Here is a 57,671-nt window from a genome sequence, read left to right as displayed (position 1 = left end):
GGTCAACAACAATGACGCCGTTCGGCCTCAGCGTGTTTCCGATCCGCCTTTTTCGCGCGACGCGAGCGGCATTCGAAGGATGGAACCAAGTACACGGCTTACCTGCATCGATTGCTGAGAGCGGATAGGCCTCACGACCGTCTGCGATTATGGTGACGCATCCAGAGGCAACTGCAATCCGCGCCGCGGCGAGTTTGCTCACCATGCCGCCGGCGCTATAATCGGAACGCGCTCCGCCGGCCATCCTCACGATCTCCGGGGTAATCTCATGCACCTCCTTGATTAAAGAGGCGTCTGGGTCTCCGTGCGGGTCCGCCGTATACAGGCCGCCCACGTCGGACAGGAGCACCAGGGTGTCGCTTCCGATCAACCTTGCAACGCTGGCGGCAAGATGATCATTGTCGCCAAAGCTGGCTGCGCTAGTCGCGATGGCGTCGTTTTCATTTAGCACGGGAATCGCTCGAAAGGTCAGAAGATTGGTCAACGTTGCGCGAGCATTTTGCATGCGTCGCCTTTCGGTGGTATCATCCAGAGTCAGCAACACCTGCGCAGCCGTCATCCGATGTCGCGCGAATATTTCCCTATGAGCTCTGGTAAGCTGCATTTGCCCCACCGCGGCGGCAGCCTGCCGGTCTTTCTTCAGCAACTTTCTCTGGCCAAGACCAAGAGCATGTCTTCCGATTGCAACGGCACCGGATGAAACCAGCACGACATCCTGTCCGCGGACGCAGAGCCGCGCGATGTCCCTGGCTAACATCTCAAGCCACGAATCTCTAATTGTGCCGCTGGATTGATCGATTGCGAGAGCCGAGCCAACCTTCACAATGACGCGCCGCGCGGAAGCAAGAGTTGTACGGGATCCAGGCTCCAGCGCAATTGGCCTTCCCTTCCGGGCCTCATATTTGGTCGCCCCAGTACACTGAGTAAGATCCTCGCTGGCCATAGCTCGCCCCGTAGCAAGTGATAGCGCGGCAGGGGCTCGTCGATGATCTTGCCTCTGCCTTGGCTCCCTATTTTCGACCCAGAACTCGCGCGAAATGAGCTTTGGCGGAGTTGCTGTGGAAGCCAGCAAGAATAATGTCTTTGGCCACGGGAGCCAGCTTATGCAGCCCCGCAATGAAGGACCGGTTCACAAACTCCTTAGTACGCCGATGTGTGACTTCCGGATAGGCGCCAAAGACGGCGGCTCGCGAGACCGCCTCCTTCACGATATCCTTCGCCTCAGCAATCTCATTGAATAATTTCTGTTCTGTGCCCCACTCGATCGGTACAGGCTCGCATCCGAAGATTATGTTCGACATTGCCGCGCGCCCAAGCGATTTCTCCAGCATGTAGGCGCCGATCGGATAAGACAGACCATGCTTGAGTTCCTGAGCGAACACCTTGGCTGTTGCCGCTCCCACACGCCAATCGCAGCAAAGCGCCATCTGGAGTCCGGCGCCTATTGCGTACCCGTCAATGCCCGCGACCGTGGGCTTTGTTACGCCCAGAATCGCGACGTCCTCAACTTCGGTCGCCGTGTTAACCTCGCCTGATTCTGTCAGATCGCCTCCAACACAGAAAGAGCGGTCCACGCCGCCAGTAAGAACTATTGCTTTGACGCGAGGGTCCTGCTGGGCCGATTGACAAACCTCGACGAGGCCTCGCTCAAGCTCTCGATTCAGGGCGTTTACCGGCTTCTCGCGATTGAACTGCGCTACAAGCACGTCTCCGTTCATGTAAACATTCAGTGCCTTCATGTAAGTCTCCGTGAGCTTTGAAGATATCGCTTCGGTCCCCGGCCTGCGAGGCGAAGATCGATTGAGCTCGATGTCTGCCGTCTGTCCACCACCTATTGCCATCCGCCGGCCTGCTTTCGGATCGTTCAAAACCTTATCAGAGTTGCACACCAAGCCTAATTAAAATTCTTATAACAGGTGTCGTTTTTGTTTATAAATTCTTAGAATAGATGTACAGTGGAGCGACCGAAAAACTATAGAGGCCAAGGGGCACCGCTCAAGCTTTCGCATCCGAAGTTCGGGGCGATGGCGGATGCGAGTTGAAGGCGGCGCGACAGGTCGGCAGCGGCGCCGAAGCCCGTTGGTTGATCCGCGCGAATAGTGTCCGGCGGAGCCGCGAGGGCACCCATCCATTTCATTTTGCACGAGGTACACGTGAGCGGAATGACTGAACAAGCCAACTACGATCCGTCCGTGGCGAACCGCGCCCAGCCCGTCGAGAAGGATCTTTACGACATTGGAGAAGTTCCTCCGTTGGGTCATATTCCGAGGCACATGTATGCTTGGGTGATACGGCCGGAGCGACAGGGGGATCCAGAGATTGCGATGCAGGTGGAGGTGCTTGATACCCCCGCGATCGGACCCGAGGACGTCCTGGTCATGATTATGGCTGCCGGGGTTGGCTACAATGCTGTATGGGCATCGCTCGGAAAGCCCGTGTCGCCCTTCGATATACATCGGCGCCCTCATCACATCGCCGGCTCCGATGCTGCTGGAGTCGTTTGGGCTGTCGGACAGCGCGTGAAGAAATGGAAGGTGGGTACCGAGGTGGTTCTCCACTGCCATCAGGACGACGGTGACGACGTCGAGTGCAATGGTGGCGACCCCATGCTCTCGCCCTCTCAAAGAATTTGGGGTTATGAGACCTCGGACGGATCGCTTGCGCAATTCGCACGAGTGCAGTCGCATCAGTTATTGCCTCGTCCAACACATCTTAGCTGGGAAGAAAGCGCCTGCTATGCGGGCACGCTCGGTACTGCATACAGGATGCTGTTTGGTCATCCACCACACGCTGTCCGGCCAGGTCAGAACGTTCTGGTGTGGGGAGCCGCCGGCGGGCTTGGCTCCATGGCAGTCCAGCTGGCAACCGTCACGGGAGCCAACGCAATCGGCATCGTTTCTGACGAGTCGAAGCGCGACTATGTCATGTCGTTGGGGGCCAAAGGCGTGATAAACAGGAAGGAATTCGATTGTTGGGGCCGACTTCCCGATGTCAATGAGACCGCCATGTACAGCAACTACATGAAAACGGTGCGCCACTTTGGCAAAGCCATTTGGGAGATTACAGGAAAAGGCAACGACGTCGACGTGGTGTTTGAGCACCCGGGAGAAACGACATTTCCAGTGAGCTGCTATGTCGTGAAAAGAGGCGGAATGGTTGTGTTCTGTGGTGGCACCTCAGGTTACAATCTTACGATGGACGCACGCTTTATCTGGATGCGGCACAAAAGGATCCAGGGTAGCCACTCCGCGAACCCATATCAGTTATGGGAAGCTAATCGGCTGGTTCTCGAGCGACGCATAGATCCCTGCCTTTCCGAAGTGTTCACCTGGACCGAAATTCCGCGCGCGCACTGGAAAATGTGGAGAAACCGACACCAGCCCGGAAACATGGCGGTTCTAGTCCAGGCAGGTGCTGCGCGGCCTATGAGCTAAATCGAGCCCGATAGCCGGATATCCACTATCCTTACGGACCTCGGGCCCTGTGGCGCGCCGTCATAGACGACCATGTCCTAGCTGTTTGTGCCGTGGGCGGCCGATTTTCCGTTCGACGTCCCGGGCTCCAATCCGTACGTGACCCTGCCCTGAAAATCCAGTCCTGGTGATCGATGAGAACTAAAGCGCGGCCATTGGGAAACCTCAACATCTGCAACTGAATGTCAGCGAGTACTCCGGTACGCATACGACGAAGGCCCCCTGATTGCCGCGTACGCGCGGGCGTGGCGAGCTGTATGATAGCGTTGGGTGAAGGTCAGGCGGCTTGCCGATCGTCGAGCTTGCCGGCTTGGCACAGAAGCTTCCATTCCCAGGGAAGCAGTTCGTGCAGACGCGATGCAGGAAGATCGGCGATACGGGCTAGGATGTTGGCGAGCCAGGCCTTGGGATCGACGTCATTCAGGCGACAGGTCGTGATCAACGTCAGCATGATGGCCGTGCGGTCGGCGCCGCGTAGGCTGCCGGGGAAGGTCCAGTTGCGCCTTCCCAAGGCGATGCCGCGCAACGCTCTTTCGGCGGCGGGCAGATCCTGCCATCGTCGAGGAAACGGGCAAAGTCGGCCCAGCGCCTGAGCATGTAGTTCATGGGCTTCAGGACCTCGGAGGAGCGCGAGAGGGTTTCTCGCTCGCGCAGCAGCCAGTCGTGCATGTCATCGAGCAGCGGCTTGCTTCTCTCCTGGCGCACGGCACGCCGCTCGTCGGCGCTGCGGCCGTTAATGGCGCGCTCGATCTCGAACAACACATCGCGGCGTCTGACAGCCTCCAGTGCGATTGGGGAGATCGGTTTGCCCTTGCGACCTTCCCTGGCATTCTTCTCGATGTCGGCCAGGTCGAAGAAGCCCCGCCGCGCATGGGCGAAGCAGAATGCCGGCGTGATCGGCATCGCTTTCTTTTGCGGGTCTAACAACGGCTCGAAACCGCTATAGCAATCGGCTTGCAGGATGCCGGCGAAGGCAGCCAGAGTGCTTCTGGGGAAGCTCGCTCCGTCGGTCGCTCGAGGTGTAATAGACCGCCGCCGGCGGCGCAGGCCCACCGTAGGGCCCGTCATCCCGCACATAGGTCCAGATCCGGCCGGCCGTGCACTTGCCCTTCGCCAGGATGCGGATGGTGGTGTCGTCGCCATGAAGGCGCTCGGCTGCGAGTACATGACGCTCGATCAGCTGGAAGAGCGGCATGACGGCGAAGTTTCCGTGGCCGACCTGGTCGGCCAGCGTCGACAACGGCAGGTCGATCCTCTCGGCCTTAAAGCGCACACTCTGGCGGTTGAGTGGGATATGCATGCCGAACTTGTCGAACAGGATCGTCGCCAGCAATTGCGGACCGATTAAGCCGCGCGACGCGGCATGGAACGGTGCCGGTGGCTGGCTGATCTTCTCGCAATCGCGGCAGGTGAACTTTTCCCGCACCGTCTCGATCAGCTTGAACCGGCGCGGGATCTCCTCCAGCGTCTCGGTCACATCCTCGCCCAGCTTCGCCAGGCGCGATCCGCCGCAGCAGGCACAGCTCTTCGGGGCCTCGATGACGACGCGCTCGCGCTCGACCGGCCACGGCTTGCGTACCGGCCGCTTGCGCGTGAAGGCGCGCACGCTCTGGGTTTTCGTCGCCGCGGCCTGAGCGGCAAGCTCGTCCTCGCTCGTCGTGGTGACAAGCTCTTCGAGCTCCAATTCCAATTGTTCGATCAGCCGCGCCGTGCGCTCGGAGCGCTGCCCGTATAGTTCGCGCTTGAGCTTCTCGATCCGCAGCTCAAGCTGCGCGATCAGAGCCTCGTTGGCCGACAGCTCCGCCCGCGCATTGGCAGCTACCGCCTCGGCTTGCAGCCGCGCCTCACGTTCGGCCTGCAGCGCCGCCAGGGCACTCGCAAGATCCGACGGAAGGTCGTCCGGCTTCGATATCATGAAGCCATTGAATCAGATCAAGCAGCAGATTCAAACCCAAAACCACTATCCGACCCGCGTCGGACGCTGGGTTTCTTGAGGGTTGCGCCAATCGATCCGGACAACAGGTAGCTCAACTGCGCCGGCGAGATCGTTACCGATTCACCGGCAACCGATGGCCAGATGAACCTTCCTCTCTCGAGTCTTTTGGTGAACAGGCATGCTCCCTGGCCATCGTGCCAGATCACCTTCACAAGATCGCTTCGGCGACCGCGGAAGACGAACAGATGACCGCTGAGCGGGTCCTTGCGCAGCACCTCCTGCACTTGGAGTGCCAACGACGAAAGCCTCGGCGCATGTCAGTGTAGCCTGTCGCGAGCCACACTCGCGCGCCCGTTGGAACCGGGATCATCGGCGGACCAAAGCATCGAGAACGTGACGTAGCGCGTCTCCATCAACGTCGCCACCAACCCGGATGCGGTGCCCGGTACCAAGATCAATTTCGATGATGCCCTGGCTCTTTCGTCGACGCACCGCCGTCGTCAATGGCGCTTCGGCCACCTCCCGCCGCGGCACAGACGGCCCAATCTCGACCGGCACGAACGGCGCTATACTCGCTTCAGCGTGCTTGCAAAGCTCCTTGCGCCACCTGAACAGCTGGCTCACATGAAGCCCGGCCACGCGAGCCACCTCGGAAACATTGGCTCCGGGCTCAAGCGATGCTTGCAACCAGCCGTTCCTTCTCATCCTGCGACCACCGGCGCCGCCGCTCGACCGATGTGATCACCTCCGCCCTCGAACTTGTCATAGCGCTTCTCCTAGGATTACCCCTAGGACCTGCAGCGCTTGCTTTCGTCAGACAAGGCGGCCTTTGGCGGAGGAGATACGTACTCCGTTAGGAGTGCTGCCCTCCAATGAACTCTTGAGCGTACTGTCCGCCATCTCGGGGCGAAGGCAAGGGCAGCTGCCCTGGAAACGTCCAACGTGGCTCCGAGGATGAGAACAGCGTTTGCGGGATTTGGTGCAATCGAAATCTTAGCTGCATCAAATGGCGACGATAACTAGCGCAATCATAGATGCGACAGCTATAGCGCTTGTGCGGTCCCTTAATGCCCAGACGACTGGGTCGTCGTCCATCAGACGCCGGTGCGCCATCATGAGCGCCCGGCCTATCCAATACAGAAGAATTGGACAGATAAGCCATAGTGCCTTCGGGTGCCGATACAATATCTGTACATCCGGAGACGTAACATAGAATGCAAAGATTGTGACAGCGTTCAAGCCAGCTGCAGCAGCCAGAGCCGCAACGACATCAAGATCGCCGATCCTATAGTCCCGGCCTGAACGATCTGAGAGGCTGCGGTCGAGCCTCGTCGCTAGTTCAACGTAGCGCTTGATTAGCGCGAGCGACGTGAAAATGAACATGGAGAAGCTGAAAAGCCAATTCGAAATCTGTATTTGAGCTGCGAGGCCACCTGCGAAAATGCGAGTCGTGTAGAGCATTGCGAGCACCAGTACGTCCAAAAGCATCTTGCGTTTGAAATAAACTGAATAGGCGCTCGTTAGCGAAAGATAGCAAAACAATACGCCAACAAACTCAGGCGAGATTGTAATTGCAAGCGCCAGTGAGAATACGAGCAGCGCCGGGACGGTAAGCAAGCCAGTGCGAGGCTGGAGAAGCCCACTCGCAAAAGGGCGAGCACGCTTGGTCGGGTGCGCACGATCAGACTTAAGATCCAGTAGGTCGTTGATAATGTAAACCGCTGATGCGCAAGAACAAAAAGCCAGAAAGGCGATCACATCCGCAATGAGATCGGCCAATGACAATCGATGAGAAGCCGCTAAAGGCAGAAAAATGAGAAGATTCTTCACATATTGAGGCACCCGAAGACTCTTGAACCACGCCCGTCCACCCGCATTTCCGTCATCCAATGCGATGTAGTTACTTCCTTTGAGAGTAGCGAGCCGACGCTTTAGCGAGTTTGAAAGGCCGACAGCGTATGCCTTATCTGCAACGTCCCAAACCGGAAAATCTGCGGGGCCGTTGCCGAGGTAATCAAATCCATTCTTACCGAAGGCAGCTGCAAGTAGTTTGGCCTTCAGATCTCCTGACAAATTCGTTTGGTCGTCAGAAGCAAACCAGCCGTCGAAGACGCCCAAGTGATCTGCGATGGCCTTCGCATGTTTCGCGTTTGCTGAGGTAGCGAGGTAAACTCTTCTGCCTTGCGCCTTGGCCGAATGGATTAAATCCGTAACATCCGTGTTGTAAGGAAGGGTCGCATAATCCAGCTCGGACGATTGCGCAAAATGATGTTTTAAGGCCGCCTTGCCGTTGCTCCGGAGCGCTGCGGATGCCGCGCGGAACCCCAAAGGTAAGACATTTAGAAGCGACTCATACAGCACGTCGGTAAGCAGCAAAGATCCGTCCAGATCTACGACCAGGGGTTTTCCATGTGGAAATTTAGAATCGGCGACTCTAACTGGCATTGCTCGTTAGCTCCTGTCGAGTAACTGTTGGGCAAAACGTGTGCCCGAGAGCAGACCTGGTTTTAATTCTCGAACACAAATCATGCGGGACTCTCGCATAGAAGATGGAAACGGCTGGTCATTTGTCCGGACGCACGAATGCCATTCTTCGTTAGATCGGCGCAATCAGCAAACCGCGCGTCAAGCTTGGTTCTGGCACTAGTCCGCCCTTCAACCGTGGCGGCACCTCCGATCAGCTGGAGTCCGCCGTCTTGCAATTGGACCAGATGGGGCAGCGCCGTGCAGGGGCGTGTCACCAGCTTGCCCACAATTCGCCGAGCCAGATGCTCCGGGGCGAAAGCACGTGAAGTGCGCCTGCAGTCCGCCATCCACTTTGATCAGGGATGAAGGGGACTATATGCAGCACCATCCTCCTTTCCAAAGCTATTCCGACTCCTTGAGTAATTTTATGCGCGAGCTTGCTTCCCACTCAAATGACGGAGCGAGTCGGTTTTATGGAAGCAGAGCATCACGCGTTTCACGCATCTGCGCGTGCTCAAACCTCTTACTTCTTGCTCGCGTGGTAGCAACCGTCATGCCAGAGATCAGGCATGGGGTTAAGCTTCTGATTAGCATCGAGATGCTTGTGATTCGTGCCCGCGGCCAATGTGCTCAACCGGACAGCGATTGTACCCTTGTCAGATGACGGACAAAGAATCATTTCACCTGACGGACTTCCAGATCACCGGCGAAGAACACCTGAGTATGTAATGCTACGATGATGGTCAGTACGACTAAACCGTTATGTCTCATTTCGTGCTTCGGGAACGCGCTCTGGACGACGCTCATCACCTTTGCGGTTTCGGTGATCCTGGTCATGCGCTTCGATCCCGTTGAGCAACGCGTCATCGCAAAGTGCGAAGAGGGCCGAGGGGGCGAGGCGTAGCGGTCGCAGCGTGCTGTAATTGAACCCAATGTAACAGCACGGTCGGCTCGGCGTATATTCCAGCTGCTCCGCCATGCCACCCTTTTCCATCTGATTGACCTAGCTTTTCACATAATCCATTGCGATGGAGATAAATCAGCGTTCGAGAAGACTGTCGAGTGCATCTATGAAGTTGTCGATATGGTCGCACGTGCCGATCAGCGGCGGCTCGAGACGGATGACGTTGCGATTGTATTCGGTGAATGCCACCAGCACATCGGAGCCGCGCAGCAGCAGCACCCTAACGAACCCGGAGAGGGAGCCCTTCAGTCTATCGTCGAGCAGTTCTGAACTCCATAACAATCATGAGGTCAATGGCGTGGACCTCCATGGTAATCTTCAGGTAACTTGTTGTTTGCAGCACGCGCAGTCATTCGAGCAACCAGGAGCCGGTCTGGGCGGCTTTCGATCAAGTTCTCGTCATAAAGGACATTGATCGCCTCGATCGCGGTACTGCATGGTTTGCTGCCGCCAGGGCTTGCCGGGGCATGGATCATAACGGTTTTCGTCGTGCCATAGGCGTTCATGTAGACATAGCGCCTGGCGATCAGCGCCGCCATGGCGACTTGCCGCTCAAAGCGACTTCGTCAGCGAGATCATGGCCGACTACATCTTCAGCGAAGGCCGAACCGATGAAACCACCTTACGGACACTCATTCTCGAAAAACGGCCTAACTATGGTCCTAGGTCCGAGATGACCCAACCTTGGCCACAGCGGTCTCCCCATGGGCTTATCGCTTTGAAACAGCCGCTGCGGCGAATGCGCCGTCTGGCACCGCAATGGTTATCGCGCATCCTGCAGGTGGATGGCTATGCTGCCTATAACAGGCTCGCGCGATCCGCGGCAATGATGGCATCACATTGGCTTGCTGCTGGTCAACTGCAGACGCAAGTTACACGAGCGGCATGTTGCAGGGAGCTCGGAAGTCGCAACGGGGACGCTCCAGCGGATGGCGAAGCTCTGGCAGGTCGAGAAAACGGCGCGCGGTCAAAGCCGCGACACTTGCGTTGCCGCGCGCCAGCAAGCGTCCGCGGCGATCATCGCAGATCTCTTCGATCTCTGGGCGCAGACCTTGCGCCGAATCTCCGGCAAATCAAAACTGGCTATGGCGATCCGCTATGCCGTCTCGCGCCGTGCCATCTTCCAACTTCCTGACTGATGGTCGCATCGAGCTGGACTCCAACATTGTCGAACGCGCCATCCGGCCACAAACGATTCCGGAGAAAGAATAGCCTCTTCGCTGCGGCGACGACGCCGGACAAACCTGGGCGATCATCGCACCACTGATGCAGACGGTAAAAATGAACAAAAATGGACGCGCTATGGCATGGAACCACGTCGCCTAACGGCCTCGGCTTGCCGCTTACGATAGAGTACGGCTCGCGCTTGCTTGCTGGAGAACTGAGGTCGATTTCACCGCTCATCTGAGGATAACATAATAGTGATCACGAATGATGAATCGCGCATTGCCAAGCACTAACTGTCTTGTTTGACGCGTCGACTGCGACCTTCAAGCAATAAAGGCCGCATCGTCCGCCGTGGAGCGCTGCACCGCTCAAAAGAGATTGCTAGAAATCTAACTGACGATCGACCCGCCAAATGCGGAAGAGGACTGATCCTCTCCTCCAGAGTGAGTTGTCTAATCGCAAGGATACATAAGTCGCTTGCCCACGAGAAGTATCTGGCCGTTCTTTCTCGACGTGTAGCTTCGCTGGATCGCTATCGTGCCAGCTCTCAACACAAGTCGTCTCCGATCTAGGCGTGAATACGCCATAATTTTTGGTGAACAAGCGAACAAGCTACGCGGAGAACCGACGATCTCGTCTCAGTGTGGCAAGTTGTGTCTCCACAACTGTCCTGAGGCTTCGATGGCAGCTGTTTACATCTGCGCCGCGGTATCGGCACCCGGAGTATTTCCCGGGAACTCCCGTTCCGTCAGCTTGTCCCAACCTCATCACAAGGCAACTTCCGCCCGTGCGACACGAAGGTCGACCTCGGACGCACTTGAACTGATTTCCGTATTGTCAGATAGCGTCTCTCTTTTGGTTGGACGTTCCACATTGAGCGCAGGATGATCCAGGAAAATCTCCCGGCGGCCGGCGTTTTGGGGAGTCCCAACGCATTCGATCTGTGATTCACTGCGTCGCATGGATGCCGACCGCGACGCTGATCCGGATGACGTTGCCGCCCTTAAAGAGGCGCTCGCGGTCGAGCGCGCGAAGGGTTTGGAGATTCCCGCCGAGCTCGGGTCTCCCGCGCGAAAGCGTCGGAAGACGGAGCGCTGATCACTCAGCAGAAGCTGCGGGTTGCCAAGTTAAAGCATTAGATCTAGAGGCAACGTCAGAGCGTTCGGCGCGACTGATCGAGCAGTTGGCATTGGCAGTCGAAGAGCTGGAAGCCGACGCCACCGAGGACGAGCTGGCGGCGGAACAGGCCGGGGCCAAGACGACGACGGTGCGGGGATTTACCCGCAAGCGCGCCGAGCGCCAGACCTTACCCTAGCACCTCCCCCCAGCGAGTGGTGATCGATGGGCCGACGCAGTGTGAATGCTGCGGCAGCAATCGCCCTCGCAAGCTCAGCGAGGACCTGAAGCGGACGCTGGAAGTCGTGCCGCGCCTGTGGAGGTGATCGGTCCGGGAGAAGTTCTCCTGGCGCGACTGCGAGAAGATCAGTCAGACGCCGGCGCCGTTCCATGCCATCGCTTGGGGATCGGCTGGCCCGAGCCTCCTGGCCATGATCATGTTCGAAAAGTTCGGTCAGCATCAGCCGCTCAACCGCCAGGCCGATCGCTACGCTCTGGAAGGAGTGCCGATCGCATTGTCGACCAGGGCGGATGCCGTTGGGGCGGTCTGTGCCTCGCGGGATACCCTGCTGCGCCTGGGGGAAGCTCATGTCATGGCGGCCGAGCGCCTTCATCCCGACGATACGACCGAGCCTGTCCTAGCCAAAGGCAAGACCGATAATGCCGCTGCTGGATCTACGTCCGGGACGAAGGGCCGTTTGGAAGCACGGACCCGCCGGGGGGATGTTCTATTACTCGCGCGACCGCAAGGGCGAGCATCCCCAGGGGCATCTGGCTCGATATGCCGGCATCCTGCCGGCCGACGCCTATGACGGCTACAACCAGCTCTATCTCGCCGGGCGCCAACCCCAACCGATCCGGGAAGCTGCCTGTTGGTCGCATGGAAGGCGCCCGTTCTTCGCCATGGCCGACATCGAAGAGAATGCGCGGCGCAAGGGCGCCGGAAAAAGGAAATCCCGCTCTCCCCGATCGCGATCGAAGTCGTGCGGCGGATCGATGCGCTGTTCGAGATCGAACGCTCCATCAATGGCAAGAGTGTCGAGGAGCGCCTTCAGGTGCGGCAGATGCTGAGCCGTCCCTTGGTCGATGATCTTCAGGTCTACATGCGGGAACAACTCGCCAAGCTCTGCCGTGGGCATGACCTGGCCAAGGCGTTCAACTACATCCTGAAGCGCTGGACCAGCTTTCACCTTGTTCCTCGAGGACGGGCGCGTGTGCCTCTCCAACAATGCCGCCGAGCGAGGGCTGAGGGGCATTGCTCTTGGCCGAAAGTCCTGGCTGTTCCGCGGCTCCGATCGCGGCGGACGGCGTGCGGCGGCCATGTACAGCCTGATCGTCACGGCAAAAATGAACGGCGTCGACCCGCAAGCCTGGCCGGCCGATGTTCTTGCCCACATTGCCGCCCATCCGGCTCATCGGCTCGACGAACTTCTGCCCTGGAATTGGACGTCAGCGCTCTCCGCTCAAGCCGCTTGACCACCCACGTCAACAAGGTCCATCACGTCACCACCATGACTATGGTCGATTGGTTGTGGGACATTGCCAACGAGATGGAGATCGCGGACGGCGTCATCTGGGCCTATGGCATCGGAGAAGACCGCGTCAAGGCGTTCTCCGACTTCGGAATCGAGAACCTCATCGAGCTCATCGAGTTCTAAAGACAACCCTGGACTACTCAGGCGGTAACCCTGCGGCTTACGCCGAATGGGTACGTTTCGTCGTCACCTCGCTCAAGCGCAGCGAGGCGGGCGGGCGGCAGCTCTACGAAGACGTCTACTGCGCCCGTGGCGACATGGAAAACCGCATCAAGGAGTGCCAGCTCGGCCTCTACGCCGATCGCACTTCCGCAGCGACCATGCGCGCCAACCAACTGCCGCTGTGGCTCGCCTTGCCGAAACCACCTTTGCGGAGCCACCTGCGGCACCATCCGCCTCAAGCTCCTGAAGATCGGTGCGCATCAGCGTCTGCCGCATCAAGATCGCCATGGGCTCAGCCTCCCCGCCCAGGAGTGGGGACACGTGGCTCGCTGCCTGGCCGAAGCCGCCACGGCTCCTTCTCGCCCTCGCCAGATCATTCCATCCCCGTCGCAGAGCAATTGGTCGTGTGACTAGGGCGGCCCCAACACGCCGTGCATTCCACTATGCCGAGCCTGAGCTCTGGCTGATAGATGCTCACTGCCGGGCAAGCTATTAGAAAGCTATCGTCGCTCTTGGCAAGCCCGCTCACTACGGAGGAGCTACATATACGCGTTGGATATTAAGCCGCTAAGGCCGTGGCTGCGCTAGAACGTCCTAGGGTTTTCGAAATACCAGAAGCTCGTGCCTATAAAACAACTTCGTGTACTGGGACCGAAGGATCAATTGCAGATCGAAGTTTGCGGCCCATTCCAGTGCAGCTTCGAGAGGCAAATACTCGACTATTTCCCTTGCGATGACTAAGTCATGCAGCCGGTTGACAAAGGCATTTAAGGAGGGCTCGTCCGCCATATCCTTGTAAATGAAAAGACCACACGGCTTAACTCTTTTGATACATCCTGCGAATGTGGCATTGCGGTGTTCGAGCGGAATGTGGTGCATGACATCGATCATCATCGCCACATCGAACTGCTTTTGGGGAACGTCGTCAATCGAGTCCATTACCTGAAATGTCAAGTTAGATTGCGGATAATACTTCGCGGCGAGTGCGGCTTGCGCAACAGCTTTCGAACTGACGTCGACTCCGTAGCCGCTCGAGATCCGACCAAGCGCCGCGAGCGTAATCAGTTGCGCGCCCATTCCGCAGCCAACATCAAGGACAGAGGCGCCTTGACATATGTGTTCGTACAGAGGCCAAGGCGGGCAAATGTCTGACCGATACCGGATCATAATTCGCTGGAGATATCCTGCACTAGTGTAGGCCGGCAGGATATTAGGCACCCGCTGTACAGCGGTAGTGCGCCGGAGGTTCCGCAAGAGCTGAGAGACTGACCCTATCACGGCAGCGGAGCCTCGGCCTAAACCCAGAGCGATTCGAGAACCAACGTCTTCTCGCACAGAGTATCCGTGGCCTGCCTGAAGCCGTGGTATGCCGCGAGCTGTTGCTGCTCAGCCAAGCGCGCGATCGGCTCACGCTTCCAAGGAGTAGAGCTAGCCAACAGGAGGTCAATTACTTTCGGCGGGTGCACGACGAAGCCAACATTAATTATCCCCATCTGTCCCTGGGTTGTGCCCGAAGGTGGAGACACAAATTGGGAGAGCGCCGAGTCGATCAGCCGGATGGATAGCAGCTCCGGATGGGTAGCAGCTAGCGTGGGGAGCGCATCCTGGCCACGATGGAAGACCATCGAGGCGGCTACGTCAATGTGTCCCACATCATTGCCATAGGTAAAAAAAAAGCCGTCTTCATCCCTGGGGCAATTAGCGACGCGCTTGAGTCGACCATAATTCATGATCTTCTCTCCGACATAAACCAGAGCCGCATGGTGCTGGTGACCCGCATGCGGCTCTTCGTCATGGCGAAGGGTGACATCCGACACCTGCAGGAAGTAGTCGGCCAGGTGTTCCGTAATCTGATAGCCCTTGTAGCCGCAGCAGACCACGAAATCGTTGATCCCATATTGGGAGGAGTATACTTTGAGGATGTGCCATAGAATCGGGTTGCCGCCGATCTCGATCATGAGCTTGGGTCGGAGGTTGGATTCCCTCGGAGCTGGAGGGCCAAGGCCACCCGCAAGAATCACAGCTTTCATCATTGGTTCCATCGCTAGCTATCCAGGCCTTTGTCGCCTGACTTCACGGCAGGATTGCTCTGCCAGCGCGGCCGGGCGTGCGGGCTTGAGTAGAAACTGCATGGTCTGATTCGGGTAGCCGTCGTCAAAGACGGGAGGGTCCAACGTAGCGGCAACAACGTAGTCCGCCTCTCCTGCTCCAAAAGAGGCCATGACAATGGCTTGGTTAAGATGATACGGGCCCTCCTGCTCAATCAATACCCACGCTTTGGCAAGATCGGAGCAGTTCTCAAGTCCGAGCGTTTCCACTGCGACCGCGCTCCTGCCCGGAAATGACCCAATCCCGATCAGCCATGGTAAACCGAGCGCTCGCGTCTCAAGCACATACAGTAGGCCCGGCGAGATGCCAGTGAGATCGACCACCGGAGTACCGACTTCAAGGCCAGCCGCACGAGCCTGGACTTTGGCCGTTGCCAAATAATCGTGTAAGGATTGCGAGAGCACCAATTTTCCACCGCCAGGCATTCGCATGACAGCGCTATAGGCGCGCAAATTTTTCACCTGACGGAACGGCTCGAGCATGCCCCCGTTGACGACAGATGCAGTGAGCAACTGTGCGAACACCGCGAGGGGCAGTAGGGTGGCGAGATTGCGCCCCTTTTGCGCAAGAGGGCTCAGGAAAGCAACGACTGCGAGCACCCAGAACAAGGCGTCCCTCGAACCGATGATCCAGTGATTGCTAATGGAACCCACTGCGAACAGGTACGGCAGGACCAAAAAAATCAGCGCTAGACCGACGTTGGTCGGAACCTGGATGCGCAGAATCAATCCCCGACGATAGAACATCGCGCCAAGGCATGTGAAGACCGACACCAGGAACAGCGTTGAGGGACTGATGCTGATCGGATCGGTCCCCAGCAGCGCAATCAACATTGTTACGACGAGCACCGCAGTGAGAGCGAGCGATACAAGAAATTTGTGCGTAGCCCCCATAAAAATGCTGAGCAGAAGGGCTATCGCCACTAGCACAGCGATATTGAGTTGTGAGCGACTTGTAGCGAGCAAGTCAATCCGAAACATGCGAGACATCTCGTGGCCGGCACCCAGCAGGATTTCCATCTCGGCGCTATTAATCATACGGGTCACCAGCCCCATGATGCCGCCGTCAATCAAGTAGGCGGTAACGATCAGTAGAACGAGAGCGACCAGTGCCGCGCCAAGCATGGGCAGCAGCGACTTTCTGCGCAAAACGACGACATAGAGCGTAACCACGAGGGCGATGGCCGCAGCGGTAGTCGGCCTGGCCATAAAGCAGCACCAGCCACCAACACCGACTAGGATCCACCCCAAGACCTGGCAGATGCGCCCTGGCCGATCGGCCAGCAGCAAACCGATCATCACCATCAAGAGGGATTGGAAGGCCAGTGCATAGTAGCTGGGGGTGAGTTGCCAGAGACGGGCGTCGACTAGTGCCAGACTGGCGATCCCAGCTGATAACACCACCGCATACGGCCAGCCTACCGTCCAGAGGCGGCAGATCACAAGGAAGCTGAGAATCCAGCCGAGCGCCATGGTAAGCGTGACGTTTGCCACGCGAAGCATTGCGATGTCGCCATCCGCCCACCGATATGGCCAGTGATAGACGAAGCCGAAAAGGGACGGCGGCATATTGATTGCGTAGGAGAATGGGCTCGCAATGAAGTTAAGGTAGAAACCTTCGTCGCTGAGATACAGACCATAACTGCTGTAGTATAACAGCCAAGTGAGAAGGATCGCTGTGGTTACGGCAGACAGAGTCAGCAAAGTCCGATCCAGCAAGACAGACAACGTCCTTCCGTCGGCAAAATGATTATCTGTTGGCATAGGGCCGCCTTATAGACGAGGCTCATTCGAATGGATATCATCAGCCTCGAGGACCTTCTAACTGACCTGGGCCCCGCAATCTCCTGCAAGAATTGGTAGAGTCTGTGATCCGGAGCCCAATGCAGATGAAGACGAACCGGTTCAAAGAACAGGTCATCGCGATCTTGCGAGAGCAGGAAGCCATGGCGGAGACGGCCGATGAAAACACCGGATCAGCGGCGGCGGAGGTGGTGCTCGACCACGGCATGCTCACGGACATCCGCCCGTCCGTGTAACGACAATGAGCTTCCATTTGCATAAACGTATCCGGCCTCTCGCGGGTGAAGTGCTGTTGCAGCCAGGCCATGATTAGATTCGCGTCACGCCCTTCCCAATAAACGGTTCGAGCACGCAGCCACTTTTTTATGCAAAGGGCTTATGGCATGTTGATGCACGTTTCGTCATCACTGTTGCCGAGCCTTGCAATCGAGCCAGAATCTCAGATGAAGACAGGATCCCCGCGTTCGTAGGGCGCTTATGGTTTTGACAGGCGATGCCGCAAGTCGGCATGATCGGATGCATAGCTGTCAGCCGATCGTGAACCCAATTATGGCCCTTAGCTATGCCAACGCGATCTAAAGGCAAGCCTGTCTGCCAGCAGGTGAAAATGCATGAGAAGCGTCGCGTAGACAGTCGTCCCGATTGATAAGCCAATCGAGATACCAGCAACGCCAATGCCAATCTTCACACTAAGCACGTAGCTGACGAAGAAGCCGATGAGCCCATAGCCGATGCCGGCAAACAAGAGCGGCACCCGTGTGTTCTGCAGTCCGCAGGCTACCGGCTGCAATGCTCTGCACGGCATCCGATAAAGAAGCCAGCGCCGACCAAAGGAACTTTGCAGTGAGTTTGATCGTCGCGTCACTATCGCCCGGCGATCCGCCCAGAAACAATTCGGCGACCTCAAAACGCGCTGCGACCAGTCAGGAGCGCAGCGATCAGGATATCGAGGAGAATCGCGACGAGACCTACCGCTGATGCCGGGACAGTCATCAGGCTCGCCCATTAGTGAGCCGCATATTCGCTACTCACATCGAGATCGGGCTGTACATGGCACGTCGGATAAACAATCCTGGCTAGGAGCATTCTCAGATATGGCACGCGCATTGCGCGAATGAGAAAGAAAAGCCAACACCAGTTTGGCTCAAACCGGAGTTGTGGATAAACATTGCCCGATTCTAGTGAATGCGGCGACCAGGTCTGTGCTTGGCAGCGCACGAGCGCCGACCGTCTTGTTATCGCAAACTGGCTCGTTCCTGCCATGCAGCAACATCGCGGGTTCGTTTGCAGCGCGAAGCCCATTGATGATGAGCACCAATACCCGTGTGTCATCTCCGAGACGAACCACCAAGCCGAGTAGGCAGACTTGCAGCTTTCCGTCACTTTTTGACTCATTAAACAACTTCGATGATCACCACGCCGCACGAATTCATTATGGGTAAAGTTACGTCCTCGGTGAGCCTGTGTCTTCGCTACCTTAAGCTCGAAGCGCTCTTTCGAACCCGCTCCAGCTTTCTGCCGGGCAGCCATCCACGTGATCAAGACGGTGTCCCGGTTCGCTTCCGACCGGCGGATGCCGCCAAGATGATGTTCACCCAATAAAGCAAATTTGGCAGCACCGTCCCCGCGATTTGACCCAGGCACGTGTGCTGAATCTGCCCACCATGTGGATGCTGTGGTCGAGGTCATAAAGAATTTGCATGGTAGGTTACTCCTCAATGGTTCAGGACGAAGTGCAGGAACGCGTACGCTCGGATTCGGGATTGGTGAAGATCTTGTCGGGCGAGCCCTACTCGAAGATGCGGCCGGCATCAAACACGGCGATGCGGTCAGAGACTTCGCGCGAGAAACGCATCTCGTGCGTGACGATCAGCAGCCTGACCTTGGTCTCGTGCGCTATACCTCGGACGACGTCGAGAACTTCTCCGGGAGCTCGGGGTCCAGCGCCGGTCTGCTCAGCCTGGTCCTGGACTGCCTCAGCACGGTCGTTGGAGCCAGGATCAGGTTCTGCAGCACGGTCAGATGTGGAAATGGATTGAATTGCTGAAAGATTATGGCGCACCGACGGCGGGTTCGGGCCTCCCGGAGACGGCTTGCCCCCCGCATCAAAGAAGATGCTCTCGTCGAAAACCCGGATATTGCCGTCGGTAGGCTTCTCTAAGGCCATCACCAGGCGCAGCACACGTTGTTCCTGAATCGCTCGGGCCGATCAGCATGTCTTGTCGCCGGGCCGCACTTGCAGGTCAAAAACGACCAGCCGCGGTGAGCACCGAATGATTTCGAGACGTTCTCGAATTCGATAGCCCGCATGCCGTGTTGCGATTTGGGAGCGGATCCATGTACTTCTATGGGCTGGAAGCTGCGGCGGTCGCGGGCACGAGGGGTCCTGAGTGGCTAGATTTCGGGGTGCTAAGCATGCTTGTCCTTGAATTTGGAAAGAAAGTAGAGGAAGAGCAAACTCAATGCCGCCCGCCAGCGTGAAGGGCTCAAGTAGCGGATTTTTTCGTAAGCTTCGCCCATCAGCACCGGCACCTCGAGCGCAAAGAGCACCACGGTTTCCCGGAAAAAGCCAAGCACGTAGTTGAGCAGGGCGGGGATGCCCCGTTTGATCATCAATGGAACGAGCACACGCTGCCATGTAACATACGACCTCACATTGGGAGCCATACAGGCGAGTCGCGCAGTCGGACGGGATCGTGGTCAAGCTGCCTCGTAGACTTCCGAGCAGTACGCGGCGTAGGATTCCCAAGAGACCGATGCCGATGGGCAATTGACGGAATAGTAATTCCCACCCGCGGTAGCACATAGAACGTAAAATAAAGCAGCACAAGCGTCGGCACACCTCAGAAGAGTTCGAGCCAAAACGCACGAAGCTGCGACCGAGCCTAGTACTCACACTCTCCAGGATTATCAGCAGCAATCACCCCGTTAGCGTAATCGCCGAGCTCGCAAGCGTCACCAGAACGGTGCACCTCCCCCCCTCCATGAGGTTCGGCAGGATCTTCAGGACAAAGCTCCAGTCCCACGTCATTGGGCGGCTCCCGCAGCGGCATCCGCGCGGAGTACGAGCTGAACCAACGCGCGGGTCTCGCGACGCACGGTTCAGCGGCAGCACCTGCTCAAGCGCGTTGAATGCAGCACCGCAAAGAACGGTCAGGATCCAATAACGGGCGGCCAGGAGACAAAAGACAGTGACGGTATCGTACGTTCGCCCACGAATGTGGTTCGCCACATAGACCACATCTTGTACACCAATAAAGCTCACGACCGTGCTCCTCGCCAGACTGTCGAAAGTGGGCACGATCTGCGAGAGCGCCTGTGGCAGGGCCACCTTGGTGAAACTCTGCACTTTGCGCAGCCCAAGTGCGTGGCACGCATCGATTTGCCCACGATGCACGCCTCGATGCCGCCACGGACGATCTCGGCGCCGTAGACGGCTCCATTGAGCGCCAGCACGAGAAACGCCGCAAGCGGCTCGGACGCGGCATCCCCGGCAGCAGCAGCCCCCCAGAACAAAAGAACCAGAGCCGAGGGAGCGCGAATGAGTTCGATGAAGAGCATCGAAGGCACTCGTATCGCCGGAATCTCGGAAAGCCTCAGCGCGCCGAGGACGATGCACGCCGAGACAAACGGTGACCCACAAGTCCGGCACGAGTACAGGCCTAGTAGTCCAAAACCGCCCTCCCCGGACTTGCTCTTTATTCGCAGGTTGGAACAACGTCGCTGGCCCAGTGGATCCTGGAGAGGACCTCCCAGTTGGCGACTCCATACTTCTCAGCGTACAGCTCCTTCATCGCGCCATTGCTGCGGAGCGCGTCGTCGAATGCGTCGCGGAAGCCTATGCCTTCCTTGCGGAATGCCACGCCATAGGCATCCACAGGCGATTGTTTATCGACTACCACATCGAGGCTCCAGTGCTCTGGACTAGTGATAGTGAACTAACCGACCGCAAGCGCGCTCGCGCGACTGCCCGAGATCGTCGCAACGTCAGCCTGAACGTCAGGGACGCGCACGACTTATGAGTCTCGCGCCAACGTAGCCGAACTGCCGGGCTTGCAATCCCGGATCATGGCATCGCATTGGGTCAGCCGCGTTTGCACACGCAACCTGGCGTTGAGATTGGAAAGTCAGTTCGTCGAGCACGAACGCCTTCAAGGTTCGGACGATTGGGCGGCATCGCGACGCGCAGACGCTGGCCGCCAGAGAGTTGCCGCTGATCGCGCTGTACCAGCGGCCACAGGCTGAGAATGTCGGAGGCACGATTCACGCGCTCCGCGATCAGCGATTTAGCCGCCTTGTTGAACTTGAGCTAGAAACCAGTATTGACCGCGACTATCATGTACGGCGACGGCGCGTAAATTCTGAAGTACCATCGCCACGTCGCACTCTCTCGATGGCAGCTTGTTACGAACCGATCGCCGATCGCGATCTCCCCACCCGAGATGTTCGCCGGCAATCATCCGATTGGTCGGCCTCACAGGTGGATGCGCTCGCCGTCGCGGATCTCGACGTCGATCGCAACAGTGCCGTAGGTTCCTTGCTGTCCCGGATGGAAGCTCCACACATTGCGTCCCCCCGGACAGGCGTCCTTTACCAACCTCTGCTTAATGAACTGTTCTCAGAAACATTGATGGTAACAGGCGAGCCGTGATGGCCGAAACGGTCGCAGCCGGTCCCATAGCTTGTCGCAATCGCAACAAGTGGCGCTGAAATTTCTGGACACCTGGTCCTCTCCAACTCGGGTTATCGGAGCCTTCCTTAAAAATTTGAGCACCGAACTCGCCTACTAACGGCGGCTGACATTGCAGAGCTTTGCCAAATATAATTGATTTCCGTCGGTTGAAAGGACCTCACCAATTTCGCTGAACCTGCAGAACCATTGTCAGGCCGCGCTGGTCTCTCAATTCATAAGCAGCACCGGGCTTGGCGATTCCTGGTTGCATCGGCAGCGCGGTGCTTCCGCTCGTATACTTCTGATCGAGCATGGTGTAGATCAGCTCGGCCGAGAAAGTCAGGTTCTTGACTGGTTTCCAAGCCGTGCGCGTGCCAACAACCGCGTAGCTGAAATCGGGATTACAGCCAGCAACGCCGTTCGACAGCGCGAGAGCTGTAACAAGCGCGCTGCAGATGTATCCCTTGGCTGTGCTATTGTACCGCACAGCAGCCCAGGCACCAAAGATCGTAGAGTACCAGTGAGGATCCCAGTTGTGAGTGTAGCCACCATTGAGGCCGTAGGTCGTCGTTAGCTCTTGGCCGGCTCCGGTGACCAACACGGAATCGGACACGCCGCCAATGCCGAGACTTTGGTAGGCCCGCGCCACGCTCGTACCACCGTACATCGCGTAGGTGACGGACACATAGTCATGGAAGTTGTAGCGGCTTGCACCGTTCGTATACACGCCGGAGAAGTTGATCGTGTCACCCGGGCCCGTCGGGATGTTCTTGATCGACAAGCCCAGCTGTCCAGCCCAGCCCCACTTATCACGCGGATGACCGGTTAACTCGGTGCTGCCATAGTACGCCGCATGGTTGTCGTGCGCGGCAGCCGACGCCTGGAATAGACCCCAAGGCTGATCAACGCGAAGCATGGCAATGAGATCAGGAGCTCGCGAACCTCCGATGTCGTTGGCACCGTACGCGCCGGTCGCGAGACCAGCAGCGGTCGCACCGCTCACATTCCAGATGTTTGTTGTGTCGTGGACGACCTGATCCTGGATCGAGAACGAAGCCGTGATGCCCTCACCGAAATCGGCTGTATAGGTAAACTGGTTCACGGGGTCCCAGCCGCCGCTGCCAGGCAATTCGAAGCCATTCGCTGGATATTCAGCCCAGGGCGTGGAGAATTGCGAGTTCGCCTTGCCTAACGTAAACCCAGCGAACTGAATGAAGGCGTACCATATACTGAGTGTACCACCCGCGACGGCGTCACCGGTGTACGTCGTTGCGCCGCCAGTACGACCCGCGCCGGCACCCGCGTAGCCACCCGAAGTCCACTGGAGCGCTGCTTCGAAGTAGGTCCGAGCTACGCCGTACTGGGTCGCGGTGCGCGTATCGATGGCAAGCTCCTCGCGAGAACGAGTAGTGCTGTAATAGTTACTGAGCCGGTTGCTGGCTCCGGCCACGCCGTTCAGGCCGCTTGGCGAGAGGCTTGTATACACGCGAAGATATCCGCCGAGTTTGAGGCAGGTATCGGTCCCCGGGATGTTGTAGAAACCAGCACCATACGGCGAGCAGATCTTCACGTATTCCAGCGGTTCCGCTTTAATGGTCTGATCGGCAGCATGGGCTCCAGCTGAGGCGATCAGCCCCGCCAGCGAACTGAGAAAAAGGCTCTTCCCCACCTTCACACCTCTGAGTTGTTTCACCTCAAAAGTGGCCGCTCCGCTCTTGAAGAGACTAACCACCTTGCGCCCTATCATTCGCGGCTTGCAGGACCTTCGTTCAAACGCCAACTGCATAGATTGAACCCACAACGTCGCGGTGCTGCCCAGTCCGCCCTGTCATTACGTTGACACGTTGCGTTCGTTATCGGTGCGCAAATCATGTACGGAAAGAACCAAAGTGGGGACGCCCGCAGCAAGTGTGCTCTAATCGCTTCATATGGGTACAAAACGCACTCAATATGACCACGAACGTCCGCTTCGTACGTTAAGTTAAGCGCTGTCAGAATGATGCTGACTCCCAACCCGGATATCGCACACGCAGGCTTTGCAAGCTGAGTATCTGCCACTAACTTTTTTATGCAGGAATGGTCAGATCCTCGGAGTTTTGTACGCCAAGTTGCGCGGGTGGTAGAGGGCCAGCGGTCCAGGATCGCGTCGGTCAACAGGCCGAGCTCGAAGACTTTGTAGCGAGATGCCCGTGGGCCTTCAGCGTCGCTGCGTCGACCGCGCCTGTCAAACGCCATCCGAAACTGCCCCTTTGCGTTATGAAGAACTGCCCCACCTTCGGGTTCATCATGTCTGTTGAAGGTTGCCCCCCGCTGCTGCCGGGACGGAGGGGAGCGGAGCCGACCGGAGGGCCGTCTGGGGCGGGCGCCTTGGTGAGGCCGCTCTTTAGCTTGGCGCGGAGCCGGTAGCTGTCGCCGCGGATGGTCAGCACGTGGTTGTGGTGCAAGAGCCGGTCGAGGGTCGCGGTGGCGACCACCGGATCGGCGAACACGGTGCCCCGTTCGGCAAAGCTGCGGTTCAACGCGATCTGCATGGCGCCGGTTTCCTAGAGCCGGCTGACCAGCTGGAAGAACAAATGCGCCGCGTCGGGCTCCAGCGTAGGTAGCCGAGTTCGTCGACGATGAGCAGCTTTGGCTTAGCAGTTTCTCGTCCTGGGGCCGCTCGCCATGCGCCTTGGCGAGACCAGCGACCAGCGTCGTTGCCGTGGCGAACTGCACCGTCTATCCGGCCAGGATCGCCTCTCGCCCGAGGGCGATCGACAGGTGCGTCTACCGAGGCCCGCCGGCGAGCAGCAGCACGTTCTCGCCGTTCTCGATCCAACGTGACGCGGCAAGGTCGCGGATCTGCTTCGGATCGATCGACGGCTGCGCCTCAAAGTCGAAGCCCGCCAGCTCCTTCATGGCCGGGAAGTGTTCGAGCTTCAGCGCCATCTCGATGCGGCGATGATCCTTGCGCGCGATTTCACGCTCGCACAGCAGGATCAGCGTCTCACGCGCCGATAGGTTCGCGCGCGCCGGCTTGTCAAGTAGGCTGTCCAGCTGGTCGCGGATGCCGGAGAGCTACAATCACGCCAACATGGCATCGACCGGATCGCTCGGTGCCTCGATAGCCGTCTTTGTGCGCGCCATCAGAAGTTCTCTCCGATCGCTGCTTCGTATTCGGCAAGAGGACGCAACAACGAGGGCAGTGGAGAAGGCGCTGTCAGTGTCGGTGTCGCCTTTGCCGGTCGGCAGACCGCGCCATTGCGACCGGCAACCCCGTCGAGGTGAGCGGAATCGACGATCCGCAGCGGGCGACCCGCCGATTGCTTGTGGACCGCAACCTCGCGCATGCCATGGCGGAGGCGTACCTCGCCGGCCGCAATCTCACCGCCACGCGCTCGCCGATCAGCCGCCACGGCACCGAGTAGCTGTTCTTGTCGATCTCGACGGCACAATCGTTGCCGACGACACGGGCCAGTTTGCGCAGCCATCCGAATGGCGGTTGCCCGCCAAACGGCTTCAACAGGTGTGCCTCGTCACGCGCAAACCGAGCCATCGGCGCCTAGCCGGTCGTGCCGTGGATCCGCACGTTCGCCACCTCACGCTCCCACTCGGCGAGATGCGCCTCGAATGCCTCCCAGCTCGCGAAGGAACGCTCCGCGCTCGCGTTCTTCTTCACGTAGCCGACGCCATTGCCCTTCATGCGCGCCCGACGGCGCGCGGGCGCGAGGCCGGAAGCCCCAGTGCTTCGCGAACGCCATGAGCTTGTCGTTAAACTGAACCGACCGGCTCACCGCGTCGTGGCGCACCACGAGCGCGCGTGGATTGTCCATCAGCACTTCCTCCGGCACGCCACCGAAGGTCGCAAATGCACTCTCGAACCCGGCGAACCAGTGCTCTTGCTTCTCGGCCCGGAATGCACGCACATGCAGCCGCCGCGAATGCCGCGAGCGTCGCCACGAACACGAATGCTTTGATCTTCACCCCGCCTGAGGAGATGTTGAAGATCACTCCTTGGACCGGCCATCCTCGGCCGGCTTCGCGGGAGAGCGCGAACAGCGCTTCGAGTTTAGCTTGTAACGCCGGCGAGAATTCGGCGTCGGTAACTTCGAATGCTGGCTTCTTAAGATGCGTCGCCGCGTTGTACCGGTATGTCGAGCGCGCCTAGTGGACTATTGATGTCCGAGACGAGCGCGGCCTGCGCCTCGGATCGCCCTCATCGCCATGGCGCCAGGACGCGCGCTCCGAGCTCCTCACGGCCGGCTGCAACACTTGCGGCGGGCGCCCCGCAATGAGTTCACGGGCTCCGGCCGGCCAGAACGGCCGCCGCGATGGCTAAACCGATGGCCCTTCCGCCGCCGATGATCAAAGCCGTTCGGCCTTGGACCGATAGCATCTTACCGGCATCGCATTGCTTCACTATTTCTGCTTGCCTGCCCATCAGTGGGGGGGCGACCGTGGGGTTCCGTATAACAATGGGAAGTTGTGCTTGAAGCGATCCTGATATTGATACACCCGACTGTAAGCAGAATAATAAATCTTGGGATAGTTATACTCGTGCAACTGCTTGTATCCGGGCAGAATGTGAAGCGGCGACGGCGGTTCGCCGCGGAGGGCGGCTAGACACGCACGAAGCAGGCTGCGGCCGTATTCGAGGCCGAGGAAGGTCTCTCCGCTATACCAACCTGCCCATTTATTTCGCTCCTCGAGACGGAGTGATGTAAACAAAGCATCAATGGATACGAGCGCACGCTCGAGATGCTGAATCGCATCCGCATGGTCGCTTACCGCAAGGCGTTCGAGAGCACCGCAGTAGTAGTCGAGCATCTCATTCGCATGCACGTGGATTCGCAAAGCCGTCAACATATGGGATACATAGAAATCGCGGCGCTGTTCGGGGATTTTCGAGGCCAGCCCTTCGGCTTTGGCGAGCAAAGAGGGCAAATAACCCAGATTTGTGACCGCGAGTTGTCGATGTTTTTCCGCTTGCTCAACCGTCGCTGGGGATGGCGATCGTCCGCTCTCCATAAGGGGCAGAACCTGCTCACAAAGCTTATAGAGGTAGCGAAAGGGTGCTTGGTCACCCGCTGGCGCCGCGCCGTACTCTTTTAAATGCCCTATGTCGGTGGTTGAGGTAAGATTAACCGCCTCCGAAAGATTCAGTTTGGCTTGAAAACCTGGTATCGCGAAGTAATCCCGATAAAGGTTCGCAGCCCTGGGCGCCAGTTCCGGCCCAAACTGCCGGCGGACCCACTCCAACAGAAAGTTGTGATGATTAGTTTGATCAGGCTGCGAAAGGTAAGGACGAGCATCCCAGACCATTTTCATGGCGCACTCGGTGCTCAAGGGGACGGACCGAAGATTACCAGCGTTGATTAGAAAGAACTCCGTTGCGCCGGCGCGGATGAAGCGCCCCAACTCGTGATAAATGCGTTCAGGCGGAACGAATTCCGTCAGACGATTGCCCAGTGGGCCGGCCACCATTGTGTGATAGTAGATCCCATTTCCAGGACGGACTTTGCCAGCATCGCGCATAAAACCGGCCCCATTGTCAGGCCAGACGAGCGTCACACCGGCCGGAAGCTGGATAAAACCGTCCAAATACAATTTCGTGGCCTCGGACCACATATGACTGATGATGGGAGCGTTGGGCTGGACCTGGCGAATTAGCTCTACCTGCTTGGCGATGGCTCGCGTGATCAACGCGCCTCGAGCTTCAGGGGTTTCTAGTCCTGGGTCATCTACCCAGAACGGATAGTCGTATCTTCCCCGATAGCCAACAGTCCAGACGACCTCCTTGTCCTTAAGGGCAGCAATGCACTCCCTCCAATAACGCTCCATGATCTCCGGATGCCTCGAATAGGAGTATGGCACGTCCGCAGGCCAGCGGAGCACGTTCAGTCCGACCGGTACAAGATGTGTCGTGTTGCTCATCAAGCCCCGTCGCGAGATCAGCTCATAGCAGCGCTCGTCGGCAAAGGCGTAACATCCCGGCACTAGCAAATTGCCGCGTAGGCGCAATAAAGTCTCACAGATACGATCCAGCATCTCAAGGGAGAGCGGATTTTCGCCCAGGGGATCGGGGCTAAAGCCATTTAGTATATCCTCGCTATCGAGCCACAAGCCGCGATGTTTGAAGGTCGGGGAACCGAACTGCTGTAGAAGGTCTTCGCGCACCGGGATGCTCGTGCGAGGACTAGGCTCCTTGTCCGCCCAATACCACCACGGATCGACTTCGAGGACTTGCTCACTGAAGGCGTATGCGGCGTAGATAGCTCCGCGTAGATCGGCACCCACCGCCATAACCGCCTGGGGTCCGCCATCGATCCGCTGTACGCCCAGCGAGAAGCTCTCACGCCCCGGCAGCATGGATATTCGCGGCTTCGAGTCTGGGGACTGGAGCCCGAAGTAGATCGCCGGGCCGCCCCAATCTTCGGGAAGCGCGGCCAAGATCGGAGGTCTATGGCCGAATACTTTGTACCAATCGCGCGCGACGTCCGCGAGCGCACGCTGCAAGGGTTCCGGCTCCTTGCCCGAGATGATCCAGGGCGTGTCGGCAGTGAGGAATATTTCGTGCTTGGCTCCGCCCGCTTCACTGACTTTGTGAGCGTCAGCTGCATCGGCAGAGTTGGACAACGACATGGCCACCGCCTGACTCAGGCTCAATATGCTGGCTGCTTGCGCGCTCAACCGCAAAACGTCGCGCCGCCCCCACTGAGCGTCATTTTTCGCTGCTGCTTCTGTTTCTGGCACGATGTTGTTCTCCAGTGATTGACTGCGCCACGGTGCTGGACGATTGCGCTCCTTGTAACAGTAAGATGACAGAGCGCGTTCGTTATCGTTACGCAAGTTCTGTACGTGATGGACCAACGCCCGCCGCCGCTTAGCAAGCGTGCTTCAATAGCAACATAACGGTACGGTTCGTGCCGTATCCCGCGTGCTCAACGTTTGCCGGCCTCCTCAACTGGCGATTCGTTAACAGCCGGCCAAATGGCCCGTCTGGCGTGAGTCGACCCGACCTCTGCGCCGCTTCTCCGCTTCACCCGTTTGGTAGTGCTGGAAAATGCGCATTCCGACGAAGTCGATCGCGGATTCCGAGCCGGCCGTCTGTACCGATGGACGCCGGCTGAGATTTTCATGATTTCCGGCCGCGTGCCGAGGCGGGCTCTCGCGACGAGGCCGTCGTCAGGTCAGTTGGCGGCCTCGTCGTCAGGCGTCTGACGCTTAGTGGCGGCTTTGCGCAGGCTCTCGCTCTTGAAGGTAAGCTGTCGGCGTTGTTACGAAGCGATCGAGGATGGCGTCGGCAATGGTTGGGTTGCCGATGAGCTCATGCCAATGCTCGACCGGGAGGTGGCTTGTCACAACGGTTGAGCCCTGGCCATCACGATCCTCCATCATCTCCGGCAGGTCTCGTTGCTGCTCGGCCGTCATCGACGCCAGTCGTCAAGGATCAGGAGCTCGACGCGAGCCAGGGTCCTTAGGAGGCGAGCATGGCGGCCATCCCCCGCGCGAGGGCGAGCGCCTGAAAGAGCACGGAGCGGCTATCGCGCCAGGCCTTGTGGCCCAAGGCACAGGCAATCCAGCTCTTGCCGACGCCGGTCGGGCCCGCGATGCGCAGCATGCCAGAAATGCAATCGGCGCCTTCATCGAGGACGTGTACAATCGCCAACGGCTGCACTCGGCTCTGGCCTCCCGGCCGCCAGCCGAGTTCGAAGCAAATTTACCGCGATGCGGGGCTGCTGCGCAGTAGCCCCGCATCGCGGCCGTAACCCATCAATCCGCCCAGCCGCCCCACGCGCTCGGCTCCTGTCCCTGATCATCGTGTCTCACATCAGGGGTGCAGTTCATGCCAAGAAAGTCGCTGTCCCAGATTTCATTTCTAAAGCGCCACTACCCGATAAAGGCCTTGGTGAACCTGGGCACCTTGGAGATCAGCCGATCTCCGCGATCAGCTCGGGCCTTCAGACCAGATCGTAGTCCGTGGCAGCTAAAGTAAGGGCTCCTAGAGCGTTTCACATTTTGACTGAAGCATAACCGGCGTTGGCGAAGTAGTTGGCGCATTCGCGAGGTTGGATGTTTTGGACGAGGTGACCGATGTGGCGCCAAGTGTCCTCGATGGTGCGCTTCTGAGCATGCCGCATCCAGTGCTTGATCTTGGAGAAGGCCTGTTCGATCGGGTTGAGGTCTGGCGAGTATGGCGGCAGGTACCAGAGCCTGGCGCCAGCGGCCTGGATCATCTGCCTGACAGCTCTCGACTTGTGGCTTCAGTTGGCAGGAGAAGGTGCTTCACATAAGCGCGGAAGCATTCGCCGTTGATCGGGCCGTCGAAGACGCAGGGTGCCGTGAGTTGGTCATGGCGGAGTACGCCGAGGAATGTGAGGGTACGCCAGTGACCGTGCGGGGCGAAGCCGCGCAGGCGTGCTCCTGTGGGGCCCCAGCCCCGCAAAGGGGCCATGTTGGTCTTGATCCAGGTCTCATCGATGAAGACGAGCCGGCCCGGATCAAGTCCAGCCTGCCAGGATCGCCAACGCTGGCGCCTACGAGAGACGTCGGCGCGAGCCTGTTCGAGGGCGAACAGTGTTTTTTTTGAACCGCAGCCCTTCCCGGCGGAGGAACAACCAGACCGCGTTGTGTGAGACCTTGACCCCACGGGCTGCCAGTTCCGCCTTCAGACCATGCAGCGTCAGGTGCGGCGTCTGAGTGATCCGCTCGACGATGAAGGCGCGCGGATCAAGCACAGGCTTACGGTGACCGCCCATTTTGCCAGGCACAACCGAGCCGGTCGCCCGCTGCCGCTGTGACCACTTCACAACCGACGAGACCGCAACACCAAACCGTTCCGCCACAGACCGGCAGCTCTCGCCCGCCAAAACCGACGCCACCACACGCTCGCGAAGATCCAGGGAAAGAGGTTCTTCGGGTCATGCGATGCTGGCCTCCAATCCAGTCAGCATCTTGAATCACAATCCGTCAAAAACCGGAATCCCCTCCGATTCAATTAAGCAATGAAATGCTCTAGGGTACGATGACGCGCCACGGAGCTGTTCTCTTGCCTGGCGACGGTCTTGATCTCTTGATCCAGTCGAATGCCCTCTCAATCCGCTTTCCGAAGGGCGACTTGCGCGCTGTGATGGTGATTGAAGAAAAGTCGAACGACTAAGCATACGTCTATGACAGTTGTCCCGACGGGGGCTTGGCGCCCTTCGACGTTCGAGGAGAAGCAGCGGATTGTTGCCGAGATTGGTGTCGGTAATGGCGCGGCGCAACGGGTTGCCTGCGAGCCAATTGATCACGTCTTACCCGCGCCTCCAGATCCATGTAGCTAAACAAGCTGCTCCGTTTGATTGTCGCCGCCGCGCAGGCTTCATCTCCGAATCTCATCGGAGTCAATCAACCAGTGTTGCCGGTCGGCGGCGAGCGGTTCTTCAACGGACTGCTAAATCGTTATTGCTGCGACGGTTTGGTGACATTGACACGCGCTATACTGCACCGGCCGTCGACGCTGACGGGCACTTGGCCCTCGATGGCCACGCGATGAACGACCCGCCGCTGCTCGCCAAAATCATTAACCGCATAATGCATCGTGGCGCGGTTGTCCCAAATAGCCACATCGCCCCGCTTCCAGTTCCAGCGCACCGTGTTTTCTGGCTTGGTAATATGAGACTCAAATAGACTCACCAATCTATGGCCGTCATATTTCGGAATATCAACAAGGCGCGTCACATAAGAGCCAAGCACCAGCGTGCGCTCGCCAGTCTCGGGGTGGACACGGACTACGGGATGCTCGGTCTCGAACCTCTTTTTGGTACGGATTTCGTCGTAAAGCTTCTGATCGGCTTCACTGGGGCGGACAGTATTAGAGAAGTCGTAGGCGGTACTGTGAGCAGCCCAGAGGTCGTCGGCAAGCCGTTGGAGTGGCGGCGGCAGGTCGAGATATGCAGCCGCGGTGTTTGACCACACCGTGTCGCCACCGACGGGTGGGATCACAACACCTCGCAACACCGAGATTTTGGGATAGGCATCCATGCAGGATAGATCGATGTGCCAATTGTCAGCCCGGACACCTCCGTGTGCAGAATCAATCTCAAGGATAGACGTCGTTCCCTCGGCAGCACGCAGCAGCGGCGGCACAATCTTGCCCCAACGAAGAGCAAATCGCTCCTGCTCGGCGTCGTCGAGATGACTTTGGTCGCGGAAGAAGATTACTTTGTGCTCAAGCAGTAAGGCGTTGATCGCAGCAATGGTCTGGCCCGGCAAATCGCCGGACAGCTTGATGTTCCTGATTTCGGCGCCGATACGCGGTGCGCGCTTGACGACGTCGGTACGTGGAATGATGTTATCGATCGCACTCGTTTCACTCATGCTGTACTCTCTCCATGTTGCGATTCCTTCAGAGAAAAGCCATTGACCGCGACACACACGGGCGAATGCTCGATCCACAACCTGTGATAAACGCGCCTCTATTGCGAAGCCACGCGAGATCGAACAAAGACCAACCGGTTGATTAGCACCATTTTGCGTTCATCCCGCATGCGATCTCGTTCGTGATGTTGCCGATTCTCAGGCTACGCTTCGCGTTGCCGAGAGATCCCAGCAAGGGGCATGCCAATCGCGAGGGATCCCACCCACCGTTCCTTTACCCAAAGAGATGGCCGTACTCCAAGCGATAGGACAGCCTCGCGCTTGCAGCGTCAGCTGCGAGAGACCATTTTCTAAAACTATTTTCCGAGCAACGGCGTCGTGGGCCAGACAATTGTCGCGTATCCGACAGTTGGCATCAGAGACGGCTGATCTCACTATTGAAGTGTTGCGCACCAGCGTTGGACAAGTCGGTAGGCACACCCGTCGTCCTTCAGGAACAGCGCGAAGCTCACCCATCACTTCAAAATGTATTTAAAGGCCTCGGCTAGGCAATCTCCCTTCGGAAACTGGGCGAGTTATTCGCTCGTATAGATCTGAACATTCTCGATCATGGGTCGTCGGCTTGGCCACGGCCGACGTTCTGCGGCCTTCGAATCGGTTGTGGATTTCTGTGGCGGTAAAGACGCCCTTTTCTGGGCGCCCCTCGCGCTGGCTGAGCCGAATCTTGGCGCCTCGTCCCTAGATGGAGCCGCGTTCTGCGGTGGCACTGCGTCGGCAGAAGCTCGATGGAAACAAGAATGCCATCGGCGGATTTGGTCCACCGGGATAGCCTGCGAGCGGTGTTGCGCCGATCCATAGACGAAGTGATGCCCGCCTAGAGGCCGCGCTGCGAAGCCTGCTCCGAGCTACCCGACAGAGTTCACTTCTCAGCAATTTAGACCTCCATTATAGTGGCTGCCGGCATGCCGACACCGATCAATAAGATAACTCATACGGCTTCGGTTTAGGGCTGATGGCAAGACGCTCCGGACTTCAGCACCGCTTTCACGACGGTACCCGCAGCAACAGCTTGCAAGGCGCAGTTGACATCGGCAAGATCGAAGAGAGTGACAAGTCTTGCCAGCGGAAACGCAGCGCCGAGCCGCGGAAGCATGTCTAGGTAACGCACGAGATGTTCGCCGCTAAATGCCCATGAGCCGACCAGATCGAGCTGCCGGCGCACGATCCGGTGCGGGTTGAAATCGGTGTTGCCGCTATCTGTGTACTGACCTACGACTAGATAGCCCCCCGCGGCGGGCGAGATTCACGCCCTGAGAGACTGCGTCGGGGGCACCGGTACATTCAATGACCAAATCCGCGCCTTTGAAGTTGGGCGTGTAGCTCATGATCTCAGAGAGCGCAGCGTCGATCGGCCGACCGAAGATGTCGACACATACATCCGCAATGCCACACTCTGAGGCCAACTGCAACCGGCTCGCCGGTGCACCTACTAGAATGAGCTGCCTCGCTCCGGCGAGCTTGGCCATGGCCGCCGCTGCAAGACCGACAGGACCGGCACCTTGGACGATCACGGTCTCACCTAGCTGGACCGGACGCCGCTGAAACGCGTGCACCATCGTCGGTCCAGCGCAGGCCAGAGCCATGGCCAATATCTTATCGATTCCCTCAGGGATCTTGACGATCGTCGTGCCGCTCTGGAGGCAGATAAAATCCGCCCAAGCGCCCGAAAGCGGCTCGTCCGTGGCGGTGTTCCGATTGACGCCATAGATTTTTCTATGGTCGCACAACGTCGGCTCCCTCTCGATGGAACAGGCTTCGCAGTGGCCGCAACTGATCGAGGATGCCCACATCACGATGTCGCCTGACTTGATCTGAGTGCCTTTCGCGTCCGTGTTAAGGGATGGATGGAGCCGGTTGATCCTGCCCAATCCCTCATGGCCGAGCACCACGGGGGGGATCGGCAGGCGCCCTTTTTGCAGATGGAGATCGGTGCCGCAGATGCCGCCATAGAGGATCTCAATGATGGCCCCGTTTAGGGGCGGTGCGGGCACCTCGAAGGTCTCTATCGCGACGTCCTACCGATTTCCTTCAGGACGGCCGCGCGACTCTTAATATTAGACATCAGGTGAACTCCTGGACTAAAGGTCTGTCGTCGACCACCAGCGGAGGTGTAACAGGTCGAATAATATACTCCGAACGGGGCTTCTTCCTTTTCGGCGCGTTGTCGACATCATTGTAGGTGACAATCAGCAGGCGAAGCGGGAACGGCGACATGTTGATCGAAGAGCCGTGGATCACTTTGGAATTGAAGAAGATGACGCTCCCCGCCGAGCCCTTCGGGCTAACCATTTTATGATCTTTTATAAGCCTCTCCATATCACCGATTGCGGGAGAATAGGCGAGTGGATCGACATGCGCCGTTTCTTTTGCTGCCGTCGAGATCGATCGGAGCGCTGAAATCTACGTGGGAGCCAGGAATGAAGATGAGTGGACCGTTGAACTCTGTCAGGTCATCGAGGCATAGCGCAACGTTGACCTGGTTTGGCTTCGGCAACTGGTCGACCGTGTGCCAGACGGAGAAATCGTAATGCCAAAACCCAAGACTCGCCTCCTAAAGGCGGCTTCGAATTTATCTTGAACTGATAAAGATAAAGATCGTAGTCGACAAGTTGCTTTGCGCATCCAAGAAATCTTTCGCCTTTGGTCAGAAGATCAAATTCAGACTGACGAAGATGGGATGCATATATTGCGCGGATTCTAGTACCGTCAGACTCCCTTATCACAAAGGGTCCCTCGTTCTGACAGTCGCGGGCATATGCCGCCCGCAGTACCTCCACTTCGTCAGCCGAGAACATGTCCAGGACTTCGAGAAATCCGTTTCTATGTTAAGTCTCTATCTGATCACGTGCGAGCGGCTTTTTGTTGGCCCTCCGAGTCAATTTGACGGTGGTGGAATTAGAGCACGCTGGCGAAAACACTGGAGCTACCGAGCTTGATAGTTGAAGGATTCGTCGCGCTCAGGCCGACAACTGAAGAAGGCTTAGCCCGGCCCGCGACTGAGATTTGCAGATCAGCAACAGGCCGGACCCCATACATATTGATGACCGGATCACAGATTATTTCGATAAGCTGACGACCATCCGGCGACGCCAATTGCTCTGCTCACCCGATTCGTTCCAGTAGTTGGTGAGAACGTGCGCTACATGGTGCAAGCCCACCCCTGAAAGCCTTGCAATCAGATAGTCGTGCACGGCATCGCCTTCATTCTCACCCTGACGGCGGCTGCGGGCGTCGGGGCGCTTCGACAATCCCGCCAAGATGGCCTCTCGCCGCTCGTTTCATCCGATCATTCGATCGTGTTACTTCGATTCCGGCGACGGCCTCATCAAAGCCGGCAACACCTTGGCAAGCGGGCTTTGATCAAGGGAGCATTGACCTGTCACGTACAAGCTGGCGTCAACCTCAGCTTGCGTCCGTAGCGAGAGCTTTCCTCCGGCTGTTCGTGTGACATTGGCTAATGTCAAGGTCAGGCTCTGCGCTCGCTATCGGCGAAAATCCAAGGTAATCGTCACCAATGCCATCGCACGCGATATTGGTTTTCCTATTGACGATCACTCGTCAGTTACAACTTTAACAGCGGCTGTGTGAAAGAGCGATCCTCGGCTAATCAGTGCTCAGGCTAGGAGGCAGTGCACGGTCGTGAATGCTCGTGGCCTGCTACGAACCGAGTTACTCACACGCCGCCGGCTGGGGGATGGCGCGTGCGAGGAGGCGACAATCGAACGGGCGAGCTGTTCAGCTACGTCGACTTGGAGGCGCGCCGGTGTAGCGTGAACATCCGCAGCGAGGGATGCGGACGATTGTGAACGAGAGGCTGTCAGAGCCGTAGCGCGAGTTTGACGCGCTCTACTCGCTGATCGGGCAGTCGCCGATGCCGCGATGCTGCTGGAGCGATGCTGTTGCAGGCGTTTTATTCGATCCCCTCGGAAACAGCTTTTGATAAAGCGCCTCGAATATAACAGCCATTTCGCCAGCTCGTCGGAATAGGCCTCGACCGCGGCTTGGAACTTTAGGTGCTCTCGAAGAACCGCGACCGGCCGCTGGGTGGTACCGCGGCGAAGTTCCTGGCGACGGTGCTGGCGCAATCTAGGGAAGGCATTCTGTGATTACTTCTGGATCGACGGCACGCTGAGCCTCTGATGAAGAGCGTCAAGAAGGACAGCTCCGGCGAGCCGTCGATTCGAGGCCACAGCCGCAATGCGGTGCGGACTCTTCTGTAGGCAGAAAAGCTCCAATGACACCCACGCGCGGGTTCAGGACGCCATGTACCGCAAAAGGCAACGAGACGAAGCTGTGCTTCCCTCATTGGACACGGGCTGACGGACAGCCGCCAGGGCCTAGTGGTCTGGCGATCTTTACATCTTCCGGGGGCGCCGCGGCGATTTGAGTGAATTGGGCATTCCCTTTATGCCGGCCTTAACGGCGGGAAGTTCATCTGACCCTCGACGTCAGCCGGTGCGGTGTCGATCTGGGCGGGGCAAATGGCCAATAGGCCGAGGACATCGACTGGGAAACTCCACAACTAATTTGGCGACCGCAGAGCGCTGGGTCCCATCGCGTCCAATCTGTGACTCACTGCGTTGGATGAATGCTAATCGCGACACTGCTTCGGATGACGTTGAGGCCTTGAAAGAGGCTTTAGCAGTGGCGCCCGCCAAGGGCTTGAGATCACCACATCAGATCTATGGGCGAGGGTCGGAACATCCGGCGCAGCAGTTGGCGTTGGCACTAAGAGCAGGAAGCCGACGCTACCGAGGACGAACTTGCAGGCCGTGGCCAAAACGACGGCGGTGCGTAGATTCACCCGCAAGCGGCGCCCCCCAAACGTCCCTCGAGCACCTGCCGCGGGAGCGCGTGGTTATCGAGCCGCCGACGGCATTGTGAATGCTGTGGCAGCAATGGCCTGCGCAAGCTCGGCGAGGACGTAACCCAGACGCTGGGAAGTCGTGCCGCGTCAGCGGAAACTGATCGAGACGGTCCGGGAGAAATCTACCTGCCGCGACTGCGAGAAAATCAGCCAGGCGCCGGCGCCGTTCCATGCCCCGGGGATGGGGATGGGCCGGTCCCAGCCTGTTGGCCATGATCATGTTCGAGAACTTCGGCCAACATCAGCCCTTACACCGGCAAGCCGAGCGCCTACGGGTACACCAGTTCTATTTAGCGGGCCAGCCAGTACCGATCCGGGAGGCGCCATATTGGGCCATGCGCGGCGGCGCCCATTCTTCGCCATGGCCGACATTGAGGAGAAAGCGCGGCGCGAGGCCGGCGGCCAAAAGGAGATCCCGCTCTCGCCGAACGCGGCGAAGTCGTGTGGCGGATCGAGCACTGTTCGATCGAAGGCTCCATCAATGGCAGGAGCCCCCGAAGGACATCTTGGAGGTGCGACAGACACTGACCTGCCTCTGATCGAGGACCTTCAGGTCTATATGCGGGAGCAGTTCGTCAAGCTCTCCCGTGGGCACGACCTAGCCAAGGCGTTCAACTACATCCTGAAGCGATGGGCGAGCGTCACGCTGTTATTGAAAAACGGACACGTCTATCTCTCGAACGATGCCGCCGAGCGAGGATTAAGCAGTATAGCTCTCAGGCGAAAAGACTGGGGGTTCTGCGGCTCTGACCGCGGTGGGCGGCGCGCGGCTTCCATGGATAGCTTGACCAAAAATGAGCGGGTTGATCCGCAAGCATGGCTCACGGATATCCTTGCATCGCCGCCACCCAGCTCATCGGCTGAACGAGCTGCTGCTTTGGAACTTCCGGGATCAGCAATCTCTGCTCGAGCGGCATGACTACGCAGGTCAACAAGGTCCATCACGTCACCACCATCAGCCAGGTGGCAAAGGACCTCGGCGAAACGGAGACCGGCTCCGCGAGATCGCCTTCGGGATGGGAATCGAAGACGGCGTGATCTGGGTCTCTGTCGTCAGCGAAGACGGTGTACAGGCGTTCGTCGACTTCGGCATCGAAAACCTGATTGCGGTCATCAAGCTTAGAAAGAGAACCCTGAACTGCTCAGGCGGTGACCCTGCGGCCCACGCCGAATGGATACTCCGGAATCGCGTCGCGGTCATGTGAGGCACCGAATCACAGATCCGCGCAAGTCGGCTTTCGCAGGAGCGATACAATGGAATATTTCGGCTGCTGTTTTGAACAACTCATCGGCAAGCCTGGCAGCATTTAGCGACATGCGAACCTTGTTGGAGATGTGGGCGGCCATTAGCGCCCTCATTCCTATCTAGGTTGGTAGCTGCCCAAAAGTGAGAACTAATGGTCTAGTTCGTTGAATCTGGGCAACCAATCTAGCTGCCTGTAGCGTTGTGCAGATCAGAGCTGGGCGCGCTCAGCGATTCGGCCTTGCCTGCTCGACTTAGTGGTCGGATCATCTGGAGTATGGCCAGATCAAAATGGAGCATGAAATGCAAGAGCGGAGCGCTGTCTCAGATGGTGGCCTCAGTGCTGTACACTTTCGGAACACTGCCTATGTAGTCAATGAGAGCAGGCCCCACTTCGATGCAGCCCACGCGGCGGGTCTCATGGGTGTCCCGGCACGCTCGACGGCGGGACGCGCCTTTCTTCTGGGCGCTGGGCCGATTGAGAACCGACCGGAGTTGATTGATTTCGTGCGGTGCTCTTATCTAGGCTTGGACAACCATCCCCTGATTATTGCCGGCGCGATTGATGCGATGGAAGAACATGGTTCGTTGCACTGGTCGTGCGCACGAACGCGACTCAATTTCGATTTTCTGGCAGAGCTTGAAGCAACCCTATCGGAGATGTTCTCCGCACGCGTGCTCGCCTTTTCCACTGTCATGCTCGCCAATCTAGGAGCCATGCCTATTCTTGCCTCGGGCCTATTGACGGGAGGAAGGAAGCCGGTCGTCGTGTTTGATCGTATCGCGCACGCCTCGCTCGCCTATCACAAGCCGGTAGTCGCTGACGAAACGCGAGTGGAAACAATTGCTCACAACGATATCGACGCTCTCGAACGCCTGTGCCGTGAACATCCCGTTGTGGCCTATGTATGCGATGGTGTCTACTCGATGGGAGGGAATTCGCCTATCAGGGAACTGCGTCAGCTCCAGGAACGTTATGGTCTCTTTCTCTATATCGATGATGCTCATGGCATATCGTTGTTCGGACGCCAAGGCGAAGGATTTGCTCGCTCTCAGTTTCCGCATGTGCTGGGTGATCGCACGATAATAGCAGCCTCGCTGGCCAAGGGATTCGGCGCATCGGGCGGTATGTTGATGCTCGGAACGACTGACCAAGAGGCTTTATTTCGGCGCCACTCCATTCCTTATGCGTTTTCGGTGGCTCCCAATCTGGCGGCGGTTGGCGCGGCGCTTGGCTCTTGCAAGATTCACCGCTCGCCCGAACTTGGCGAACGGCAAAGGGCGCTGGCGCAACGGATCGAGGCCTTTGACCATCGGGTGGCAACCCCTGAGCAAGGCAGTACTCTTCCGATTAGGATGATCACCATCGGATGCGAGGCCAACGCGATCGCAGTAGCAAGGCAGCTTCTCAACGCCGGCTTCTATACTTCGGTGACGTTCTTCCCGACCGTTGCGCGACGAAAGGCGGGGATTCGCGTGTGTATTACGGCTGATCACGAAATCCGGGACATAGAGCGGCTGTGCCACTGCATCTTGGAAAGTACGCGGTCGGCGTAGGCTGCAGCCGAATGGGTTATTCAGAAGATCATCGCTTGAACGGATGCGAGTGCGCCAGTAAAACTGAGGAAGGATAGTCGATGACGCCGACAAAGGATATCGCGGCCGCAATCACCCGGATCGTTTAGGGTCTGGATTCGGTAGGTCCGCCGCCTCACCGCTTGCATCCATCGCGAGATGAAGCGTCGTGCGTCTGTCGAGCCCGTCATCTCCACGTCAGGCCGATCAACGCATAGACCGCAACTCTTAAGGGGCGCTCGGCGAACGCATCAAACGCCGTCCTTGCGCACCACCGGAGATTCGCGTTTTCGTAATAAAGCAGGGCTGGATAGTATGTTTTTCCCAAAACGCGCAGATTGGCGCTCGCCGACGCGCGCCGATCATCCCTTCAAAGGCATCGCGCTGATCCTGCTGTCGACGATTTTTCTGGGCACTTCCGAAGTCACCGCGAAATATCTCTCGGCGACGCTACCCTCAATCGAGATCACTTGGATGCGCTTCGTGGTGTTTGCGTTAATGATGCTGCCGGCCATGCTGCCGGGCACGCCGCTCTTTGCGCTGAAGACCGAACGGCTGACGATGCAATTGCTTCGTGGTTCCGCGCTGCTCAGCTCCGCGCTGTTATTCATTTCGGGTCTCGGTTACCTTCCGGTGGCCGTCGCTTCCGCTGCCAGCTTCGTCTCGCCGCTGCTCGTCACCGCACTCTCGATCATCTTTTTGTCTGAAGCAGTCGGCGTGAGCCGTTGGCTAGCAACCGCGTTCGGTCTGGTCGGCGTGCTGATCATTCTGCGGCCAGGCACCAGCGCTTTTGGCGCGGCGGCGCTCTTTCCGATCGGTTCTGCCCTGTGTTTGGCGTTCACGCTGATCACCACACGGCTGATGAGCGGGCGCGAGCACCTGCTAACTACCATGGCCTATTCGTCGCTGGCGGGCGTCTCTATTACGACTGCACTCGTTCCCATAGTCTGGGTAACACCCAGCTGCAGCGATATTTTGCTCGGAGTCCTTGCCGGAGTCACCTGGACCGCGGGCCAATGTATCCTCGTTCTCGCCTGCCTGTACGCCGAGGCGTCCGTCCTAGCACAGTTCTCTTATACGCAGCTGGCGTGGGTCAGTTTTCTCGGCTTTCTCGTTTTCGGCGAAGTACCCGATATTTGGACCATCACCGGCGCCGCCTGCATCGTCGGAAGCGGGCTTTATACGGCGCGTCGCGAGCGTGTCCGTCGCTCGCAGGTGCTGGCGACAGCGGCCCAGCCGCCATCGAACGTGTGAACCGCTAACTTGCACCGACAACCGACGGCTTGCGCCAGAACTATCAATACCCAAAAAGCGGTCTATGCACGCACAGCTTGTATTGATTGGAGCGAGTTGAGTTGAACGCGCGACCACCGACACAGGCTGATAATCAACTATGCGCACTGATCACACTGATGCACCGCGGGACGTCGACCATGAGGGCCTCGCGGGCGGCAGGCGGCCCACAACATGGCCAAGTACTCGGCTACGCATGGTCTCGTGGTATTTAGACCTGCAGCGCCTACGGGAAGGAGGCCATGCCGACGCGGTCCCGGTCGGATCACTGGAAGGAGCTGATCGTCGCGCAGCACGCCTACGAGGCGGGACTTTAGAAATTCTTGTCAGGTGCTAGCTATGAGGACTATCCGAGGTGCCTATGACAGCGGCGTTAGCGCCCGCCAGGAGTCTGTCAAGCCAGCAGCCTCCGCCGTCTTTCTCTCCGAGAGCTGCAACCTAGGTAGCCGCTTTTTGGTGAACGCTCTCTCGTCCGCGATGACCCGGCGGCTCGACCAGCTTCGGCTGACCGGGTCGAGCCGAACCGCCGTTTGGCAGGCGCGAAGGGGCTGCTACCTCGGCCGCTATACGCATCGCGATCGCCAAAGTCGGCGATACATGACTTACCGACTGACGCTGTCCCCGAGACCGCGGCGGCCAAGGCGGGTTCTCAAAAGCAAGTGCCTATCGGATCGAGGGCCGTTCGCACCTGCCATCGCAGAAGGCACCGAGGCGCCGGCGACGGTCTGATCCGCTCGCGCCTTATTGGGTGCCGAGATCATCCGGTCCTGAAGGGCTGCACCCGGCATCCTCGTGATCGGCGTGCTGGACGAGCTGCGCCGACGGCATTCCGATCTCAAGGCGAACATCCGACGCACATTGGAGCGGCGCATCAACGCCTCACGGCCTCTCAACGGCCCCGAACAGGACGTGATCTTCAGCCAGGAGCACGAGCCCGCTGTGTGAGTCTATCCGACTTCAGCGACGCAAGCGCGCTCAGGATTACCATCGCGGGTGAAACACTCGATCACCGGCTCTATCACTTCGGGCTGGCGTTCTCCGGCTTCGAGCATGCGCATACCTGCTTGGTGGTGAAAGCTTCGTCGCTCTGGCCTAGGGCTTGCAGAGAGTCCAACTTCGGGAAACTCCGGTCGGATTGTCTGCACCATTACGCGTAAATCGGCTTATTGACGCCGTGCAAGGCGAAGTTCACGAGGCTTAGCACGTCAAACACTGGTTTACCCGTTTTTCGCTGAACTGCCGCGGCAAATGGCGGCAAATTGTGGCACTCGAAGACAAACGCCTTGATGTCCGGGAAGTGCTCCAGCAGGCGTTGCGCGGCATGCGCGACACAGTCCTCCACCCTTTCCAGGTTTAGTTCACCTCTTCCATTCAAGTAATAATCAGCGAACGCCCCGTCGCGTTGCAGTCCAAGTATTGCTGTGGGTACATCGTCGGAAACACCTGCCAACTCCAAATAAGTCTTTGTGAGCGCTTCATCATTTGCGGTAATTATGCCTACGCGGCCCTTCACCAGACGGTGAACGAGTGGAATCTGCAGCAGTGAGGAGGCGACAAACGGAACCCGCAGTTGCGCCGCTATTGCATTTTGCAGCGGGATAAGAAATCCGCAAGTAGTCGTGACAATATTGGCACCCTGCTCTTGCAGTCTCAAGGCGCCCTCCAAATATGGGCCTAGCAGAGCGGAATTCGGTACGGAACGAACCACGTCGCCAGCAGCTAAACCGCGCGCAACGTGTAGAATGATCCGGCAAGGATAGGAGGCTGCGCTGCCAATATCGCCCGCGGGGCGGTGAAAAGACGCCTCAGACAGTAAAATGACGCCGATCGTGGTCATAGAGTTACTCTTCGCTATTTCAGACAAGTTTCAACCCCATGCTAAACTCGATGACATGCTCGATTTCGCGCTCTGTGTACTGCGTTGACGGGGCCCAAGATCCCAGCAAGCTTCCTCATGTGAACCAAAGTCCGAAACTCATGCGATTGGTAGTGTGACAAAAGCGCTGCGTGCGCAAGCCATTGGTATACTCATCATCGCGGTTTCGGCGACGGCTAGGGGGTGATCTCCCACTCAAGCAGAATTCTTGCGGCGAACCCAGCCGGGGCGCCAATACCAATTTCGGAGACGTCAAGACCGGATCGGAATTGCTGAAGCGTTCTGAATGGCGGAATTGGCATAAAGGTTCTTGCTCTACGAAGACGCCTGGGCCTCGCCAAGGTGTGCCAATGCCGTTGATCTGAACCAGGATCGGTAGCGCGTTGAAGTGGCTGCGCAACGCGGTGCAGGCCGGGCGCTTTGGTCAAGACAGTCTCCTCAGGGTCGATAGGACAGCTGCCGACCGCCTTCTCGAATGCTCCGACCGACTTCCCAGCACAAAGGGCGGAACAAGCAAGTTTAAGCGTTGCCGTGCCGCTGACACGCCCCGATATCGCCGTTGGGGTTTTCTTCACGATATTGATCGGGCATCGAGCGCGGGTTCTCGCTCTTCAATCGGACGGTTGTGCCGCGTCCACGACCCCGCTGATAAGGTTCTCTCCCATCAGGCGCTGAGCCAAGCTCCCGCGTCGCTTCGAAATCGCTGAATAATAGCGGGCGGCAGCGACAGCCTTGGTTTTGGTCCGTTCGATCGCTTGTTCCGGCGAAAGCGACACGAAGGCAACCTTGTCCCGAGCGCGAAGCTGCGCGAAACCGTCCAGATCGACATCGAGGACCGTTGCGATTTTGGGATAGCCGCCAGTCGTCTGATGGTCGGCCAACAGAATTGTGGGAACGCCGTCGCCCGACACCTGCACAGCCCCGCGCAAAATGGCTGCGGATGGCATATCGAGTCGCCCGATCGGCGCGCTCGGCTTCCCACTGAGTCGTACGCCCATGCGATCGTAAGCGTCGCTTAGCGCATAGGACTCGGAGAGAAGGGCCTCGATGCTTTCGACCGGAAAAAAGCGGTCCTGGGCCCGAGAACAACATGGAGCTCGGCTTTCGGCCGCGTTGTCACCGGACAAGGGATCTCGCCCTCGCGATCTTCTAGTCGAACCGCCCCTGTTATAGTAAGACGCTGACCCGATTTCAGGCGTCCTCCTCCGAAGCCTGACAGCGCATGCGTCGACACGCTGCCTAGCCACTCTGGCACCTCGAGCCGCCCGGCGAACGTCAAATAACTCCAGCTTCCCCCTGGGCCCGGGCGGACCGAGAGCCGCTCACCAGCGCGGATGGTCGCAATTGTCCAGGAGCTGGTCTTCGCCGAACCATGCTCAACGATGAAGCCGCCGCCCGCGATCGCGAATGTAACGATCCCAGATAGACATTCCAGTACGAGCCCTCCCATCGAAACCTCGATGGCTGGCGTATCGACCTCGTTTCCAAGCGCTATGTGGGCGGCGGCAAAGGAGGAGCGATCCATCGGTCCTGACATCGGCACGCCGAAGCGCATGAAGCGGCGCCGCCCCGTATCCTGGATCGAGACATGGGGACCGACAGATACCACGGAAAGCACCGCCTCGCTCATAGTGGCGCCCCTTCTAACGCGGCACGCGAAATGCGCCGAAACTGCACCCTGTCGCCGACGTCAAAAAGGAATGGCCGATCGCGCGCCTCGACGTCTAGGATTCGAGTTGGAGAACGTCCGATCATCCACCACCCCGTTGGCATCTTCAGCGTCGTGACCAGGCATTGCGGCCCGGCGATCAACACGCTGCCCGCGGGAATGTCGCGGACCGCGGCCTGCTTGCGTGGGACCTGGATAACCTCTGGAACGCCAGCGAGATAGGCGTAACCAGGCGCGAAGCCATACATGAAGACCCTGTACTCGCCCGACAAATGGGCTTCGACGACCTGCTCCGGCGTCAGGCCGCTCGCCTCGGCGACGCGCTCTAGATCGGGGGCGAGGTCGGCATCGTAGCAAACGTCCACTTCGCGCAGGACACCCGGCTGGCAGCGCGCTGGGGCGCGTGCTAGCAGCGCGGCAACCTCCTCCCTCACGGTACGATGATCGGTTGCTATCGGATTGAAACAAACGAGCAGGCTCGCATAAGCTGGGACCGCCTCGACGAAGCCCTCGAAGGGAGCGCTGGCCAAAGCCGCATCTAACAGCAAAACCCTGTCGTGGATCGCTTTGTCGATCGCTTCGCCGAACTCGACGAGAACAGCGCGCTCGGCAACCGGCCGATAACGCGGAAATGCGTCGGTCAGAATTGGTCGGGTTGGCTTCAAAGCTGGACCGTGCCTTCGATGAAGATGAAGTCGCCCTCGACCGCACCGAGACGCTGCGTTTTCGTCTGCGAATAGTCTGGACTGTCCCGGAACGCCTTCGGCCTATTGGAGCTATCGAACTCGAAGAGCATGGTGCTCGCCTTCGGCTAGACTTCACGAGAGCGATGTCTGGCTTGACGACCAGCCTAGCGTTGAGCAAGTCGTCGGCCGCCAAGGCCCGCCCCACATCCGTGGTCCAGATTCCCGCTGCTAAACCGTAGGGACTGTCATTAGCAATGGCGAAGGCCTCCTCCTCGTTCTCGAAGGGAATGACCGACAATATGGGACCGAACACCTCCTCACGTGCGATGCGCATCCGATTGCTCACGCCCGTGAAGATGCTGGGCTCCACGAACCAACCATTCTCGAGGTCGGCACGTTCTGGCTTGCCGCCGCCCAGTACGCATTGAGCCCCCTCGCTACGCGCTACCTCAAGATAGCCCAGCACCTTCTCGCGCTGCGCCTGAGTCGTGATCGGCCCCACCTGCGTCTCGGGTAGCGCCGGATCTCCCATGCGTGCGGTTTTGGCAAGCTTGACCACTCCTTCAACGACGCGATCATGAATACTACGTTGGACCAGCAGCCGCGAACCGGCAATGCAGGTCTGCCCACTCGCTGCGAAGATGCCCGAGATCGCACCGTTCACGGCACTCTCTATGTTGGCATCGTCAAAAACGATGTTGGCCGATTTGCCGCCCAGTTCCAGTGTGACGGTCTTAAGTCTTTCGGCCGCCGCGCGATAGACGGCCAAGCCACCAGGTTCGCCGCCTGTGAATGCGATCTTTGCGACATCCGGGTGGGACACAAGCGGTACGCCGACCTCTATCGGCAGGCCGGTCACGGTATTGACGACGCCCGCCGGGAACCCAGCGCGGGCAAACAGTTTCATGAATTCCAGCGTCGAGGCGGAGGTGTGCTCAGATGGTTTGATCACCACCGTATTGCCAGCGGCCAGCAATGGCGCGAGCTTCCACGTCAGGAGCATCAGCGGGGAGTTCCACGGCACGATCGCAGCGATCACACCGATGGATTCGCGCCGGGTGAAGGCGAACATGCCCGGCTTGTCGATTGACAAGACGGCGCCTTCAATCTTGTCGGCCAATCCGCCAAAATAGCGATACCATTCGGGGATATAGCGCAGTTGCGCAGCCATCTCAGAGATCAGCTTGCCGTTGTCTTGCGTTTCGATCGCAGCCAAGCTCTCGGCGTTTTCGGCGATGAGATCGGCGAGGCGCACGAGCAGTTTGCCTCGGGCCGATGGCGTCAGACCCGCCCAATCCCTTGACCGAAACGCCGCCTTCGCAGCGGAAACAGCCGCATCGACTTCCGCTATTCCGTCACCGGGATCAGCGCCCATGGCTTTCCAGTAAATGGATCGTAGGATTCCAGGGTCGCGGATACGGGTTGCAAGCGCCCTGCGACGGTGTTCTCGAAGCCGATCAGTACGCTCATCCGAGCCTTAGCAATTAGCCAGCCCGAGATGCCGGCGGAAACGATTCTTCACATACGTCGCGTCGCGCGGGGGCAGCGATCTGGGTAAGTTCTCCGCAGCGATTTTAAGCACGAAGAGCCGCGGCCCTTTGGCGGGTTCCCGCAGGCGTTGGCAGAGGTCATCGACCTCCTCCAGCCTGCGCAATTCTCCCACTTCTGAAAAGCCGCAGGCTCTCGCCACCTTGTCAAACGCAATGCCGCGGCCCGTGTGACTTGATTGCATGCCCGTCTCGCCGAAATGCTGATTGTCGAGCACAATGACATCGAGGTTCTTTGGACGGGCCACGGCGACTGTCGCCAGCGCACCGAAGGCCATGAGCTGCTCACCGTCACCGGTAATGACCATCACCCGCTTGTTTGGCTGAGCCTGGGCGAGACCAAGACCGACGAGCGCGGCACCACCCATCGCACCCCAAAGGTAATAATTGTCCTCTCGATCTGCTAGGCATGAACGTCATAGCTTGGCGAGCCGAGGCCAGCGACCACCAATGCACCGTCACGGGCATCGAGCAGCTTCTTCACCGCAATGCGGCGATCTATGCCCCGAATGTCATCGGACTTACCACTTCTTTTTGCCGAGGAGGCGTTGTCCGATCAAGACGGCGATCTGTTGGTCAGCCTCGAAGGCCATCGTGGCGGCCTGGGCCACAGTTTCGATCAGATCGGAACTGGTTTCGGCGCGAAAAACCGTAACGCCAATCGCAACGAGCGCAGCTTGCGTTGCCTGCCCCATTGGAATCTGCCAGGGATTGAACTCGGCCCATTCGCCGCGCATTGTCACCAGCATCATCAACGGAAATCGTGCCTGGACCGGAAGCGAGAGCATATTGATACAATTTCCCACGCCCGAAGATTGCATCAACAAGACGCTGCGTTTGCCACCAAGCCAAGAGCCTGCGGCAATGGCAATACCCTCTTCCTCCGTTGTCAGCACGTTTGTGACCACATCCCGATCGGCACCGAACAACTTGATCAATGTCGAGTGCCCGGCATCGGGCACGTAGGACATCACACCAACGCTAGCCGCTTTCAGCGTGTCGTAGAGCTCAGCTGGCCAATCAACGGATAAGTCTCGCGCCTTCGAGAGCGTTGGCAAAGGGGTGAGTTCAGCAGCAACCAAGGCCTATCTCCGTCCGCGGTGGTTATTTTCCGTGCCGTCATAGTCTTGCCGGATTGGAAACCGCACGGCAGATATTCCCGTGTGTTCTACAGACCGTCTCAGGTTTCCTAGCGTGCTTAAGTGGCCGTGTTGATCACTCAGGCCAAAGCAGCATAGAAGGCATCCACGAGACCACTCGTGTCATCAAGCTGCTCAATCTGTCCCAATAGCGACATGATGCGATTTGCGGCGTCGGGAGCGACCAAACTACGGAATTTCTCCTCCATGTGAGCGTAGTCCATTCGAACTTGGGGATGGTAGTTGTGGCCCCATATGTGGCTGCTCTCCTCCCGGAAAGTCCCTTTGTTCGTTGTAACACGGACCGCCGAATAGATGCCCTGCGGCTCATCGGGCACGGCAAATGGGTCCGCATAGGTATAGGACTGAGGAACAGTGTGCGCTTCCACGCGCACCCGATCGCGCAATGCCTTAACCGAGGCGCTCTCGGCGAGTTCCACTGATAGCCATTTCGGCCCCGAGCGAACCTGCATGAGGCGCATCGCTACTGCATGAGGGATGCTAAATTGAAGACTGACGAAGCCTTGCGGCTGTGGGTTTGTGAAACGTGGGATAGCCGCGCCTTCTACGACTTCGACGACGACGTCCGAAACCTCGTCCACGGTGATCCCGTGCTTGGCCACGAGTGCATCCAGCGCCGCGAGAGGATACTGGATCCAGCCGCATACTGGCCAGCGCTTGTAACAAATGCCACGTAGGTGCCACCGATTGCCAAGATGGGCCAAAAAGCGGCGGCTATTGTTGTCACCACCTTGCACGATCCGGATCAAACCTTTCTCACCATCCAGGATTGTGGGAACTGCCGTCGATCCGCGCATTGCTGATACGGCACCGAACACTCCTGACATTGCACACCAGCCCATATCGCCATACTTGGTGTTCGGCAGGTCTAGCTCGCTGCTCCATTTCCCACCGATCGGAATGGGCATGTTTGATGCCGCGAGGCCATAGGCCTGGCTCGTTTGCTGCGGAGTAAGTCGCAGAAGGCGCGCGGCAGCGGCTGCCCCAGCTAGCACGGGTTGTGCCACAACGCCCCAAACGTCCAGCCGTCCGCTCGCCTTACCGTCTTTCACCTTGAACTCGGGACCGATGCCAAGTGCGATTTGACCACCAAATTCAAAGCCGGCGACGATGGCCGTCAGGAGCTCTTTACCCGATACGCGTCGCCAGCGCGCCATGGCCAGTGCGCTGGCGACCGTTGCCGCTCCAAAGTGGCAATATGCGTAATATTCGTCGAGATCCATCACATTAGCCAAACGGCCAATTTCATAGGCGCGGCCGAGAAAATCCGAACCATCCGGGAGGGATCGCGCTCCCATATCAACAGCGAGCTGGCGCACCAAGGGGCCGGATTCGGTGTCCGTCGCAGAGATCGCGCAACCCATTGTATCCAGCAGCAGATGCTTCGCCTCCTGACGCACGTCAACCGGAATCGCTTCCCACTCCAAACCAGCGAAGTGGCTCGCCAACGTGAGGGTTTCGCCTGTTGCTACGTGATTCATCTTTGTCATCTTGGTTGGGTGCTGGCCTTGCGAGCACGGCGACTTTCAAGGAATTCTCGAATCTGTTTCTGCGCCGCGCCGGACTGGAATGCTTGGCGATTCGCTTCCACCGAGAGTTTGAGCGCAGCTGCGTAACGCTCTTGTTCGAACTGGCGATTAGCCGCCTTCGTGATTCTAAAAGCCAGCTGAGGCTGGGCGGCTAGGCGGCGCGCAGCTTCGAGTGCGACTTCGAGCACCTTTGCGGGCTCGACGATCTCGTTGATAAATCCGAGCTGCTTAGCTTCCTCCCCGCCCATGAGGCGACCTTGTAGAACAAGCTCGTACGCGCGATTACCGATGCGCTCCCACATTAGCCAAGTGCCGAGCACGCTAGGCATGCCCGAATTTACCTCCGTTTGTCCGAGCCGAACGCCGGGATGCCCTACTGCGTAGTCACAGAATTGCATGAGCTGGAATCCGGACCCGGCAGCTACGCCGTTGACTGCGGCCACGACCGGCTTACCGAACCATCGGAGCGAGTCATAGCAAGCAACGAATCTTTGAAGAACTGCCTCCACGTGCCCGTCACCAGGCTTCTGTTCGGTCTCGTTCAGATCTTGACCGGCGCAAAACGCCTTGTCGCCTGAACCTGTGATCACGACTGCATCGACGTTCTCGTCCTTGTCAGCAAGATGCATCCTGCGTGTGAATTCCGCGCGTAGAGCCTCCGTCCAAGCGTTATAGGTGCGCGGCCTATTGATAGTAAGCACGAGCACGCGACCGTGCATCTCCGAAACAAGATCGGTGGGCAAAAGCGGAATATTTGAAGCTTGCGTCATTTCTGCCTTCCTTGATTCGCGCGAGTCGGTTTTACGCCAGCCTTTTCGGCGTCCCACGCGTTGGCCAGGTCAACCTGTATGTCCCGCTTCAAGATCCGCTGACTCGGGCCGCGAGGAAAATCTTCGACAAATTGATAGTAGCGAGGAACTTGATAGTAGGCGAGTTGATCTGCGCAGCACTTCAGGAGGGTCAAGGAATCTCGCGGCGCGCCATCGCGCATCTTAACGACGGCAACAATTTCCTGATCGCCAAGCTCGGAATCTACGCCCACCACAGCGGATTCCTCCACGCCTGGTGCCGCATTAATAATTCGCTCAACTTCCCAAGCTGAAACGTTTTGTCCTCGACGGCGCAACGAATCCTTCTTTCGACCCTTGAAGAAGTAATTGCCGCTCTCGTCTACCATTGCGTAATCGCCAGAAAAGATACAGCCATCGCGCACGACTTCGGCGGTTTTTTCGGGCTCGCCCCAATATTCCAGCATTGACACGGCTCGAGGTCGGGGTTTCAGCACAAGTTCGCCAGTGACACCTGGACCCACACGACCGCCGCACTCATCGACAATCCAGCTCTCCATTTCCTCGATAGGCTTACCGACGGAGCCGACCACGCCTTCAAGGTTGAGGTGGGTGAACATCTGCCCCTCAGTTGAACCGTATCCCTCGCGTACCTTCAGTTGAAACCGCTTCTCAAACTTACGCCAACTGTCTACGGGGCAAGCCGCACCCCACGCGATACGCACCGAGTTATTATGTTCGCTCTCGACAACAGGCTGCGCCAGAATGATGTTTATGAGACCGCCGAGGTAGTGAAGCTTTGTGGCACCCGCCTGCTGGATTTCATCCCAAAGACGCGAGGCGCTAAAACGCTCGACCATGTGCAACTTGAGCCCCTTCTGCAAGGCCAACGTCACCACGATCCAAGCGGAACCGTTGTAAAAAGGCTCCCAAGAGTGAAAAACATCATCGCGCTGAGCATCGTTGAGTATACCAGCATTCTTCGCACCCACCGCGAAACAACGCTCGGACTGCACGGCACCCTTCGGCGCGCCGGTGGTACCGGAAGTGTACATGATTACGTGCGGGTCATCGAGGGAACGTGGGCACGCCTTATGCAGTGAGCGACTCGAACGAAGCAACCAGTTTAGCTGAGCCTCACCGGCGAGTACGATCCCGTCCTCCAGCCAGACGATCTTCGGCGGCTCGCGACTAATCAGAACGGCTTGGCGAACAATATTCGCATAGACGCGATCCGCGATGAACAGCTTGGGACGCGCACTGTTCAGCTGGAGCTCCAGTCCTGCAGATTTCAAATGCACACTGAAGGGCACGGGAATTGCGCCGACCCACACGACTGCACAAAACATCTCAACGTGGTCGATGGATTGCCCGATCATTAGCCCGACCCGGTCCCCTGGGTTCAGACCGGCTTCAATCAGCGCCCCGGCAAACTCTTTCACGCGGCCTTCGAATTGGGCAAAGGTCGTGTTTTTGCCCTTGAAAGAACAGAAGACACGGTCAGCACTATCTGTCGCTCGGGACTGAATGAGCTCGGAAAGAGTTTGCAAAGGAGCAGAAACTTGCATGGAACTGCCTAGATCAATCAATGCTTTGGGCTAGGTGAACAGAGCCTAAGGTCTGCCCCGGATGGGTACAACATTTCTCGCTCTGATCTCTGCGTTGCGAACCAGCTACAGTCGGAGACGCGAGTGCGTCGACAGGTAGCGGCCCCCGGTCGAGAGAAAACTTCAGGAGTGCTGTGCGCATTGCAAAATCCACTTATCTAGATGTCGGTAGAAATAGTGGATGGCGCTACCTCTACCGTCCAATACTGATTTCATGAGCATCTATTCCGAGTCGATATGATCGGCGGCAATCGCCCAAGCCGAGCGAGAGTCGATTCTCCGATCGAGGGGGTCGGTTTGACTTTGATCTGAGGCCGGCACTGGGCCATTTTTGGCTAAAGTTTTCGTCGCCGAATCCCATCGGCTGGGAGGAGCGACGTGACGATAAAGGGCTCGCAGTTTTCGGACACTCCAAAAGGCGTCATCCTGAAGCTGGGCAGCGACGGGATTGCGGTCGCGGAGATCTTCGGCAGGACAGGGATCAGCCAGCGACCTACTTCAATTGGAAGAAGACGTATGATGGTCTGCTGCCGACCAAGATGCGCCGGCTGAAGCGGCTCGATAAGGAGAACGCCAAGCTGAAGAAGCTGGTCGCCGATCTGTCGCTGGAAAAGGAAATGCTGCAGGACGAGAGTCGCCGAAAGCTGGCCGGAAGCGCAAGATAGTCGACGAAGTCCGCGCCGAATGGCAGTCTCGATCCGCAAGACCTGCGAGGCCCTTGAGTTCGATCGGTCGACTTACTACCACAAGTTTCGTCGCGCGAGCCAGGCTGCCCTCGAACAGAGGGTCGAGGAGATCCGTCATGCCGTCCGCTTCGACTAGCGCTGCCTTCACGTCCTGCTTCGCCGCGAAGGCTGGCGCCATGGCCAGAACAAGAGACGGCGCGTCTATCGCGAGTTGGGCCTGCTAGGAACAAATCGCCCAACCGCAAAGTCAAGGCCAAGTTGTGCAATGACTGCCGGCCGGCCAAGCCATCGAACTAGAGAACTAGACCGGGGCGATGGCGTTCGTCCACAATCAGCTGGCGACCGGTCACAAGCACCACCGGTGCTCACGATGTTGACATCTTCTCCTGCTTCTCAGCCGCGGCTCACGTTCCGCGGCACTGACGTCCTCGAGGTCCTGATAGGGCCTGTAAGGAAGGGTCGACCAAGGCAGCGTGTCGTGTCGCGCGATGTCGACCTGTGGGCCTATCAGCGCGGCGTCGCAGAGTTCTCCAGGCCCGGCAAGCCGACCGACGACGCGTCCATCAAGGCATTCCATGGCCGCCCTTCCGGGCCGAAGGTCTCAACGCGCAAGGCTCCTGCGCTCTGCGGACGCGTGGGAAAAGTAGAGACTTGGCGTTTTGCGGCACAACGCCGACGCAACCCGCCTGCCAACGTAATCAAGGGCGCACATTTAGTTCTGTCTGGTCCAAAGTTCGGTCTCGCTCCAAGAAAACCGAGAACAAGTACTGGATGCAAGTTCGGTGGCAGGTCGGGTAGATTGCAAGCTTTGAGGCTCAATGGCCGGTAAGCTTGCAATTTTGGATTTTCCTCTGATCGCGAGTTGTGGTTCCGCCCTTGTCAGAAGGCACGATGCGACGCCAAGGAGCGACGAGGCGGACACGGGTTTTGGGATCGCGCCTGTAAGAAGTTATGTGATTAGGGTGTCTTAGTGTGCAGTGCAAACTTCGCCTCGGAGATCTGCTTGCTCCTGAAGATCTAGCCCTCACGTTACGTCGAACTTGGACGTAGAAGGAACGGAACTTCCATCTGCGCTGACGCTGGGCTCGGGCGGAGGACACGATGTGGTTAATGCGTTCGGCCTGACGTACAGTTCGGTAATCTTATCTGATGTCTCATAAGCTTGATGACAGGCTTGGCTCGCTTTATAATTGGTAGATGGATCTCAGGCACTTCCGTTATTTCGTCGCGGTTGCAGAAGCTCTCAGCTTCGCGAGGGCGGCTCGCAACTTAAACATGAGCCAGCCGCCCCTTTCAAAGCGCATTGCCGATTTGGAAACCGAATTGGGCGTAAGACTGTTCGATCGTACGAGCAAAAAGGTCAATTTGACCACGGCTGGCGAGGCGTTCCTTCCGAAAGCGCGCGACGCTGTGCGCGCATTTGACGCTGCATTGCGTACGGCACGGTTACTGTCGCCCAGCCACTCTCGACGCCTTCGGATTGCGCTGCCTGCCGAAACTTCGCGCAACGTATTGTCGGACATCGTTAGCCGCCTTCAGCAGGAGCGCGTGCAGGTACATCTTGTCGAGGCAAGCACCGCGGATCAACAAGATCTCTTGACAGCCGGAGAAATAGATATCGGTGTTATTCGTCTTCCGGTTGAGAAACAGGGACTTTGGGCCTCGGCATCCCTTGGCCAGCCGTTGGGGGTGGTTATGGCTGCTGAGCATCCACTTGCAACGGTTGCTAAATTGCGTCTTTGCGACCTAGATCCCTACACTCTCGTGATCTTTCAGCGCCGCTTTGCGCCGGGCCTTTACGACGAGGTCTTGGACCTGTGCCGAGCCGGAGGTTACGTTCCCCATCGTATTCTGCACGCCACGAGGATGACTAAGGCGCTTCTCAGGACAGAATCCGCCGTGGCGATCGTGGCAGAGCGGCTTGCTAAGCGGAGCGGTGAAGCCGGATCAAAAGAATTTATCTGGAAGCCTTTGGAAGGTTCGCCGCTCCATTGGTGGTCATCGGTCATCTGCAGAGCAAATGAGTGCGTTGGACTAACGCGTGTGGCTGTCGATGTTATATTAGCTTCCTTGCAGCAACACGAAGGCTGGGTTCCTATGCCTCGCTCAGTGAGGGCGCAATCAGAAGACATAAGGCCCATCGAACAACGGGTAGATTCGGTGAATGCGCACTGACCGTGCCTAAGATGAACAGCTTTGTGGCAGACAGGAACTACGTACTGCCACCAGCCGCGCCTGTGATCACTGGCAGTACTTCGCCCGCCGCACGGTCGGGCGTGTCGTCATTCCACCGCACCGAGCCGAACGGCCGTTCCAGCATGCGGCGGACGCGCACCGGATGTGGGCCCACGTGGAAGGCGATCGCCTGCTGTTCCATTAGGTGCTCCGACTGGGTCGAGCGATTGCGGTAGCGAAGGTAATCGAGCCAAGTGGGGCAATGATACCGCTCTGTCCACAATTCCGGATCGGCAATGTCGCGCGCAATCGACCAGCCGTAGGCGCCGTTACGCTTACGGAACAGCTGAACCTCCTGCATTAGATTATGAAAGGCCCGCGCATTCCCCTGTGTAACCCGGTATTCGATTTCGATCACTAGTGGCCCGCTGCGAGCGGTCAATGGTAGCCGCACCTCGGGATCGGCCAACGCCACGGTCTCTTCGCCCCGCGCGCCGATTTCCGGCATACGCAGCCAAAGACCGATGAGAGGTGAGGCCAGCATCAGGGCGGCCGAGACCAGTAGCGCCGTTTGGACCCCGGCGACATCGGTCAGATGGCCCCATCCCCAGCTGCCAATGGCAATCCCGCCTGATCCCGCAGCCTGATAGGCGGCAAGCGAGCGCCCAGCCACCCAACGGGGTGTCGATAGCTGCACGCCGATATTGAACAGTGCCGCAGCCATCATCCACATGGCGCCCGCTAGGACGAGCGCGGCCGCAGTCAGCGCTGGCTCGTGGCCCAGCGCGACTGCCGCAACGGCACCTCCCATCGACAGGGTGCAGGCGCGGATCGCGGCCTCTCCGCTCATCCTCTTCCGGATCTTCGTGATATTGAGCGCGCCGATCACTCCACCCAGCCCAAAGGCGCCAAGCATGATGCCATAGGTCTGGGCACCGCCATGCAGGAGATCGCGTGCGACCAGCGGCATCAGCGCGATGATGGCGCCACCGACCACGCTGGTCACCACGACACGGCTCAAGACGATCTTTATCGATGGCGAATTGGTGATGTAGCGCACTCCGGACAATGTCGCGCGGCCGAGCTTTTCGGGCGGCAGGCGCCTGGGTTCAGCTATGCGTTTCCACAGGAATAGCGCCAGCATCAGCGGCAGATAGAGCACAGCGTTTAGCGCGAATGCCGCCACTGCGCCGACGCTCCCTACCACGACCCCGCCGATCGCAGGGCCGACGCTGCGCGCGATATTGTAGCTGATGCCGTTCAGGGCGACTGCCGCGGGCAGCGTTTCCGACGGTACCTGCTCGCTAACAGAGGACTGCCAAGCCGGCCCCATCACGGCCATGCCGCTCCCGACGACAAAGCAAAGCACCAGTAAGAGATTTGGCGTGATCAGGTCGAGCCAGGCGAGTGTGGTCAGCGCGGTTGCGCCCGCGAGCGCAATCAAGAGCGCGACCAGCGCCACGACGCGCCTGTCATACATGTCGGCAATCGCTCCGGCTAGCATCGAGATCAGCATCACTGGCAGCATCGAGGCGGTCTGCACCAGCGCAACCTTATGCGCCGACGATGTCATCTGGGTCATTGCCCATGCCGCGCCGACGCCCTGGATCAGGATGCCAAGATTGGAGAGCAGGCTGGCGAGCCAGACGCGCCGGAAGGCTTCAATGCGCAGAGGTGCAGTAATGCCGTCCGCGCTGAATGTCTCGGATTCCGGCGGACCAGTCATAGCGGCTAGTCGCCTGCTGCTCCAATCAGTAGTTCGGTGGGCGATCCACAATGGTGGCAAGGTCCCCCAGGAAGCCGGTGATGAAAGCGTCGACCACTCTGCCGCCGGCAATGATTGCAATAGTTGTTAGCATTGATATCAGGCCTTACTGTTGCGCCATGCAGAAGACGGTATCGCTCTTTTTCTTTGAGCTGCGCAGAATGGCTACCCGCCTAGACGAGCTTGCTGCGTCTCGAGCCCGCTGGTTTAAGCTAAATGCTGAGGGGCACCAGGCGGAAGTTGTTTGAAGCTGGTCTCCTGTTCGTCGGAATGAATACAAAACGCACGCCGCTGCGTTGGACACCGGTCCAGGAAGCGTTCAAATGCAGTTTTGCACCTATGTGCTTACCTTTCAGTGGTTCGAGACGGAGTGGAGGAATGCTCGCGTGCGCTCCGATTCGGGATTGGAGAAGATCTTATCGGGAGAGCCTTGCTCGATAATGCGGCCGGCGTCGAACACGGCGATCCGATCGGAGACTTCTCGGGCAAAACGCATCTCATGCGTGACGATCAGCAGCGTTACCTTCGTTTCGTGAGCTACACCTCGTACCACGTCGAGAACTTCTCCTGCGAGTTCGGGATCCAATGCGGAGGTGATTTCGTCAAGCAAGAGTATCTCGGGTTTCAGTATGAGCGCCCGCGCAATTGCGATGCGTTGCTGCTGACCTCCCGAAAGCTGCGCGGGGTACGCATACACCTTATCCTGCAGGCCTACCATCCCAAGGTAGTCGAGAGCGCTCTTCTCCGCCTGCTCCCTGGACTGGCCCAACACCGTCGTCGGCGCCAAGATCAAATTCTGGAGCACCGTTAGGTGCGGAAACAAATTGAACTGCTGGAAAACCATGCCGCATCGGCGACGGATTCGCGCCTCCCGCGAGCTCGAGAGAGGTTTGCCTGCCGCATCGAAGATGATGCTATCGCCGAAGACTCGGATATCACCAGCGGTAGGCTTCTCAAGCGTCATCGCAAGGCGCAGCACGGTCGTCTTTCCTGAACCGCTCGGTCCGATCAGTGTGACCTTTTCACCGGGCCGCACTTGCAGGTCGAGATCGATCAGCACGCGGTGAGTACCGAACGATTTCGAGACTTTCTCGAATTCGATAGCCCACATGGCTTTTTGCGATTTGGAAGCGCATCCATGCGCCTCTGTCGCGTTAGATTCTGCAGCCGCCCCGGACCTAAACGGTCCTGCGCGGCCAAATTCTGCGGTGCTAAGCATGTTTGACCTTGAATTTGGAAACCAGATAGAGGAACGGCAAGTTCATGCCCAAATAGATGAATCCCGCTAAGGTCAGGGGCTCAAGATAGCGGAAGTGTTCGTGGCCGATCACGTTAGCCTGGCTCATGAGCACTGGCACTCCGATCGCAAACAGCACCGCTGTTTCCCTGAACATGCCGAGTA

44 protein-coding genes and 14 pseudogenes (2 of these 58 running past the window's edge) are annotated in these 57,671 nt (G+C 58.3%); 16 read left to right on the top strand and 42 right to left on the bottom strand.

The features are described from left to right. Positions 1-871, bottom strand: the 5' portion of a protein-coding gene (gene proB, locus GGD67_RS14060) for a glutamate 5-kinase (protein ID WP_409411366.1). The gene continues 251 nt to the left of window position 1, outside the view; only the first 871 of its 1,122 coding nucleotides appear in the window; the start codon lies at positions 869-871; its stop codon lies off the left edge, out of view. 139 nt (positions 872-1,010) lie between these two features. Next, complete coding sequence (locus tag GGD67_RS14055; protein ID WP_179733539.1) at positions 1,011-1,739, bottom strand: enoyl-CoA hydratase/isomerase family protein; 729 nt, start codon at positions 1,737-1,739, stop codon at positions 1,011-1,013. A gap of 423 nt (positions 1,740-2,162) precedes the next feature. Between GGD67_RS14055 and ccrA the strand changes: the two genes are divergently transcribed. Further along, positions 2,163-3,434 carry a crotonyl-CoA carboxylase/reductase gene (gene ccrA / locus GGD67_RS14050; RefSeq protein ID WP_179733537.1) on the top strand — a complete coding sequence of 424 codons (1,272 nt, stop codon included), beginning with the start codon at positions 2,163-2,165 and terminating at the stop codon, positions 3,432-3,434. A 316-nt stretch (positions 3,435-3,750) separates the two neighbouring features. On the opposite strand, the pseudogene tnpC (GGD67_RS14045) reads toward ccrA, so the two are convergent. From tnpC (GGD67_RS14045) to GGD67_RS40135, 7 genes and pseudogenes are all read right to left on the bottom strand, one after another. Then, positions 3,751-5,388, bottom strand: a pseudogene (gene tnpC, locus GGD67_RS14045) (IS66 family transposase). Positions 5,389-5,405: 17 nt separating this feature from the next. Next, positions 5,406-5,693 (bottom strand): IS66 family insertion sequence element accessory protein TnpB, encoded by a 288-nt coding sequence (tnpB, locus tag GGD67_RS14040; RefSeq protein WP_409411354.1) that lies wholly within the window; start codon positions 5,691-5,693, stop codon positions 5,406-5,408. A gap of 82 nt (positions 5,694-5,775) precedes the next feature. Then, positions 5,776-6,096 carry an IS66-like element accessory protein TnpA gene (gene tnpA, locus GGD67_RS14035; protein ID WP_179733535.1) on the bottom strand — a complete coding sequence of 107 codons (321 nt, stop codon included), beginning with the start codon at positions 6,094-6,096 and terminating at the stop codon, positions 5,776-5,778. A gap of 315 nt (positions 6,097-6,411) precedes the next feature. After that, complete coding sequence (locus GGD67_RS14030) at positions 6,412-7,854, bottom strand: UbiA family prenyltransferase (protein ID WP_179733533.1); 1,443 nt, start codon at positions 7,852-7,854, stop codon at positions 6,412-6,414. Positions 7,855-8,550: 696 nt separating this feature from the next. Further along, the gene (locus tag GGD67_RS14025; RefSeq protein WP_179733532.1) at positions 8,551-8,712 is read right to left on the bottom strand and encodes a hypothetical protein; all 162 of its coding nucleotides are present in this window, start codon (positions 8,710-8,712) and stop codon (positions 8,551-8,553) included. Between the two features lie 202 nt (positions 8,713-8,914). Next, complete coding sequence (locus tag GGD67_RS40140) at positions 8,915-9,058, bottom strand: hypothetical protein (RefSeq protein WP_409411353.1); 144 nt, start codon at positions 9,056-9,058, stop codon at positions 8,915-8,917. Between the two features lie 71 nt (positions 9,059-9,129). Beyond that, entirely contained in the window at positions 9,130-9,378 is a 249-nt protein-coding gene (locus tag GGD67_RS40135) for a hypothetical protein (RefSeq protein WP_179733529.1), read from the bottom strand. A 23-nt stretch (positions 9,379-9,401) separates the two neighbouring features. Between GGD67_RS40135 and GGD67_RS14010 the strand changes: the two are divergent. The 4 genes and pseudogenes from GGD67_RS14010 to GGD67_RS40130 all read left to right on the top strand — a co-directional run. Next, a pseudogene (locus tag GGD67_RS14010) lies at positions 9,402-10,165 on the top strand (IS66 family transposase); the annotation flags it as partial. A gap of 801 nt (positions 10,166-10,966) precedes the next feature. Further along, a pseudogene (tnpC, locus tag GGD67_RS14005) lies at positions 10,967-12,598 on the top strand (IS66 family transposase). Then, entirely contained in the window at positions 12,595-12,780 is a 186-nt protein-coding gene (locus GGD67_RS14000) for a hypothetical protein (protein WP_210286465.1), read from the top strand. Before tnpC (GGD67_RS14005) ends, GGD67_RS14000 begins: the two are co-directional and overlap by 4 nt. Positions 12,781-12,833: 53 nt before the next feature. Then, positions 12,834-13,077: pseudogene (locus GGD67_RS40130) on the top strand (transposase); the annotation flags it as partial. A gap of 336 nt (positions 13,078-13,413) precedes the next feature. On the opposite strand, the gene GGD67_RS13990 reads toward GGD67_RS40130, so the two are convergent. From GGD67_RS13990 to GGD67_RS13980, 3 genes are all read right to left on the bottom strand, one after another. Next, positions 13,414-13,986 carry a bifunctional 2-polyprenyl-6-hydroxyphenol methylase/3-demethylubiquinol 3-O-methyltransferase UbiG gene (locus GGD67_RS13990; RefSeq protein ID WP_283814114.1) on the bottom strand — a complete coding sequence of 191 codons (573 nt, stop codon included), beginning with the start codon at positions 13,984-13,986 and terminating at the stop codon, positions 13,414-13,416. Positions 13,987-14,114: 128 nt separating this feature from the next. Further along, on the bottom strand, positions 14,115-14,777 hold the full coding sequence (locus GGD67_RS13985; RefSeq protein ID WP_409411352.1) for a glucose-1-phosphate cytidylyltransferase: 663 nt from the start codon (positions 14,775-14,777) through the stop codon (positions 14,115-14,117). 90 nt (positions 14,778-14,867) lie between these two features. Then, a complete protein-coding gene (locus tag GGD67_RS13980) occupies positions 14,868-16,691 on the bottom strand; it encodes a hypothetical protein (protein ID WP_179733525.1) in 1,824 nt (607 codons plus the stop codon). A gap of 119 nt (positions 16,692-16,810) precedes the next feature. Here GGD67_RS13980 and GGD67_RS13975 point away from each other — a divergent pair, with 119 nt between their 5' ends. Continuing rightward, the gene (locus GGD67_RS13975) at positions 16,811-16,966 is read left to right on the top strand and encodes a hypothetical protein (RefSeq protein ID WP_179733523.1); all 156 of its coding nucleotides are present in this window, start codon (positions 16,811-16,813) and stop codon (positions 16,964-16,966) included. 320 nt (positions 16,967-17,286) lie between these two features. Here GGD67_RS13975 and GGD67_RS13970 read toward each other — a convergent pair whose 3' ends face one another. Then, positions 17,287-17,475 carry a hypothetical protein gene (locus GGD67_RS13970; protein ID WP_179733522.1) on the bottom strand — a complete coding sequence of 63 codons (189 nt, stop codon included), beginning with the start codon at positions 17,473-17,475 and terminating at the stop codon, positions 17,287-17,289. A gap of 98 nt (positions 17,476-17,573) precedes the next feature. Between GGD67_RS13970 and GGD67_RS39735 the strand changes: the two genes are divergently transcribed. After that, on the top strand, positions 17,574-17,708 hold the full coding sequence (locus GGD67_RS39735; protein ID WP_283814113.1) for a hypothetical protein: 135 nt from the start codon (positions 17,574-17,576) through the stop codon (positions 17,706-17,708). 811 nt (positions 17,709-18,519) lie between these two features. Here GGD67_RS39735 and GGD67_RS13965 read toward each other — a convergent pair. The 6 genes and pseudogenes from GGD67_RS13965 to istB all read right to left on the bottom strand — a co-directional run. Next, positions 18,520-18,912: a hypothetical protein gene (locus GGD67_RS13965; protein WP_179733520.1), complete on the bottom strand. Its 393-nt coding sequence runs from the start codon at positions 18,910-18,912 to the stop codon at positions 18,520-18,522. A gap of 227 nt (positions 18,913-19,139) precedes the next feature. Continuing rightward, positions 19,140-19,343 carry a hypothetical protein gene (locus tag GGD67_RS13960; protein WP_179733518.1) on the bottom strand — a complete coding sequence of 68 codons (204 nt, stop codon included), beginning with the start codon at positions 19,341-19,343 and terminating at the stop codon, positions 19,140-19,142. Between the two features lie 307 nt (positions 19,344-19,650). Continuing rightward, complete coding sequence (locus GGD67_RS13955) at positions 19,651-20,079, bottom strand: hypothetical protein (RefSeq protein ID WP_179733517.1); 429 nt, start codon at positions 20,077-20,079, stop codon at positions 19,651-19,653. A gap of 349 nt (positions 20,080-20,428) precedes the next feature. Then, positions 20,429-20,632, bottom strand: coding sequence for a hypothetical protein (locus GGD67_RS13950; RefSeq protein WP_179733515.1), 204 nt, complete (start codon positions 20,630-20,632; stop codon positions 20,429-20,431). Between the two features lie 948 nt (positions 20,633-21,580). After that, on the bottom strand, positions 21,581-23,077 hold the full coding sequence (locus tag GGD67_RS13945) for a porin (RefSeq protein WP_179733856.1): 1,497 nt from the start codon (positions 23,075-23,077) through the stop codon (positions 21,581-21,583). 631 nt (positions 23,078-23,708) lie between these two features. Beyond that, positions 23,709-24,465 (bottom strand): annotated as a pseudogene (istB, locus tag GGD67_RS39080) (IS21-like element helper ATPase IstB); the annotation flags it as partial. Positions 24,466-24,665: 200 nt separating this feature from the next. Here istB and GGD67_RS39320 point away from each other — a divergent pair. Further along, the gene (locus tag GGD67_RS39320; protein WP_179733511.1) at positions 24,666-24,809 is read left to right on the top strand and encodes a hypothetical protein; all 144 of its coding nucleotides are present in this window, start codon (positions 24,666-24,668) and stop codon (positions 24,807-24,809) included. Between the two features lie 2 nt (positions 24,810-24,811). On the opposite strand, the pseudogene GGD67_RS40125 reads toward GGD67_RS39320, so the two are convergent. The 10 genes and pseudogenes from GGD67_RS40125 to GGD67_RS13885 all read right to left on the bottom strand — a co-directional run. Continuing rightward, a pseudogene (locus GGD67_RS40125) lies at positions 24,812-24,937 on the bottom strand (hypothetical protein); the annotation flags it as partial. Positions 24,938-24,943: 6 nt separating this feature from the next. Further along, complete coding sequence (locus GGD67_RS39315; RefSeq protein WP_179733509.1) at positions 24,944-25,084, bottom strand: hypothetical protein; 141 nt, start codon at positions 25,082-25,084, stop codon at positions 24,944-24,946. Positions 25,085-25,821: 737 nt separating this feature from the next. Continuing rightward, positions 25,822-28,134: a glycosyl hydrolase 115 family protein gene (locus tag GGD67_RS13920; protein WP_179733507.1), complete on the bottom strand. Its 2,313-nt coding sequence runs from the start codon at positions 28,132-28,134 to the stop codon at positions 25,822-25,824. Positions 28,135-28,659: 525 nt separating this feature from the next. Beyond that, positions 28,660-28,999, bottom strand: a pseudogene (locus GGD67_RS39310) (ATP-binding protein); the annotation flags it as partial. 394 nt (positions 29,000-29,393) lie between these two features. Continuing rightward, positions 29,394-30,284 (bottom strand): annotated as a pseudogene (locus GGD67_RS13910) (IS630 family transposase). Between the two features lie 541 nt (positions 30,285-30,825). Beyond that, complete coding sequence (locus tag GGD67_RS13905) at positions 30,826-31,743, bottom strand: TauD/TfdA family dioxygenase (RefSeq protein ID WP_179733505.1); 918 nt, start codon at positions 31,741-31,743, stop codon at positions 30,826-30,828. 1,253 nt (positions 31,744-32,996) lie between these two features. Next, positions 32,997-33,794 carry an alcohol dehydrogenase catalytic domain-containing protein gene (locus GGD67_RS39925; protein ID WP_179733503.1) on the bottom strand — a complete coding sequence of 266 codons (798 nt, stop codon included), beginning with the start codon at positions 33,792-33,794 and terminating at the stop codon, positions 32,997-32,999. A gap of 70 nt (positions 33,795-33,864) precedes the next feature. After that, positions 33,865-34,092, bottom strand: coding sequence for a hypothetical protein (locus GGD67_RS13895; protein WP_179733501.1), 228 nt, complete (start codon positions 34,090-34,092; stop codon positions 33,865-33,867). A gap of 28 nt (positions 34,093-34,120) precedes the next feature. Beyond that, positions 34,121-34,324, bottom strand: a pseudogene (locus GGD67_RS40120) (phytanoyl-CoA dioxygenase family protein); the annotation flags it as partial. A gap of 535 nt (positions 34,325-34,859) precedes the next feature. Further along, positions 34,860-35,060, bottom strand: a complete 201-nt coding sequence (locus tag GGD67_RS13885) for a hypothetical protein (RefSeq protein ID WP_179733496.1) — start codon at positions 35,058-35,060, stop codon at positions 34,860-34,862. A 1,426-nt stretch (positions 35,061-36,486) separates the two neighbouring features. Between GGD67_RS13885 and GGD67_RS13880 the strand changes: the two are divergent. The 6 genes and pseudogenes from GGD67_RS13880 to GGD67_RS13860 all read left to right on the top strand — a co-directional run. Then, positions 36,487-37,589 (top strand): annotated as a pseudogene (locus GGD67_RS13880) (transposase); the annotation flags it as partial. Continuing rightward, positions 37,586-37,708 (top strand): hypothetical protein, encoded by a 123-nt coding sequence (locus GGD67_RS39720; RefSeq protein ID WP_283814112.1) that lies wholly within the window; start codon positions 37,586-37,588, stop codon positions 37,706-37,708. The pseudogene GGD67_RS13880 and the gene GGD67_RS39720, both read left to right, overlap by 4 nt. After that, a complete protein-coding gene (locus GGD67_RS39305; RefSeq protein ID WP_246790783.1) occupies positions 37,687-37,875 on the top strand; it encodes a hypothetical protein in 189 nt (62 codons plus the stop codon). The genes GGD67_RS39720 and GGD67_RS39305 overlap by 22 nt, the downstream gene beginning before the upstream one ends. Before the next feature lie 329 nt (positions 37,876-38,204). After that, a complete protein-coding gene (locus GGD67_RS13870) occupies positions 38,205-39,470 on the top strand; it encodes an aminotransferase class I/II-fold pyridoxal phosphate-dependent enzyme (RefSeq protein ID WP_409411351.1) in 1,266 nt (421 codons plus the stop codon). A gap of 333 nt (positions 39,471-39,803) precedes the next feature. After that, positions 39,804-40,742 carry a DMT family transporter gene (locus GGD67_RS13865; protein ID WP_179733492.1) on the top strand — a complete coding sequence of 313 codons (939 nt, stop codon included), beginning with the start codon at positions 39,804-39,806 and terminating at the stop codon, positions 40,740-40,742. 831 nt (positions 40,743-41,573) lie between these two features. Next, positions 41,574-41,726 (top strand): hypothetical protein, encoded by a 153-nt coding sequence (locus GGD67_RS13860; protein WP_179733490.1) that lies wholly within the window; start codon positions 41,574-41,576, stop codon positions 41,724-41,726. A 202-nt stretch (positions 41,727-41,928) separates the two neighbouring features. On the opposite strand, the gene GGD67_RS13855 is transcribed toward GGD67_RS13860, so the two are convergent. The 10 genes and pseudogenes from GGD67_RS13855 to GGD67_RS13810 all read right to left on the bottom strand — a co-directional run bounded on the left by GGD67_RS13855 (position 41,929) and on the right by GGD67_RS13810 (position 51,604). Continuing rightward, positions 41,929-42,618, bottom strand: a complete 690-nt coding sequence (locus tag GGD67_RS13855; RefSeq protein ID WP_179733488.1) for a hypothetical protein — start codon at positions 42,616-42,618, stop codon at positions 41,929-41,931. A gap of 650 nt (positions 42,619-43,268) precedes the next feature. Next, positions 43,269-44,182 (bottom strand): annotated as a pseudogene (locus tag GGD67_RS13850) (biotin-dependent carboxyltransferase family protein). 101 nt (positions 44,183-44,283) lie between these two features. Next, positions 44,284-44,970 carry an allophanate hydrolase subunit 1 gene (locus GGD67_RS13845; protein WP_179733854.1) on the bottom strand — a complete coding sequence of 229 codons (687 nt, stop codon included), beginning with the start codon at positions 44,968-44,970 and terminating at the stop codon, positions 44,284-44,286. A 17-nt stretch (positions 44,971-44,987) separates the two neighbouring features. Next, positions 44,988-45,122: a DUF1330 domain-containing protein gene (locus GGD67_RS13840; RefSeq protein WP_179733486.1), complete on the bottom strand. Its 135-nt coding sequence runs from the start codon at positions 45,120-45,122 to the stop codon at positions 44,988-44,990. Positions 45,123-45,169: 47 nt separating this feature from the next. Then, a pseudogene (locus tag GGD67_RS13835) lies at positions 45,170-46,482 on the bottom strand (aldehyde dehydrogenase); the annotation flags it as partial. Positions 46,483-46,489: 7 nt separating this feature from the next. Further along, positions 46,490-47,070: pseudogene (locus tag GGD67_RS13830) on the bottom strand (thiamine pyrophosphate-dependent enzyme). A gap of 10 nt (positions 47,071-47,080) precedes the next feature. Continuing rightward, positions 47,081-47,617 (bottom strand): thiamine pyrophosphate-binding protein, encoded by a 537-nt coding sequence (locus GGD67_RS13825; RefSeq protein ID WP_179733852.1) that lies wholly within the window; start codon positions 47,615-47,617, stop codon positions 47,081-47,083. Between the two features lie 161 nt (positions 47,618-47,778). Next, complete coding sequence (locus tag GGD67_RS13820) at positions 47,779-49,200, bottom strand: MmgE/PrpD family protein (protein ID WP_179733485.1); 1,422 nt, start codon at positions 49,198-49,200, stop codon at positions 47,779-47,781. Between the two features lie 5 nt (positions 49,201-49,205). Continuing rightward, a complete protein-coding gene (locus GGD67_RS13815) occupies positions 49,206-50,018 on the bottom strand; it encodes an enoyl-CoA hydratase/isomerase family protein (RefSeq protein ID WP_179733483.1) in 813 nt (270 codons plus the stop codon). Further along, positions 50,015-51,604 carry a class I adenylate-forming enzyme family protein gene (locus GGD67_RS13810; protein WP_179733474.1) on the bottom strand — a complete coding sequence of 530 codons (1,590 nt, stop codon included), beginning with the start codon at positions 51,602-51,604 and terminating at the stop codon, positions 50,015-50,017. Before GGD67_RS13810 ends, GGD67_RS13815 begins: the two co-directional genes overlap by 4 nt. Before the next feature lie 423 nt (positions 51,605-52,027). Here GGD67_RS13810 and GGD67_RS40115 point away from each other — a divergent pair. Both GGD67_RS40115 and GGD67_RS13800 read left to right on the top strand, forming a co-directional pair. After that, a pseudogene (locus GGD67_RS40115) lies at positions 52,028-53,041 on the top strand (transposase); the annotation flags it as partial. A 485-nt stretch (positions 53,042-53,526) separates the two neighbouring features. Further along, positions 53,527-54,504, top strand: coding sequence for a LysR family transcriptional regulator (locus GGD67_RS13800; protein ID WP_179733471.1), 978 nt, complete (start codon positions 53,527-53,529; stop codon positions 54,502-54,504). Between the two features lie 37 nt (positions 54,505-54,541). Here GGD67_RS13800 and GGD67_RS13795 read toward each other — a convergent pair whose 3' ends face one another. The 3 genes from GGD67_RS13795 to GGD67_RS13785 all read right to left on the bottom strand — a co-directional run. Next, the gene (locus GGD67_RS13795; RefSeq protein ID WP_179733469.1) at positions 54,542-56,230 is read right to left on the bottom strand and encodes an MFS transporter; all 1,689 of its coding nucleotides are present in this window, start codon (positions 56,228-56,230) and stop codon (positions 54,542-54,544) included. A 391-nt stretch (positions 56,231-56,621) separates the two neighbouring features. Beyond that, a complete protein-coding gene (locus GGD67_RS13790; RefSeq protein ID WP_179733467.1) occupies positions 56,622-57,380 on the bottom strand; it encodes an amino acid ABC transporter ATP-binding protein in 759 nt (252 codons plus the stop codon). A gap of 100 nt (positions 57,381-57,480) precedes the next feature. Continuing rightward, positions 57,481-57,671, bottom strand: partial view of an amino acid ABC transporter permease gene (locus tag GGD67_RS13785; RefSeq protein WP_179733465.1) — the 3' end only. It continues 457 nt past the right edge of the window; the window shows 191 of its 648 coding nt (coding positions 458-648); the start codon falls outside the window, past its right edge — the gene reads right to left on this strand; it ends in the stop codon at positions 57,481-57,483.

It is taken from the genome of Bradyrhizobium sp. IAR9 (genome assembly GCF_013408065.1).
Taxonomy (GTDB): domain Bacteria; phylum Pseudomonadota; class Alphaproteobacteria; order Rhizobiales; family Xanthobacteraceae; genus Bradyrhizobium.
The sequence above is the reverse complement of the archived record's forward strand: the minus strand, read 5'-3'. Positions and strand labels throughout refer to the sequence as shown.

Excerpts from the sequence above, each read along its gene's own strand:
- GGD67_RS14055 (WP_179733539.1), bottom strand. The coding sequence starts at position 1,739 with ATGAAGGCACTGAATGTTTACATGAACGGAGACGTGCTTGTAGCGCAG.
- ccrA (WP_179733537.1), top strand. The coding sequence starts at position 2,163 with ATGACTGAACAAGCCAACTACGATCCGTCCGTGGCGAACCGCGCCCAG.
- GGD67_RS14030 (WP_179733533.1), bottom strand. The coding sequence starts at position 7,854 with ATGCCAGTTAGAGTCGCCGATTCTAAATTTCCACATGGAAAACCCCTG.
- GGD67_RS14025 (WP_179733532.1), bottom strand. The coding sequence starts at position 8,712 with ATGACCAGGATCACCGAAACCGCAAAGGTGATGAGCGTCGTCCAGAGC.
- GGD67_RS40135 (WP_179733529.1), bottom strand. The coding sequence starts at position 9,378 with ATGGCGGCGCTGATCGCCAGGCGCTATGTCTACATGAACGCCTATGGC.
- GGD67_RS13990 (WP_283814114.1), bottom strand. The coding sequence starts at position 13,986 with ATGATCCGGTATCGGTCAGACATTTGCCCGCCTTGGCCTCTGTACGAA.
- GGD67_RS13985 (WP_409411352.1), bottom strand. The coding sequence starts at position 14,777 with ATGATCGAGATCGGCGGCAACCCGATTCTATGGCACATCCTCAAAGTA.
- GGD67_RS13980 (WP_179733525.1), bottom strand. The coding sequence starts at position 16,691 with ATGCCAACAGATAATCATTTTGCCGACGGAAGGACGTTGTCTGTCTTG.
- GGD67_RS13975 (WP_179733523.1), top strand. The coding sequence starts at position 16,811 with ATGCAGATGAAGACGAACCGGTTCAAAGAACAGGTCATCGCGATCTTG.
- GGD67_RS13960 (WP_179733518.1), bottom strand. The coding sequence starts at position 19,343 with ATGATCAAACGGGGCATCCCCGCCCTGCTCAACTACGTGCTTGGCTTT.
- GGD67_RS39315 (WP_179733509.1), bottom strand. The coding sequence starts at position 25,084 with ATGAAGGGCAATGGCGTCGGCTACGTGAAGAAGAACGCGAGCGCGGAG.
- GGD67_RS13905 (WP_179733505.1), bottom strand. The coding sequence starts at position 31,743 with ATGAGTGAAACGAGTGCGATCGATAACATCATTCCACGTACCGACGTC.
- GGD67_RS13895 (WP_179733501.1), bottom strand. The coding sequence starts at position 34,092 with ATGGTTAGCCCGAAGGGCTCGGCGGGGAGCGTCATCTTCTTCAATTCC.
- GGD67_RS39720 (WP_283814112.1), top strand. The coding sequence starts at position 37,586 with ATGACTACGCAGGTCAACAAGGTCCATCACGTCACCACCATCAGCCAG.
- GGD67_RS39305 (WP_246790783.1), top strand. The coding sequence starts at position 37,687 with ATGGGAATCGAAGACGGCGTGATCTGGGTCTCTGTCGTCAGCGAAGAC.
- GGD67_RS13870 (WP_409411351.1), top strand. The coding sequence starts at position 38,205 with ATGGAGCATGAAATGCAAGAGCGGAGCGCTGTCTCAGATGGTGGCCTC.
- GGD67_RS13865 (WP_179733492.1), top strand. The coding sequence starts at position 39,804 with ATGTTTTTCCCAAAACGCGCAGATTGGCGCTCGCCGACGCGCGCCGAT.
- GGD67_RS13855 (WP_179733488.1), bottom strand. The coding sequence starts at position 42,618 with ATGACCACGATCGGCGTCATTTTACTGTCTGAGGCGTCTTTTCACCGC.
- GGD67_RS13840 (WP_179733486.1), bottom strand. The coding sequence starts at position 45,122 with ATGCTCTTCGAGTTCGATAGCTCCAATAGGCCGAAGGCGTTCCGGGAC.
- GGD67_RS13820 (WP_179733485.1), bottom strand. The coding sequence starts at position 49,200 with ATGAATCACGTAGCAACAGGCGAAACCCTCACGTTGGCGAGCCACTTC.
- GGD67_RS13815 (WP_179733483.1), bottom strand. The coding sequence starts at position 50,018 with ATGACGCAAGCTTCAAATATTCCGCTTTTGCCCACCGATCTTGTTTCG.
- GGD67_RS13810 (WP_179733474.1), bottom strand. The coding sequence starts at position 51,604 with ATGCAAGTTTCTGCTCCTTTGCAAACTCTTTCCGAGCTCATTCAGTCC.
- GGD67_RS13800 (WP_179733471.1), top strand. The coding sequence starts at position 53,527 with ATGGATCTCAGGCACTTCCGTTATTTCGTCGCGGTTGCAGAAGCTCTC.
- GGD67_RS13795 (WP_179733469.1), bottom strand. The coding sequence starts at position 56,230 with ATGACTGGTCCGCCGGAATCCGAGACATTCAGCGCGGACGGCATTACT.
- GGD67_RS13790 (WP_179733467.1), bottom strand. The coding sequence starts at position 57,380 with ATGTGGGCTATCGAATTCGAGAAAGTCTCGAAATCGTTCGGTACTCAC.